The following is a 56,463-nucleotide window of genomic DNA, read 5'->3' as shown; positions in this document are numbered from 1 at the left end:
GCGCGCTCAGGGTTTCGAGGGGCTGTTACTGGGCCAGCCGGAAGCGCTGGGAGGGCAGGTCAACGCGCTGTTCGGTACGGGCGCTGATGTGATCTTTGACACCACCGGCTTCTGGCTGCCGGCCGCGGTGGCGGCCCTGGCACCTTTTGGCCGTATCGCAATCATTGCCGCGCCGGTGGACGGGCACGTGCAACTGCCGGCCCTGGCGCTGTACCGCAAGGGAGGTTCAGTGGTGGGGATCAATTCGTTGCTCTACAACTGCGAGCAATGCGCCGTGATGCTGGAGCAATTCGGGCGGTTCTTCGATGAGGATTTGTTGCCGTTGCCGACCGGTTTGCGGGAAGTGTCGCTGGCCGATGGTGTGCAGTGCTTTGAGGCAGTGAACCAGGGCAGTGCAGACAAGATTATCTTCCTGCCCTGACCCGCTCATTGTGGGCGCGGGCTTGTGTGGGAGCGGGCTTGCTCGCGAAAGCGGTGGATCAGTGCCGAATGTATTGGCTGACACACCGTATTCGCGAGCAAGCCCGCTCCCACATTTGATCGTTATTCAGGCTTCGGGAACGCCTTTTTCCCACGCCGACCAGTTCTTCAGAATCGCCTGCACCAGCGGATTACCAGTGCGGTACAGGTTCTCCAGCGCCGGCACAAAACCGCCCTGGTCTGCGTACTTCAACAGGTTGTCTACTTCGCTGTAGCCCGGGTACGGCCGATCAAAGTCGGAACCGGCCCGCACCACCGCCAACCGCTTGATATCCACCAACCCCTCGCGGCTGGCGCGCAGCAACGCTTCGTAGGTGGAGTTGTCTTCCTGCTGGGTGGTGCAGTACACGCCCTTGTTGTCCGTCAGCAACTTGGTCCAGACCTCGGCGCGCTCACTCAGGCGCGTCCCGGAGAACCAGGTATTGCCCGCCAGGGTGTCGCACTGGGTGACCTGCGGCGGCTGATTGGCCGGCGCGTACGGATAGTGTTTGCGCCAGGCCGTGGATGCCTTGCTTTCACTGAGCTCGACTTTCTGCGACAGCGCAAACGCCTTGGCTTGCAGCTTGGGATTGAGCTCGAACACTTCGGTCTTGTAGTCCAGTGGCGGCTTCTCGTTCGGCCCCTTGGTATTGATGCCGATATAGCCGGTCGGCCAATCCTTCGGTGCGTCCCGTGAATCCAGTTCCCACTGGGTACCGAATTCCACCAGGTAATGCGCCCACGCGGCGGTGCCGATGGTGCCGTGGTGCGGGTTGATCCCGGCAATCCCGGCAATCAGGAAGTAGCTCTGGCGCAGGTCGAATTTGGGCGACAACGCCAGTGCCAGGGTCGAGGCGGCGGCGTTGGTCTGGCCCATGCCGGTCACCAGCAGGCACACGTCCTGGGTGTTGCAGCGGATCACCGGATATTCGGCCGACAAGCCCGGCACGCGAACTTCCTGCTTGAGCTCCAGGCGGTCGATCCAGTTCTGCGCCTCGGGGGCGAACATGGTGATCAGCATCACCTTGGGCTTGATCGGGGCCGGTGCATCGGCCAGCACGACCTGCGGCAACAGCGCCCCGGCGGCCAGGCCGATGGCGATTGAAAGGCGGGTAAAGGTCTTCATCTACTGCTCCTTGTTCACACTCAGAATTGATAGCCCACGCCGGCGTAGTAACCCCAACCGTTGGAGCGGGCGCGGAAATTACCGTCGCCAAAGTTCAGCTCGCTGCCGTCTTCCCAGTTACCGCCGTTGTGGAAATAACGGCCGACCAGGGTGAAACGCAGGTGGGTGAACGAATACAACAGCACGTTTGTTGCAACCAGGGCGTTGGCGGTGCGCGCGGGGTTGTCTTTGTGCAGGTCCGAGCCGAAATCGTAGTTGGTGAAACCGATGTAGGTCAGCGATGCCCCATTGTCGAAGTTGCCAATGGGCACGATGTATTTCATCTGCGCACGGTAGCCGTCCCACGAATACTCGTTGCTGGCGCCGTAGTTTTCCCACTGGTAACGGCCATAGAAGTTGGCCGACAGGTTGACCCGCGAGTGGGTCTCGATGTCGGTGCCCAGGCCGCTGTACAAGGTGTTGGCGCGGTTGTCCTTGTTGCTGCCGTGGTCGTAGATCCAGTCGAACGCTACATACCATTCCTTGAACGGGCCGATGGCCAGGCTGCGGCCGGCCAGGTAGTCGATGGAGATACGCGGCTCGTGCTCCATGAACACCGGGGAACCGTGGTCCCACGCGCCTTTGTCATGGCTGTTGCCGATGCCGAAGATCTTCGGGATGTCGACGTAGCCATACAGTTCGAACGGGCCCTTGCGGCCGAAGTATTCGTACTCCAGGTACACGTCATCGGCGGGTTTGGGGCCGAAGCTGATGTCTTTGCTGCCGATCACCGTCAGGTCCTGGTTGAACCAGTCCGACAGGTACACGCCTTTTTTCGAGGGGCTGGCTTCCGGGGCCAGGGTTTCGCCCTGTGCTGAGTCATCGGCGGGTTTTTCCTGCGCCAAAATGGGTGCGCTGAGTACTCCCGTAACGGCAGCCAGTAGCAAGGAAACAGCAAAAGGGGTGGCCGACGCGGGCCGTCTGGAAGTGGGTTGCATTGAAAATCCCTGTTCGTACGCGGGTTGGGCCCGATTCTCCGGGTTGAGGTGAACCTGGTGGCCAAGTTCGTTCCGCAAACGTTTGCACAGGTTGTACCAATTTGTGTCAATTGCATGAAGGAATTGAGAAAAGTGGGAAATAGTCGGCCTTTTGATCAGAAATGTGCTTTGGTAAACGGCAGCGCCTGATCACCGTTGCGGTTGAACAGGTACATCGCGGTTTCCCGGCGATACTCGCTGGGCGTCTGGTTCATCTCGATGCGAAAGTGCCGGTTGAAATTGGAGAGGTTGGCGTAGCCCACTTCAAAGCAGATATCGGCCACTGACATTTCGCTTTGCAGCAACAGTCGGCAGGCGCGCTGCACCCGGAACTTGCGCATCAGGTCGATAAAGCCGTGGCCGGTGACGCGCTTGAAAAACCGCGAGAAGCCCGGCTCGCTCATGTCCAGTCGTTGGGCGATCACCGACAGCCGCAGGTCGCCGGTCAACTCCGTCATCAGGTAGTCGAAAGCCTTGTGGATGCGCTCCGAGCTGCGGGCGTCCAGGCTTGGCGTGTAACAGGCACTGGCCAGGCAATAGGCTTCCCCGGAGGGTGCCTGCATCAAGGTGTGCAGCAACTGGATGAACAGAATCAGGCGCGCCAGCCCCTGGGCAGGGCCGATGGACTCCAGCAATTGCGCGGCCTTCAGTGCCGTGTCGCCGGTGAACTCCAGGCCGCGCCGGGCCCGGTCAAACAGGCCTTGCAGGTCCCCCAGCTCAGGCAGCGTGTTGCGCAGGGCCAGCAGCGCGGCACCGTCGAATTGCAACACCACATCGCGCCCCGTCAGGTATTCGCCCGGTGCCAGGTCGCCGATCCAGTCGTGGGGCAGGTCGGGGCCGATCAGCGCGACATGGCCGGCGCCAAACGCACCGATGTAGTCACCCGCCACCAGCTTGCCGCTGCCGTGGCGGATCAGGTGGATTTCAAATTCGGGGTGATGGTTCCAGCGGGCCAGCTCGAATGGATAGTCATGTTCGTACCAGCGAAAGCCATGCTCGGGCTCGGCCAGAATCACTTCCAGCTCGGCGGGGCGCTGCTCGAAAAGGGCGGATCGGCTGGCTGGCATGGGCTTGGCCCTTTTGGGCTTTTTGGAATGGCACCAAAATACGCCCTTTGGGCAAGTGGCCGCTACCCCGGGTTTTGCCCGCCACTGATACTTTTTTGATCCAGGCGGGCGCGGTTAAAAAAGTATCAGCCGGGCATCCGCCAGTCGTTTGTCCGGCCCAGGGCAAGCTGCTGTAATCGGGCCGTCAACAACAAAAACAATAAGTGGAAACCGCCATGTTCAAGATACCGAAAGCGCTGTTCCTGCTCTCCGGCCTCACACTCGCGATGGCCAGCCATGCGGCCGAAACCGTGACCATCGCCACGGTCAACAACAGCGACATGATCCGCATGCAACGCCTGTCCAAGGTGTTTGAACAGCAGCACCCCGAGGTGAAGCTCAACTGGGTGGTGCTCGAAGAAAACGTCCTGCGCCAACGCCTCACCACCGACATCGCGACCCAAGGCGGCCAATTCGACGTGCTGACCATCGGCACCTATGAAACCCCGTTGTGGGGCGCCAAGCACTGGCTGGAACCGATCACGCCGCTGCCTGCCGATTACGACGTGGAAGACATCTTCCCCGCAGTGCGCCAGGGCCTGTCGGTGAACAACACCCTCTACGCCTTGCCGTTCTACGGCGAAAGCACCGTCACCTATTACCGCACCGACCTGTTCAAGCAGGCTGGCCTGACGATGCCGGAACATCCGACCTGGACCCAACTGGGCGAGTTCGCCGCCAAGCTGAACCAGCCCGCCAAGGACCAATACGGCATGTGCCTGCGGGGCAAGGCCGGCTGGGGTGAAAACGTCGCGCTGCTGAGCACCATGGCCAATGCTTTTGGTGCGCGCTGGTTTGACGAGCAATGGAAACCCGAACTGACGAGCCCGGAATGGACCGCGGCAGCGAACTTCTACGTCAACACCCTGAAGAACTACGGCCCGCCGGGCGTCTCCAGCAATGGTTTCAACGAAACCCTGGCGCTGTTCAACAGCGGTAAATGCGCGATCTGGGTCGACGCCAGCGTGGCCGGCTCATTTACCACCGACAAAACCCAAAGCAAAGTCGCCGACAGCGTGGGCTTTTCCGCCGCGCCTACCGAAGTCACCGACAAGGGCTCGTCGTGGCTGTACGCCTGGTCCCTGGCGATCCCGGCCACCTCCAAGCACAAGGACGCCGCCAAGGCCTTCATCACCTGGGCCACCTCCAAGGAATACATCCAACTGGTGGCGGACAAGGAAGGCATCACCAACGTCCCGCCGGGCACGCGCCAGTCCACCTACAACGCGGCCTACCTGGCCGCCGCGCCTTTTGCCAAGGTGACCTTGCAGATGATGCAACACGCCGACCCCGCGCACCCGTCGGCCAAACCCGTGCCGTACGTGGGCATCCAATACGTGACGATCCCCGAGTTCCAGGCCATCGGCACCTCGGTGGGCAAGCTGTTTTCGGCGGCGCTCACCGGCGGCATGACGGTCGACAAGGCACTGGCCGAGGCGCAGTCCACCACCGAGCGCGAAATGAAACGCGCCGGCTACCCGAAATAATCACCTCAGGGACACTGCATTCATGAAACGACTGGAAGGTAAAAGCGCGCTGGTTACCGGCAGCGCCCGGGGCATTGGCCGGGCGTTTGCCCAGGCCTACATCAACGAAGGCGCCACCGTCGCCATCGCCGATATCAACCTGGAACGGGCCCGGGCTACCGCCACGGAGCTGGGCCCGAAGGCCTACGCGGTGGCGATGGACGTCACCGACCAGGCGTCCATCGACGCCGCGATTGCCGCCGTAGTGGCGCAGGCCGGCAAGCTCGATATCCTGATCAACAACGCTGCTCTGTTCGATCTGGCACCCATCACCGACATCACCCGCGACAGCTTCGACCGGCTGTTCTCGATCAACGTCGCCGGTACGCTGTTCACCTTGCAGGCAGCGGCCCGGCAGATGATCAAGCAGGGGCATGGCGGCAAGATCATCAACATGGCCAGCCAGGCCGGGCGCCGGGGTGAAGCGCTGGTGGCGGTGTACTGCGCGACCAAGGCGGCGGTGATCAGCCTCACGCAGTCGGCGGGGTTGAATCTGATCAAGCAAGGGATCAATGTGAATGCCATCGCACCGGGTGTGGTGGACGGCGAGCATTGGGACGGGGTGGACGCGATGTTTGCCAAACACGAAGGGCTGCCACTGGGCGAGAAGAAAAAGCGCGTGGGGGCCGAGGTGCCGTTTGGGCGGATGGGCACGGCGGAAGACCTCACCGGCATGGCGATTTTCCTCGCGTCCAAGGAGGCCGACTACGTGGTTGCCCAGACCTACAACGTCGACGGCGGCAACTGGATGAATTGAGCCGGACGCAGCTCCTTGAACCACCGCAGATCAAAAAATGTGGGAGCGGGCTTGCTCGCGAAGGCGGAGTGTCAGTCGCCGGATATGCTGACTGATACACCGCATTCGCGAGCAAGCCCCCTCCCACAATGGATCTTCATTGCCCAGGGAAGGGGGCTTGGTCTTATTCGGCAAAGCTGCGATCAAAGAAGTACACCGCCCCAGGCTTCAGGTTCTCCACTGTCGCCTGTGGCCGTCCGCCTTCGCCATGCTTCTTGCGCCCCGTCTCCCGCAAGAACCCGGCCTCAGTCAACTTCAGCAACCGCTGGCGAATACTGGTCTTCAGCACCGGCCGCGCCAGCACCAGCGAAAAGATCGTCGTCGCCTCCGGCGCGCTGAACTCATTGCCCAAAAACATCAACGGCAAGCTGCTGTACAGCGACTTGGAAAGCAGTCTTTCCTGCACCGCCGCCACAATCCCGTTGTGATCGAACGGCAACTTGACCGCACCACCCGCCACCGCATCCAGCGAGAACCAGCGCTGATGCCCGGCCAGCGTCACTTCATCAGCCACGATCGCCAGGTAATAGGTCGACGACGACCAGCAGCGCGGATCGCGAAACGCATCACCCACCGTACCCACCTGCTCGCACCAGGCCAGCGCGAGGCCGACCTTGTCACTGGCCCGCAACCGTTCCACGGCATCCTGAAGGCTCAGATCTTGCACGCCGCCATTCACCACCACCCCCGGTAACGCCCAGTGCCCGGCGAAGGGCTCGGCTTCGCGCTGGTTGAGCAAGATCTTCAACTCCCCGGAAGCACGACAATAGAACAGCACGCACAAGTCCACGGTGTGCAGGTAGGCGCTAAGGGGTGGGGCGTGGTCTGGCATGTCGGGTCCTGTTGGCAGTGGTGGGGCACAGTCTAACGGATCAAGCGGCGATGTCGTGTACTCGATCCAGCATAGGTAAATAAATGTTTCTTGCTATGAAAGTACATGACGTGTACTTTTGTGTCCAGGCCACAGGAGAACACGACCATGACCGTCTCTAAAAACGCTATCGCCTCATTCGACGTCGACGCCCAGAAGAGCTTCACGCCACTGTGCCCCGATGAATTGCCGGTCGCCGGCGGTGATGAGATCGGTGCCGAGCTCAATTACATGGCCAGCCTCGCCGGGCGTCGTGTCGGCAGCAAGGACGCCCACACCCCGCACGCGCCCTGGGTGGTGCAACACCACAGCGACATGCTTAAACCCACCGGGCTGGTGCATGCCGACGTCACCTGGGTCGCCCACTGTGTGCCGGGCACCGAGGGATTCACCCTGCTGGACGAATTGCCCACACCCTATGACTACGACTACTTCATCTGGAAAGGCGTCGAGCCCGACTTGCACCCCTACGGCGCCTGCTACCACGACCTTCACGACAAACTCTCCACCGGCGTCATCGAATACCTCGACTCCCAGGGCATCCGACGCGTGATCGTCGGCGGCCTGGCGCTGGACTACTGCGTCAAGATCACCGCCTTGCAACTGCTGCAGGCTGGTTTCGACGTGATCCTGCACCTGCCGGCGTGCCGTGGCATCAGCGAGGAGGGCGGTGTGCAGGCGGTCAACCACCTGCAACAAGTCGGTGTTGTGATTACCCGCAATCGGGAAGAACTGGCCGCGATGGCCGCGCGTTAAGGAGTACCTCATGGAAAGTGCATACGACTACGAAAACGGCGTGATCCAGGGCCTGCTGGACACCGATTACTACACCTTCACCATGATGCAGGCCGTGTTGCACCAGCACCCCAACGTCGATGTGGAATACCAGTTCATCGTCCGCTCCAACGAGAAACTCGGGCACCTGATTCCCGAGCTGCGGGCCGAGCTGGAAAAGCTCGCCGGCCTCAACATGCGCGAAGGTGAACTGCGCTTTCTGTTCAACCAACGCCGGGAATACCTGACCCCGGATTTCGAGCGCTTCCTGGGCCTGTTCCGCTTCAACCTGCGCTATATCCACGTCAGTGAAGTCGACGGCCAGCTGAACATCCGCGTGGTCGGCCCGATGCTGCACTGCATCATGTTCGAACAGCCGGTATTGGCCCTGGTCAGCGAGCTGCGCAACCGCGACAAATACCCCGAGGTGACCCTCGAAGACGTCACCCGCAAGCTCTACCAGAAGTTCGACTGGCTGGAGAAAAACCTCACCCGCGACGAGCTGGCCGACCTGCGCGTCTCGGACTTCTCCACCCGCCGCCGGCTGTCGTTCAAGGCCCAGCGCGAAGTGGTGGACATCATGCGCCGTGACTTTCCCGGCCAGTTCATCGGCACCAGCAACGCGCACCTGGCCTACGAATTCGACTTGCCGCTGATCGGCACCATGGCCCACCAATGGCTGATGGTGCACCAGCAACTGGGCCGGCTGCGGGAAAGCCAGAACGCGGCGCTGGAGAACTGGGTGCGCGAATACCGTGGCCGGTTGGGCATCGCCCTGACCGACTGCATCAGCACCGACTTTTTCCTCAAGGATTTCGACCTGTACTTCGCCAAGCTGTACGACGGTTTGCGCCAGGACTCCGGTGACCCGATCGTGTGGGCCGACAAGGTCCTGGCCCGCTACAAGGCACTGGGCATCGACCCGATGACCAAGGACCTGATGTTCTCCGACGGCCTGAACTTCGAAAAATGCCTGCCGATCCTGCGGCACGTGCGGGGCAAAGCCAAATTCGGCTTTGGCATGGGCACCAGCCTGGCCTGCGATGTGGACGGTGTGGAACCGCTGAGCATCGTGATGAAGCTGGTGCGGGTGCATGGCGAGCCGGTGGTGAAATTCTCCGATGACCCGATCAAGAACGTCTGCGAAGACGCCTCGTTCCTGCAGTACGCGGCGCAGGTGTTCAACGTCAGCAACGTCAATCCGCAATTGGGGGGGTGACATGGACACTCAGGCACGTATCGCACACGCACTGAAGATCAACCGGCTGCTCGGCAAGGGTGGCGAGGGCGCTGAGCTACAGCGGCGTATCGACTTCATCAAGGGCACTTTGCGCCAGTCCGGCTGCCACGCGTTGGTGCTGGGCATCAGCGGCGGCGTCGACTCACTGACCGCCGGGCGCCTGTGCCAACTGGCGGCGGAGCAACTGCGCAACGAGCACTACGAGGCGCGTTTTATCGCGATGCGCCTGCCCTATAAAACCCAGGCGGACGAACGCGACGCCCAGGCCTCCCTGGACTTTATCGCGCCGGACCAGATCGAGACGCTGAACATTGCTGCCTGCGTCGACGGGCTGATGGGCAGCCTGGCTGCCGGGCAGGCCAGTGCTGAGCGCATCGACTTTATCAAGGGCAACGTCAAGGCCCGGGCGCGGATGATGGCGCAGTACGCTGTGGCGAATTTGTATAACGGCCTGGTGGTGGGCACCGACCACGGCGCAGAGGCGTTGATGGGGTTTTTCACCAAGTTCGGTGATGGCGCCTGCGACCTGGCACCGCTGTCCGGATTGACCAAGACCCAGGTGCGCCTGCTGGCCAGCGCCCTTGGCGGGCCACGGCACTTGGTGGCCAAAGCACCGACCGCTGACCTGGAAGAGCTGGCCCCGGGCAAGCTGGATGAACTGACCTACGGTTGCAGTTATGACGAGATCGATCGCTACCTGATGGGCGAGTCGGTCAGTGAGCGGGTGAGGGCGATTGTCGAAAGCGCCTACCTCAAGACGGCTCACAAACGTGCGTTGCCGTTCGTGCCCGACTAGAGACGGCGCAGGAAGGATTTGACGATTTTCTGGGTGGCCTGGGTGGTGTCCAGGTCATCCAGGCGACTGTAGGGATGCCACTGGCATTCCTTGATTTCACTCAGGGGCCGGGCTTCGTCGATATTGACCACCGACGCCTCGAACACATGGTGCAGCGTGTCGCTGGCCTTCATTTCCTGCAATAACAGCAAACCGTCCACGTTCAGACCGGTTTCCTCTTCCAGTTCCCGCGCGGCCGCGCCCACTGGCCGCTCGTCGCGCTCGACCTTGCCGCCGGGCAGTGCCCATTTCGATCGGGCTTTACGCACGAACAGGATGTGCCCGTCGTGCTCGCAAATCACCGTGGCCCTTATTTTCATCGTCTGTGCCCCCGCAGTTGGATGGTTGTCATAAAAGTGTAATGCAATTGTCATGCTCAGTCTTTCTCCGGCAGGGTGGAGAGGGGGCCGGAAAACACCGATACTGCCCCATCGAAAAAACTCACCTGAAGGAGATGCAGATGAACACCGTACGCTGGGGCATGATCGGCTGTGGCAGTGTCACTGAACTCAAGAGTGGACCCGCCTTCTACAAAGCGCCAGGTTCGGCGCTGGTGGCGGTGATGGGGCGGCGCGAGGAAGCCGTGCGCGATTATGCGGCACGCCATGGCATTGCGCGGTTCTACACCGACGCCCAGGCGCTGATTGACGACCCGGAAGTGGACGCGGTCTACATCGCCACGCCGCCCGACAGCCACCTCGAATACAGCCTGATGGTGGCCGCTGCCGGCAAGCATTGCTGTGTCGAAAAGCCGATGTCGCTGAACGCCGAGCAAAGCGCGCTGATGCAACGCACCTTCGAACAGGCCGGGCTGCACCTGTTCGTCTCCTATTACCGGCGTTCCCTGCCGCGCTTCCAGCAGGTGCGGGACTGGCTGCAAGACGGGCGCATCGGCGAGTTGCGCCACCTGACCTGGACCTTGTGCAAGCCGCCGTCTGAAGACGATGCCAGCAGTGCCAATTGGCGCACCGACCCGCTGATTGCTGGCGGCGGCTATTTTGCCGACCTGGCCAGCCACGGTTTTGACCTGTTCCAGTACCTGGTCGGGGATATCGTCGATGTGGCCGGGTTTACCGCGCGCCAGGCCGGGCGTTATGCCGCCGAGGACGCCGTCACCGCCTGTTGGACCTTCGCCTCGGGCGCGCTGGGCATGGGCTGCTGGAACTTTGTCGCCGACCGTCGCGAGGACCTGGTGGAACTGATCGGCAGCAAGGGCCGCATCACCTTCTCGGTGTTCGACGAGGCGCCGTTGCGGCTCGAAGCCGACGTGAATGAGACGCTGGAGGTGCCCAATCATGCGCATATCCAGTGGCATCACGTACTGGGGATGAATGCGCATATTCGCGGCGAGAGCAAGCACCCGGCGCTGGCGATCGAGGCGTTGAAGACCGATCGGGTCATGGACCGGGTGCTACAACGTAACCCCAACCTGGCGGTCTAGCAGTGCTTTAATTTTTTCTTTTTAAGGAATGAACGGATGAAAGTGAAAGCAGCCTGGATTGCGTTGTTGTGGGTGCTGGCAAGTGCCGCTATGGCGGCGCCGCGGACCCAGGGGCAGGCCGGGGAGTTTGATTTTTACGTACTGTCGTTGTCCTGGTCGCCAACCTTCTGCCTGACGCACCCGGACGACCAGCAATGTTCGGGCAAGGGCTACGGGTTTGTGCTGCATGGGTTGTGGCCACAGTACGCGAAGGGCGGCTGGCCGGCGTCGTGTGAGCCGCAGTCGCGCTTGTCGGATGCGGACTTCGCCCGGGGCAGGACGATGTTCCCGTCGCCCAAACTGCTCAGGCATGAGTGGGCCAAGCACGGTACCTGCAGTGGGCTTGAGGCGTCAGCCTACCTGGACAAGACCGACGCGGCACTGGGCGTGGTCAAGATCCCGCAGCAGCTTGAGCCCTTCAATGTCCCCAGCGGCCTGGGCGCGCGGGACATCGAAGCGCTGTTTCGCGAGAGCAACCCGGCCATGGGCAACCACGGCCTTGCCGTGATCTGCAAGGGCGCGGTGCTGACCGAAGTGCGGGTGTGCCTGACCAAGGACCTGGCATTCGCCGGCTGCCCGCGCAGCGTCAAGAGCCAGTGCCGGGATGGCGACATTCGCATCCCGACCCAGCGTTAAGCGGATTCAAGCGGGCCCATAACCGTTTTGGGCCTGCTCGATCTCTTCCACCAAACGGTCAATGCCCGCCAGGCGCGCCCGGTTGTCGTGATCCCAGGGATGAAACCCGGGCTTGAAGTAATGCAACCAGGGCAGCGCCATGCGCGGGAACACACCCTTGGGCCCGTAGAGAAACTTGAGCATCCGCCAGAAGCCCTTCAAATGCCCGCCTGAACGCCGGTCGGCAAACAGCAGGCGCAGGTGGAAATCAAGAATCGTCAGCCAGAACAGCGCGGTGGTGGCCAGCATGGTCCCGGTGCGTAGCAAATAACGCTTGGGCCCGGGCTTGATCACGCTGTTCCACACATCAAACGCCACCGCCTTGTGCTCGGTTTCTTCCAGGGCATGCCAGTACCACATCTGTTGGTAACCCTTGACCGAGTCACCGAACCGCGAGGGGTCGCTGAGGAGGATTTCCGCCAGCATCGCGGTGTAATGCTCCAGGGCAATGGTCACCGCCAGGTTGAAGGAGGCGGGCATGTATTTCTTTTGCGCGTCGAGGATCATCTTCAGCCGACGGTCCAGGGTATGCGCCGGCAGCCCGGCGGCTTGCAGCAGGTCGTTGTAGGCCACGTGCTCGCGGCTGTGCATGGCTTCCTGGCCGATGAAACCCTGGATTTCCTTCTTCAGTTCCGGGTCTTCGATGCGCTGGCGGTAGTGGCGCACGCTGTCCATGAAGAACAGTTCACCCTGGGGAAACAGCAGCGACAGCGCGTTGAAAAAGTGCGTGATGAACGGGCCTTGTTCATGCCAGTTCTTGATGCGTTCGGCCGGCAGGGCAAAACGGAGGTCGCGGCGAATCGGTAGCATGGTCGGTACTCCAGTTCAGAGACGGTGCTCTTCGTTGGTTTCAAGGACGGGCGAGGGCGCACTGGGTTGTTTCGGCGCCATGCGTTTGCTGGCGAACACCACCAGCGCTTGATAGGCGGCCGGCAGGCAGCGGGCGAGCAGGTCCAGGAAGTAGGCGTCGCGGCCGATCAGCACGCGGCGTTTGTTTTTGCGGACGCCGTTCAGGATCACTTTGGCGGCTTGGTCGGCGTCGGTGATGAACAGCTTTTCGAAGTCGGCTCGGGCCTGTTGTTCGCTGTGGATCAGAAAGCCGGTCATGTTGGCGTCGATCCGGCTGCTGCGGCAGATGTCGGTGCGGATCCCCCCGGGGTGCACGCAGGTCGCCGAGACCCCGCTTTTCTGCAGGTCGAGTTCCTGGCGCAGGGACTCGGTAAAACCGCGCACGGCAAACTTGGTGGCGTTATAGCCGCTCATGCCCGGCTGGGCGAACAGACCGAACACGCTGGAGGTGTTGATCACATGGCCGTCGCCGCTGGCCTTGAGGTACGGCAAGAAGGCCTTGGTGCCATACACCACGCCCCAGAAGTTGATCCCGACGATCCATTCCAGGTCGTTGTAATCCACGCCTTCGACGGTGCTGGACAGCGCGACGCCGGCGTTGTTGAAGATCATATTGATCTGGTCATGCTCCGCAGCGCAGCGGGCCGCCCACTCTTCCACCGCCTGGCGGTCGGAAACGTCCAGCACCTGCGAGGTCACCAGCACTGGCGCAAGCACCTGGGCCTTGATCAGTGCGACGGTCTGCTCCAGGCCCTGGCTGTTTTTATCCGCCAGCGCCAAGTGGCAGCCTTCACGCGCCAACGCCAGGGCCAACGCGCGGCCCATGCCGGAAGCGGCGCCGGTGATGGCCGCCACGCGGCCGTTGAATGACTTCATGACAGGCTCCCTTCTGCGGTGGTGTGGGGATTCGCGGCCGGGCGCGGGGTGGAAGGTACCGGCACCAGGTTGGCGACGTAGTCCTTGAGGGCAAAATGCCGGGTGACCTGCTTGAAGCGCCAGGTGGAGCCGGGCCACAGCGTGGTGTTCTTGCCGGTGCGCGGGTCCAGGTACCAGCTCTTGCACCCGCCGGTGGACCAGATGGTGCCGTTGAGTTTTTCCTGCAGCCTGGCGTTATAGGCCAACTCTACCGTTGGCTTGACGTCCACCGTGGCAATGCGATGGCGCTGCATTTGTTGCAAGGCATCGAGGATGTAGGTGACCTGGGCCTCGATCATCAAAATCATCGAGTTATGCCCCAGCCCGGTGTTGGGGCCGACGATCAGGAACAGGTTCGGATAACCCGGCACCGTCGTGCCCAGGTAGGCATGGGCACCGTCTTGCCAGGTGTCCATCAGGTCGATGCCGTGGCGGCCGATGATGCAGTTGCGGGGCAGGGGATCGGTGGCCTGGAAACCGGTGCCGAAGATGATGCAATCGGCCGGGTGCTTGATGCCATCGGCAGTGACGACCCCGTCGGCCTCAATGCGCTGCACGTTGTCGGTCACCACCTGCACATTGCTGCGGGACAGGGCCGGGTAGTAGTCGTTGGAGATCAACACGCGCTTGCAGCCGATGGTGTAGTCCGGCGTCAGGGTCTTGCGCAGGGAAGGGCGGGCCACTTGTTTGTGCAGGTGGCGCACGGCGATTTTCTGCACCATTTTCATCAGGCGCGGGTGCAGGGCAAAGCCCACCACGCGGCCTTCCAGCGCCCAATAGAACGCACCGCGCACCAGGCGCTGGGTGAACGGCAGGTGTTTGAAAGCCCAGCGCTCGACGCGTGAAATCGGCCGGTCGGGCTTGGGCATGATCCACGGCGGGGTGCGCTGGAACAGGTCCAGATGGGCCACCTGTGGCGCGATCTGCGGCACGAACTGAATGGCACTGGCGCCGGTGCCGATCACCGCCACGCGTTTGCCCTTCAATGAGTACTCGTGGTCCCACTGCTGGGAGTGGAAGCGCTTGCCCTTGAAGCTGTCCAGGCCCGGAATGTCCGGCAGTGCCGGGCGCGACAAGCCGCCCATCCCGGACACCAGCACCCGCGCGCTGACCTGACGGCCATTGCTGAAGCTCAGGCTCCAGCGCTGTTGTGCTTCATCAAACACGGCCTTCTCCAGGCCCATGCCAAAGCGCAGGAACGGCGCCAGTTCGAAGCGTTGGGCGCACTGTTCCAGGTAGGCGCGAATCTCCGCCTGTGGCGCGAATTGCCGCGTCCAGTCCGGGTTGGGCGCAAAGGAAAACGAATAGACATGGGACTGCACGTCGCAGGCGCAGCCAGGGTAGTGGTTATCGCGCCAGGTGCCGCCGAGGGCGTCGGCCTGCTCGGCGACAAAGAAGTCGTTGAACCCGGCTTCCTTGAGTTTGATCGCCATGCACAGCCCGGCAAATCCGGAACCGATGATGGCGATGTCGATGGTGTCATGGGCATTCATAGGCTGTCCCTCGTGGGCCGGTGGCGCCTTACGGGTGTCGACATCGGATGTGCTCCTTGTTTTTGTTTTGGCTTTTTAGATAGAACACCATTGCAAAGGAAAATTGAATTATTTATTTTAAAAAAGATTTTAAATAATCTACCTGAAAATATCGTCTAGGCTACGACCCTGTTCCTCATGTGCGACTTATCCGACGGACGAGAGCTTTTACGCACGCAGTTAGGTCCAGGGGTGGACGATGGCTGAGGCCTTGACCAATACCGGTCGGGCCGCCAGCAACGCAGGGATGCAGAGGACCGAGCTATGGCTGTCGAGTGGGTTGTCGCTGCGGGTGTGTGTGTAGGGTTAAGCGTAGTGTTGTGGGGCTTCAGTGCCCGGATGACACGGCGTATAGAAGCCGCTGTTGCGATCAACGGGCGCTTCCTGGAGATCAACGGCGAGCGCTTTCATTATGTAGACGAGGGCAAGGGCCCGCCGCTGGTGATGATCCACGGGCTGATGGGCAGCAGTCGCAACCTGACGTATGCCTTGTCTGCCCAATTGCGTGAGCACTTTCGGGTGATCACTCTGGATCGTCCGGGTTCGGGCTATTCCACCCGGCATGCCGGAACGGCCGCCGACCTGCCTGGCCAGGCCCGGCAAGTCGCGAGCTTTATCAAGACCCTGGACCTGGATAAGCCACTGGTGCTGGGGCATTCCCTCGGCGGGGCGATTTCCCTGGCGCTGGCGCTGGACCATCCCCACGCGGTGTCCGGATTGATCCTGGTGGCGCCGCTCACCCATCCCCAGCGCATGCTGCCGCTGGTGTTTATGTCGTTGGCGATACGCCCGGGATGGCTGCGACGCTTTATGTCGCACACCCTGACCATGCCGATCGGATTGCTGACCAAAGGCTCGGTGGTCAAGGGCGTGTTTGCTCCCGACCCTGCCCCGGAAGACTTCGCCACTCGCGGCGGCGGCTTGTTGGGCATGCGGCCCGACAACTTCTATGCCGCCTCCACCGAGATCAACCTGGTCAACGATTTCCTGCAGGACATGGTCAAGCGCTACCCGCAACTGACCCTGCCCATCGGGTTGATCTATGGCGCGCAAGACAAGGTGCTGGACTTCCGCAAACACGGCCAGGCCCTGGCTAGCCGGGTGCCGGGCCTCAAGCTGCAGTTGGTGGAAGGGCGCGGGCATATGTTGCCGATCACTGCCCCTGAGCGTGTCGCGGCCCTGGTCGAGCAGGTGGCCAAGCGTGTCCGGCCACCGGAAAGCGCCACGATTTTGCACCCGCCATTTGCTGTGGCGAGCAAATAATGGTGCGACTGAACTCGCGGTTCCACGCCGTCAATGCTTGCCCTAGACACCTGACCAAAGGGCTGAAAAAGAGACTGCCCGGTCACGTTCAAAAGGGCTCAAGAAACTAGTTGACGACCTAACGATTCCGCGCTATTTATTTAAAAAAATTATTTCAATGTGTAATTTGAAACAATTTTTGAAATGCCTAAGAGCGAATAAAATAATGAAAAAAACGCCTTTTATCGCATGGTTGAATTCTCGGAGCAGTCATCGCTCCGTGTCCCTGTCTCGTGTTGATTTTTGCTCCCTGCTCAGCTGCCTCGTGCGGAGGCTGCCATGAATCAGACCCTGGCTGCCCCGAACGTCTGGACCGACGGCAAGCGCCACCTGTGGTGGCTCGGCATCATGCCTCTGGCAACCCCTTTGCTCTCTGGCGCCCTGGCCATCAGCACTGGTGTGCAACAACTGTGGTGGGTTGGCGTACTGGTGATCTTCGGCCTGATTCCATTGATCGACGGCCTGCTGGGTGAAGACGTCAGCAACCCGCCGGAATCCGCCGTCAGCAACCTCGAATCCCAAAGCTACTACCGCTGGATCGTCTATACCGGCGTGCTGTTTGTCATCTCCTCGGTGGTGATCACCGGGTGGCTGGCGGCCGGTGGCATCGACTGGATCATCGGTGGCGGCCTGCTGCAAGCCACCGCGGCGCTGGACCCGTCGAGCTGGCTGGCAAAAACTGCCGCATACATCACCGCTCGCACCCAACTGCACGGCGAAATCAGCGGGTTCACCTACCTGGGCATGGCGATGTCCACTGGCGCTGCCACCGGCATCGCCATCAACACCGCCCATGAACTGGGGCACAAGCCGCGCCTGCTGGAAGTCATCCTGGCCAAGATCACCCTGGCGCCGACCTTCTACGGGCACTTCTATACCGAACACAACCGTGGCCACCACGTACGTGTCGCCACTCCGGAAGACCCGGCCAGTTCGCGGTTGGGGGAGAGCTTCTGGGCCTTCCTGCCGCGCTCGGTATGGTTCAGCGCCCGCTCGGCGTGGAACCTGGAACGTGAGCGCCTGCGCAAACTCGGCCTGCCGGCCTGGCATTGGAAGAACGCCGTACTCAGCGCCTGGATGTACAGCGTGGTGTTGTGGGGCGCGATGATTGTGTGGCTGGGCGCGGCAGTGATTCCGTTCCTGATCATCCAGGGCATCTACGGTTTCTCGCTGCTGGAAGTGGTGAACTATGTCGAGCACTACGGCCTGAAACGCCAGAAGTTGCCCAACGGTCGTTATGAGCGTTGCTCGCCACGCCATTCCTGGAACAGTAATCGGATTGTGACCAATATCTTTCTGTTCCAACTGCAGCGCCACTCCGACCATCACGCCAACCCAACCAGAAGTTATCAGTCCCTGCGTCACTTTGATGAATCGCCGCAACTGCCCTACGGTTATGCCAGCATGATTGTCTGGGCCTATGTACCGTATCTGTGGCGACGACGCATGGATCACCGAGTCCTTAATCATTATGCCGGGGATATCACCCTGACCAATCTTCAACCGTCACAACGTTTGAAGTACCTGGAGAAGTACAGCAACACCGCCAGACCCTTCTAACGTAAATCAGTCAGTTGTAGGGCGTACTCGGGATCTGTGTGTCGCGCAGGTTTTCATCGCCCAGGCTTTTCCGGTTTCGAGTACGGCTTAGTTGCAAGACAGTTGTTTGACCCGAACAAAAATAAAATTAAGGGAAGGACGTACACCATGCAAACCCCTGCCAAGTTTACCGCGCACATTGTATTGGCCGCCCTGGGCCTGATCGTTTACCACCAGGCCCAGGCCGCCCGTATCGAACCGGCCGGCAGTGCATTTACTGCCCAGGGCCCCATCAGCTTTTCCAAAGGCGCGCTGATCAGCGCGGATTGCACCATCAAGGTCGCCGGCAAAGTGGCGGCGGATGGGTCGTCGGTGAATGTCGATAAAGTTGAGTTCGACGGCGGCCTCAAGTGCAGCCGGGTCGAAGCCATCAACTTGCCTTGGGTATTAGTGGCTAAAGATACCAGGAGCGGCTCGATGTCGAAGATCGCCGTGGATGTGCATGCCTTTGGTTTGGGCGGCAAGTGCGGGCCTTCTACTGCCGACGGAACTTGGGATAACGCCACCGGCAAGCTGGAAGCGGCCAATGTGCCGATCGGCGAAGACTGCAAGATTAAAGCGGTGTCGATCAAGATGCCGCCGAGCTTCAAAGTGGTTGAGTAACAGTTGGACGTTGTAGTGGTAATTGAATTGAAATTTGGCTGGAAAGGGAAGTTCTGCAGATTCACCGTGACCTCTCGATCATGGCCATTACCCCTGGCGAAATGATTCGCCATAACATGTGAGGAAAAAACAATGAAAAGCCTTAAAACCCTCGTGTCGTTGACTGCTTTAACTGTTTGCATGGGCGCTGCTTCGATGGCTAACGCCGTCAGCATTAGTCCCATTAATACTGACTTCACTGCGGGCGGCACGATTTCAGTAAAATCTCCGTCGTCTCTCCAACTGCCGATCACCTGTAATGCAACGTTTACAGGCCATGTTGACGGTTCCGGAGTTGCTTCTATTACCAACGTTGTGGTGAGTGGCAGCAGTGCTCTGTGTGGGTATCCAAACATCACCGGGCTGCCTTGGACTTTGACGGCATCTGCCGTTGCTGCTCCAAATAATGGCAACGTGACCAACGTCGGTTATACGATCACTAAGACCGGTATTATTCCTTCTACTTGCGGGCCAAATACCATCACCGTCAGCTACGACAACTCCTCCCATATCCTGAGTGCTGCCAATCAGTCTCTGACAGGTAGCTGCACCGTCGTGAGCCTTAGCGTAACACCTAGCCCAACGCTGACCATCGTTCCTTAATAGTTGTTTAGAACCAAGGGTTGATCACCCGTTAGACACAGGCACCCGTAACTGGGTGCCTGTTGACACGAAACGGAACAGGTCGCTGGTCCGGATGAATAATAATAAGGAGTGGAGCATGAATAATAAGAAACAGCAGGCGCAAGCATTCCTCGGGCTGGCGTTGCTGGGAGGGCTTATTGCTACTGCCGGCTCTGCGCAGGCCGGTGGGTTCGCTACTCCGACGTTCGGGGCTGAAGGTTGGGGGCGGGCGTTCGGTGGTGGTTCGATGTTCAAGGATGACCCGTCATCTGCCTACAATAACCCGGCCGCGATGGCGTTCATTGATCACAATATCGCGCAGTTCAACATCGACTACGCGCGCATTAACATCAAATACAAAGGTACCGCGAAAGACTACGCGGGCAATGCCCCCGCTATCGTCGATTTGGATCCGTTAACCGGTGAAACGACCTCCACTCCCCGCACAGGAGACGGTGGTCAGGGTGGCTTCACCGCATGGTTACCTACGGGATTCATGGTGATGCCGATCGGCGATCGCTTTGCATTTGGCTTGAGCCAGGTGGTCCCCATGGGGGCACGTACCACCTGGGATGATGATTGGATCGGTCGTGACTTTGCCGTCGATACGCGTATCGAAACCGTGGGCTTGACGGGGTCACTCTCGTTCAAGGTCAATGATCAATTCTCCATCGGCGGCGGTGCTATCGTTCAGCACACCAAAGGCTTCGTCAGCCAGAATATTGACTTGTATGCCGCTGCGGCTCTTTCTCCGAATATTGGGATTCCGTTTCCTTCGGGGATAGGGCATTCGTTGATGCGCGTAAAAGTAGACAATACCTCGGTAGGCTGGTTTGCTGGCCTGGCTTGGAAACCCACACCGCAAGATACCTTGGGCCTGAACTACCACGCCAAGATCAAGAACAAGCTCGAAGGCAAATACAGTATCTACTCAGACCCGGGATCCAAGGCTTTGATCGACTCCGGTTTGCCCGGTGTTGCCTATCCCGGTCTCAATCTTAATTCCAATGGCGCCAACGCCAGTACTCAACTGGACATCCCGGCCAATGCTTCCTTCGACTGGGTTCACCAGTTCACTGATCGGTTCACTCTGGGCGCCAGCGTTACCTGGACTCAATGGTCTTCGTTCAAGGACCTGACGTTAAAATCCGAGGGCTCAACGATTGTTTCGATCCCTTACAACTACAAGGACGCCTGGATGGTCTCCCTCGGTGGCGACTACAAACTCACCGACGACTTCACCCTGCGCGCCGGTGTGGCCACCGACCAGACACCCACCCGTAACTCCACCCGCGATCCGCGTATTCCGGATGGCGACCGGATCTTCACTTCCTTGGGCTTCGGCTACAAGGTCAGGGCGATTCCAGGCCTGGGCATCGACGGTTCCTACTCCCACCAGTTTGTCGAAAAGGCCAAGCTGCAAACCCACAACCAGGACCGCCTGGGCGGTGCAACCCTGGATGGCAAAGCGGACGCTTATGGCGACGTGGTCAGCCTGGGGGTCACCTATGAGTTTTGATCAACTGTCGCAACGCCAGTCTCTGCCAGCAGTCAGCGCATCTTTCTGCCCGGCCTGACACTGGCGTTGCATCGACGGGTCGCCCATGCGACCCGTTCCGATCCCTTTTTCCACTCACCCACCCGGCTGACCACTCAGCCCGTTTTTTTCGCCCAAGCATTAAATAAAAATTTCAAAACAAAATTTGAATTTATCTTTTCAAGTTTGTAGTGTGGCTTTACGTCACAGGTCATTCCGATCTGCTTGGGCGTTGGCCGTACCCTGAATCGAGTAGAGGTATCCCCATGGTTATCTGGTTATTGGCGGGACTCGCAGCAGCGATTGCCCTGGCGTATCGACAAGCCGCTGCCACCCTCTGGCTGGGTGCCGGCCTGGTCTGGCTGGCGGTCGGTTACCTGCTCAGCGTGGTGGCCGGTTTCGGCGCCAGTGTGGTGGCGGTGCTGGTGGTGTTGCCCGCGCTGCTGCTGACGATCAAACCCCTGCGCCGCGCGCTGTTGACCAGCAAGGCCCTGGACCTTTTCCGCAGCATCATGCCGGCGATGTCCGACACCGAACGCGCGGCCATCGAGTCCGGCACCGTGTGGTGGGACGCCGAGCTGTTCAGCGGCAAACCGCGCTGGGAGCGTTTGCTGCAAGCTGCACCGGCCAGCCTCAGCGCTGAAGAACAGGCCTTCCTCGACAACGAAGTGGAGACCCTGTGCGACATGTCCAACGACTGGGAAACCACCCAGGTCTGGCAAGACATGTCCCCCGAAGGCTGGCAGTACACCAAGGATGCCGGCTTCCTCGGCATGATCATTCCCAAGCAGTACGGCGGCAAAGGCTTCTCCCACTATGCGCATTCGCAGGTGGTGATGAAGCTCTCGACCCGTTGCTCGGCGGCAGCGATTTCGGTGATGGTGCCCAACTCCCTGGGCCCGGCGGAACTGCTGCTGCACTACGGCACCGACGCCCAGCGTAATTACTACCTGCCACGCCTGGCCCGTGGCGAAGACATCCCGTGCTTCGCCCTGACCAGCCCGTATGCCGGCTCCGACGCGGGGGCGATTCCAGACCTGGGCATCGTCTGCAAGGGCCTGCACGAAGGCGAGGAAGTGCTGGGGTTCCGTGTGACCTGGGACAAGCGCTACATCACCCTCGGCCCAATCGCCACCGTGCTCGGCCTGGCATTCCGCGCCGAAGACCCCGACGGTTTGCTCGGCCAGCCCGGCTCCCTGGGCATCACCTGTGCGCTGATCCCGACTTCCCATCCGGGGGTGAACAGCGGCCGGCGTCACTGGCCACTCAACGCGGTATTCCAGAACGGCCCAACCACTGGCAAGGATGTGTTCATCCCGCTGGATTGGGTAATCGGTGGCCGCGAGCAAGTGGGCAACGGCTGGCGCATGCTGATGGAATGCCTGGCGGCTGGCCGGGCGATTTCCCTGCCGTCGGCCAACGTCGGCCTGGGCAAGGTGGCCGTGCGCGGCACCACCGCTTATGCGGCGATGCGCAAACAATTCGGCCTGCCCATCGGCAAGTTCGAAGGCGTACAAGCACCATTGGCCCGCATGGCCGGGCATCTGTATGCCTGCGATGCGGTGCGCAAGGTGTCGGTGGCGTCACTGGATGCCGGTGAAAAGCCGTCGGTGATCTCGGCCATCGCCAAATACCACGTCACCGAACGTGCGCGGATCATCGTCAACGACGGCATGGACATCGTCGCCGGCAAGGGCATCTGCATGGGCCCCAACAACTTCCTCGCCCGGGCCTACCAGCAAAGCCCCATCGCCATCACGGTGGAAGGCGCGAACATCATGACCCGCTGCCTGATCATCTACGGCCAGGGCCTGATTCGTTGCCATCCCTATGTGTTCCGCGAGATGGAAGCGGCGCGCAACACCGACCGGCGCAAGGCCCTGGTGGATTTCGACAGCGCGATGTTCGGCCATCTGAGCTTTGTGCTGGCCAATACCGTACGCGCAGCGGTGCATTCGCTGACAGGCGGACGCTTGATTTCGGTGCCGAGCAAGACGGATCCGGCGCTGGCGTCCTACTACCGCCAGGCCAATCGGCTGTCGGTGGTGCTGGCGTTGATCTCGGACATTTCCATGGGCGTGCTGGGCGGTGCCCTCAAGCGCAAGGAAAGTATCACCGGGCGGTTGGGGGACATTCTGTCCCAGCTGTACATCCTGTCCTGCGTGCTCAAGCGCTTTGAAGATGATGGCCGGCCCCAGGCAGATCTGCCGCTGGTGCATTGGGCGGCTCAGGACGCCTTGCTGCGGGCCCATGAAGCCCTGGCTGAAGTGCTCGACAACTATCCGTCGAAAGCAGCGGCGGCGGTGGTGCGTGGCTTGACCTTCCCGTTTGGCATTCCCCTGCGCAAACCGTCGGATCGCCTGCTGGCGCAAGTGGCGGAACTGGTGCAGGTGCCGGGGGAAAGCCGTGACCGCTTGCTGGGCAATTCCTACATCCCTCGGCCGGAAATCGACAAGCTGGCTTACGGCGAACTGGCCTTGCGCCTGCTGCCGCAAGTGGAACTGATCGAGGCGCGGCTCAAGGGTGCAATCAAGCAAGGCCTGATCGAACCGATGCCGATTTCCGGTACTGCGTTTACGCCGTGGCGGGTCAAGGCACGGGCGCTGGACCTGATCAGCGACGACGAGGACAACTTGCTGGCGCGCTATGTGGAATATGGTGATCACGCGATCCAGGTGGACGACTTCCCGCAGGACTTCGGTTTGCTGGAAGCCTTGCAACAGCGCCAACAGGCGTTGGAACAGGCCGCCAAACCGAGCGCAAAACGCCGCGCCAATCAAAGCGAAAACGCGCCGGTCAACTGATTGGAACTGGAGGAACACAGTCAATGTGGGAGCTGGCTTGCCTGCGATAGCGTTGGTTCTGTGCCAGTTGCATTGGCTGACACACCGCAATTCCAGGCATGCCAGCTCCCACAGGGATCGGGTTTCCATGGCAAGACAGTGTTGTGAGTGAATTTATCCATGAGTGACAGCTACCTCTCTTTCGTCAATTCCCCTTGGGGCCGCTGGCTGGCCCAGACGGCGGGCCTGCCACAACCCCTGGCGCTGCAACGCCATCGCAGCGGCCAACACGGCCTGGCCAACCCGGTGATCGTGGCCGGGGCAGGGCGCCTGGCTGCTGAGATCCAGCGCATCTTCAGTGCCACCGACACCGTGCCCGCCACCGCCGCGACCCTCAAGGCGCCCTCTACAGTCAAAGTCCAGGGCGCGGTGTTCGACGCCAGCGCCATCGCCGACGTCAAGCAACTGGACGAGCTCTACGAATTCTTTCACGCCAACGCCAAGCGCCTGGGCCAACATGCCCGGGTGGTGGTGCTGGGCACCGCGCCGGAACTGTGCAAGGACTTGCCGCAGGCCGTCGCTCAACGGGCCCTTGAAGGGTTGGTGCGCTCACTGGCCAAAGAGCTGCGCCGGGCGATCACCGTGCAGTTGATCTACGTCGCACCGGGTGCCGAAGGTGCGCTGGAAAGCAGCCTGCGGTTCTTCCTGTCGCGGCGCTCGGCCTATGTCTCGGGGCAGGTGGTACGCCTTGAGAAACCGGTCGACACCCAAGCCGAAATCAATTGGGACAAACCCCTCGGCGGCCGCCGCGCCCTGGTCACCGGCGCATCCCGTGGCATCGGCCTGGCAATCGCCCAGGTGCTGGCCCGTGACGGGGCGCAGGTGGTCTGCGTGGATGTGCCCCAGGCCCGGGAATCACTGCAACAAGCGGCCAGCAGTGTCGGTGGCACGGCCCTGGCGCTGGACATCACCGCCACCGACGCTGCGCAGCAGTTGCAAGCCCATGTCAGCCAACACGGCGCATTCGACGTGGTGGTGCACAACGCCGGCATCACCCGCGACAAGACCATCGCCAAGATGACCGAAGCGGCGTGGCGCAGCGTACTGGCGGTGAACCTGGAAGCGCCGCTGCACCTGAGCACGGCCTTGCTGGAAAGCCAAGGCCTGAACCCGGGTGGGCGCATCGTATGTGTCTCGTCGATTTCCGGCATTGCCGGCAACCTCGGGCAGAGCAACTACGCCACGTCCAAGGCCGGTGTGATCGGCCTGGTCCAAGGCCTGGCACCGCAAGCGGCGGCGCAGCAGGTGACGGTGAATGCGGTGGCCCCCGGTTTTATCGAAACCCAGATGACCGCGAAGATCCCGCTGATGATTCGCGAAGCGGGGCGGCGGATGAATTCCATGTCCCAGGGCGGGCAACCCATCGACGTGGCGGAAACCATTGCCTGGCTGGCGCATCCGGCTTCCGGCGGGGTCAATGGCCAGGTGGTGCGGGTCTGCGGCCAAAGCCTGTTGGGAGCCTGACCTATGGACTATGTGACGCAGATTATTGACCCACCGCCCTCACGCCCGCGGCTGTTACTGGACGGTGTCTTGGCCCTGCGCAAACCCAAGGTGGAAGGGGCGCCGATGTTACCGAAAGACCGTCTGGTGCGTTCGGCCGTCGAGCTGTCTGTCCAGGGGATCGCGGCCTACGGTCGGGCCTGTGGTTTCCGCCGTGAGCAAGGTGTACCGCTGTCCTATCCCCATGTGCTGGCGTTCCCGTTGCACCTGATGCTGCTGACCCGGCCGAGCTTCCCTTACCCCGCCAGCGGCATGGTGCATTTGGCCAATCGCATCCGCCAGCATCAACGGCTCGAGGAGGGCCAGGCCCTGCGGCTCGAAGTGTATTGCGAGCGCTGGGTTGCCCATCCCAAGGGCCAGGCCTTGAGCATCGCCACCCGTGCCTACAGCGCGGGCACCCTGGTGTGGGAGAGCGACAGCCTGTACCTGCGCCGTGACGTAAAAGCCCCGGTCGGCGAGCCGTGGGACGACGTGCTGCCGTTGCAGGAGGCAGGTTTGCTGCGTACCCAACGCTGGGTACTGCCGGCCGATCTTGGGCGGCGATTCGCCAAGGTCTCGGGGGATTTCAACCCGATTCATACCTCGGTGATCGGCGCCAAACTGTTCGGCTTTCGCCGGGCCATCGCCCATGGCATGTGGACCCTTGGCCGCGCACTGGCCGCCCAGCAGCCGCCGGGTGGATTGGACCAGGCCGAGGCCCACTGCGACTTCAAGTTGCCGATCTTCCTGCCTGGCCAGGTCGCCTTGTGGAACGTCCCGCCAACCGGCCCGCGCCGTGAGTTTGAAGTGCGTAATTTTGCCGGTGACAAACCCCATATGCGTGGGCTGTTTATCTGGAATGAGAACCCTCGATGAGTGACTACAGCTTCAACCCGGCTCCGACCCGCCGCGTGGCGATTATCGGCGGCAACCGTATTCCGTTCGCCCGTTCCAATACGGTGTATGCCCATGACAGCAACCAGGATTTGCTGGTCGCCGCCCTGCAAGGCCTGGTGGATCGCTACAACCTTCATGGCCTGCGCCTGGGCGAGTTGGCTGCCGGTGCGGTGATCAAGCATTCCCGGGATTTCAACCTGGCCCGGGAAAGCCTGCTGTCCACCACGCTGTCTCCCGAAACACCGGCCTACGACCTGCAACAAGCCTGCGGCACGGGCCTGGAAGCGGCGTTGCTGGTGGCGAACAAGATCGCCCTCGGGCAGATCGAAGTGGGCATCGCCGGCGGCTCCGACACCACCTCCGATGCGCCCATCGGCATCAACGAGTCCCTGCGCCGCACCTTGCTTTCAGCCAACCGCGCCAAGGGTACCGGCGCCAAGTTGAAGGCCTTGATGGGCGTGCGTCCGTCGATGTTCTTCAAGCCGCTGCTGCCGCGCAATGGCGAACCGCGCACTGGCCTGTCCATGGGTGAACACTGTGAAGAAATGGCCAAGCGCTGGCAGATCAAGCGCCTGGCCCAGGACGAACTGACCCTCACCAGCCACCAACGGTTGGACGCGGCCTACAAGCAGGGGTTTTTCGAAGATTTGATCAGCCCGTATCGCGGCCTGGCCCGGGACAACAACCTGCGGGCCGACACCAGCCTGGAGAAACTCGCCGGCCTGTCCCCGGCCTACGACCGCCAGAACGGCACGCTCACCGCTGGCAACTCCACGCCCCTCACTGACGGCGCCTCGGTGGTGCTGCTGGCCAGCGAGGAATGGGCCGCCGAACGTGGCTTGCCCGTATTGGCGTACCTGCGAACCGGCGAAACCGCAGCGGTGAATTTCGTCGACGGCACCGAAGGCCTGCTGATGGCCCCGGCCTACGCCGTGCCACGCATGCTCAAGCGTGAAGGCCTGACGTTTGCTGACTTCGACCTGTTCGAGATCCACGAAGCCTTCGCCGCCCAGGTGCTGTGCACCCTCAAGGCCTGGGAAGACCCGGAGTACTGCCGCGACCGCCTGGGCCTCGATGCGCCGTTGGGCAGCATCGACCGCGCCAAAATGAACGTCAACGGCGGCTCCCTCGGCTGCGGTCACCCGTTCGCTGCCACTGGCGGCCGGCAGCTCGCAGCACTGGCCAAGGCCATCCACCAGCGGGGCGGCGGCCGAGGCTTGATTTCGATCTGCGCGGCGGGTGGGTTGGGCATTACCGCTATCGTCGAAAAGTAGTTCCCACCATAAAAACAACAAGGAGACTGCCATGAACGCTGTAAGCCTGGAACAGACCGAACGCCTCTGGTTGAACGCTTACCTGCCCGGCGTACCGGCAGACATCGACGCAGGCATCGAGGACTACCCGTCGTTGCGCGAGGTGTTCCTGGAGCACCTGCACAAATTCAGTGAGCGCGTGGCCTACGTCAGCATCGGCACCGAGATGACCTACGCCGACTGGGAGGTGCAGGGCATCGCCTTTGCCGCGTGGCTGCAAGCCCAGGGCGTGAAGAAGGGCGATCGGGTGGCGCTGATGATGCCCAACTGCTTGCAATACCCGATCTGCCTGCTGGGCACGATCCTCGCGGGTGCCGTGGTGGTCAACGTCAACCCGCTGTACACCGCCCGGGAGCTGCAGCATTTGCTCAAGGACAGCGGAGCGGAGACCCTTGTGATCTTCGAAAACTTCGCCCACACCCTGGAGAGGGTGGTCGCGGCCAGCACCGTCAAACGCGTGGTGATTGCCGCCATCGGCGATTTGCTTGGCACTTTCAAGGGCGCGGCGATGAACTTCATCCTGCGCAGCGTGCAGAAGCAGGTCCCGCGCTTCAACCTGCCGGGCGCCGTGCGCTTCAACCAGGTATTGAAACAGGGACGCGGCCAGACCCATTTGGCCGTGCCGATGAACCGCGAAGACCTGGCCTTCCTGCAATACACCGGCGGCACCACCGGCGACGCCAAGGGCGTGATGCTCAGCCATCGCAACATCATCGCCAACCTGTTGCAGGCCAAAGCGTGGGTGGGTGATCAACTGGACCAGAACCAGCAGGAAACCAACGTCACGCTGCTGCCGCTGTACCACATCTTTTCCCTCACCGTGAACTGCCTGATGTTCATGTGCCTGGGCGGGCGCAACATCCTGATCGCCAACCCACGGGACGTGAAGCGGGTGCAGATGATCCTGCGCAAGGAGCGTTTCAACGGGATTGCCGGAGTGAATACGCTGTTCAATGGCCTGCTGGAAAACAAGGAATTCTGCGCCCGGGACTTTTCCGACCTGCGCATGGTGATCGCCGGCGGCATGGCCACTCACACCGCCGTGGCCAAGCGCTGGAAGGAAGTCACCGGCTTGCCGATCATCGAAGGCTACGGCCTCACCGAGTGCTCGCCGGTGGTGAGCATCAGCCCCATCGACATCTCACGGATGCGCGAGATGGAATTCACCGGCAGCATCGGCGTGCCGCTGCCCTCGACCTGGGTGCGGTTTGTTCGTGAGGACGGTGAACTGGCGGAGGTGGGCGAGCAGGGCGAACTGCAAGTGCGCGGGCCCCAGGTGATGCAGGGGTACTGGAAGCGCCCGGCGGAAACCGCCGAGGTGCTGGATGCCGATGGGTGGCTGTCCACCGGCGATATCGGGGTGATGAATGAGCAGGGCTTCATCCGCCTGGTAGACCGCAAGAAGGACATGATCCTGGTGTCCGGGTTTAACGTTTACCCCAACGAAATCGAAGACGTGGTGGCGTTGCATCCCGGCGTGGCGGAAGTGGCGGCGATTGGGGTGGAAGATGGCGTGACCGGCGAGCGGGTGAAAATCATCGTGGTGCGCAAGGACCAAAGTTTGACCCAGGAGCAGATTCTGGCCCATTGCCGGGAGTACCTGACGGGGTACAAGGTGCCACGGTATGTGGAGTTTCGTACGCAGGAGCTGCCCAAGACGACGGTGGGCAAGGTGCTGCGAAGGGCACTGCGCTAAGCCTGAGTGAACGCGGTCAAAAATGTGGGAGCGGGCTTGCTCGCGAATGCGGTCTGTCAGTCAACATCTCCATCGACTGTTCCACCGCATTCGCGAGCAAGCCCGCTCCCACATTTGATCTTTGGTGGCTGAAAGGTCGCCGTCAGTCGTCGAATCCCACCTGCTCATGAATCTCATCGACCTTCAACTCCAGCCGATAGGCCACGGCAATAAACAACGCCTGGCACAGGCACAGCGTCGCACTCAGTGACCTGAACGCAAACGACGAGCCTTCATTCACCAGCAGCACCGTGCTCGCCCGCTTGGCCAGGGGCGACAGGTTGCTGTCGGTGATAATCAGCGTCTTGGCCTGATGGTGCTGGGCAATCCGCAAGCAGTGCTGGGTTTCCTTGCCATAGGGCGTAAAGCTGATGGCAATCACCAGGTCATTGGCCCGTACGCTGCGCATCTGCTCGCGATAACTGCCGCCCAACCCCGACACCAGGTGAATCCGCTTGTTGGTGTGCTGCAGGTTGTACACCAGGTAATCCGCCACGGCGAACGAGCGGCGCACGCCCACCACGTAGATATTGTCGGCATTCACCACCAGGTCCACGGCCTTTTCAAAAGCCACGTCATCCAGCTCCAGCCCCAGGCGCTCGATGCCGGACAGCGTGGCATTCACGCACTCACGCGCCAGGTCGCCGCCGCTGGCTTTCTGCGACTTGTTGGCGATCATGCTGCGGATGCGTTGCTGGTAGTTCTGCACCGGCGTGGTCTTGTGGGTGTAGGCCTCGCGGAACAGCGCCTGCATTTCACTGAAGCCACTGAACCCGAAACGTTGGGAAAACCGCACGATGGCCGACGGGTGCACCTCGCATTCACGGGCGATGTCGCTGATGCGGTCGACCATGATCCGGTCGCTCTGCTGGCTCATGTAGCTGGCGATGCGCTTGAGCTGGCGCGGCAGGCTCTCGTATTCATCGGTGATCAGCTGCAACAGCCGCTCGGCGTTCAGCGGCGGGCTGGCGAGTGCGTCTTCCGGGGCGCTCTGGGACATAGGGAATCCTTCTGGCTTGTTCTTATAGGGCGCGTTCAGTCGCCCCTGACAATAAGTCGATGTGCGCAAGTCTACAGGGTAGGCGCAAAAAAATACCTCGGCATCCCGCCCCACGGTACGGCTGAAACGATGCACCGTGGCTGGAACGCGCCGATGATGACGGATTGGAAAATATATTCTACGAAAAATATTTATAGAATAAATATTGATTGGTGTCGCCAGACGTTCTAGTCTGCTTGCACCAAGAGCGTATGCCGCCACCACGACGGCACACGCAGGCTGATAAAAATAACAGGAGCCAGCATGGGCCAGACTCGTTTTGCCAGTGGGCGTCAATTGGATCTGATTTGCCTGGGACGCCTGGGCGTCGACCTTTACGCACAACAAGTGGGTGCACGGCTGGAGGATGTCTCAAGCTTCGCCAAGTACCTCGGCGGTTCCTCCGCCAACATCGCGTTCGGCACCGCGCGGCTGGGGCTCAAGTCGGCGATGTTGAGCCGGGTGGGGGACGACCACATGGGGCGTTTCCTGCTGGAATCCCTGGCCCGTGAAGGCTGCGATGTCAGCGGCATCAAGGTCGACGCGGAACGCCTTACCGCCCTGGTGCTGCTGGGTCTCAAGGACCGCGAAACCTTTCCCCTGGTGTTCTACCGCGAGAACTGCGCCGACATGGCCCTGCGCGCCGAAGACATCAGTGAAGCGTTCATTGCGTCCAGCAAGGCGCTGCTGATCACCGGCACTCACTTCTCCACCGACGGCGTGTACAAGGCCAGCATCCAGGCCCTGGACTACGCCGAGCGGCACAACGTCAAGCGCGTGCTCGACATCGACTACCGCCCGGTACTCTGGGGCCTGGCCGGCAAGGCCGACGGTGAAACCCGGTTTGTGGCTGACCAGAATGTCAGCCAGCACGTGCAGAAGATCCTCCCGCGCTTTGACCTGATTGTCGGCACCGAAGAAGAATTCCTGATTGCCGGTGGCAGTGAAGATTTGCTCACGGCACTGCGCACGGTGCGTGGCCTGACCTCCGCAACCCTGGTGGTCAAACTCGGCCCGCAAGGTTGCACGGTGATCCACGGCGACATCCCGGCCCGCCTCGAAGATGGCGCGATCTACCCTGGCGTACGGGTGGAAGTGCTCAACGTCCTGGGCGCCGGTGATGCCTTCATGTCCGGCTTCCTCAGTGGCTGGCTTGAAGACGCCAGTGACGAGCGCTGCTGCCAGCTGGCCAATGCCTGCGGCGGCCTGGTGGTGTCGCGCCACGCCTGCGCACCGGCGATGCCGACCCGTGCCGAACTCGATTACCTGTTCAACAGCCCGGTGCCGATTACCCGCCCGGACCAGGACGCGGTGCTGCAACGCCTGCACCGGGTCAGCGTGCCGCGCAAAGCCTGGAAGCAGCTGTTTGTGTTCGCCTTCGATCATCGCTGGCAGTTGGTGGAACTGGCCCAGAAAGGCGGCCAGGACCCGGCGCGCATCAGCGCCCTCAAGCAACTGTTTATCCAGGCCGTGGAACGGGTTGAAAGCAAACTGGCGGAGCAGGGCGTCGAAGCCGATGTCGGGATTCTGGCCGACCAACGCTTTGGCCAGGACGCGCTGAACGCCGCCAGTGGTCGCGGCTGGTGGATCGCCCGCCCCGTGGAAGTCCAGAACTCACGGCCGCTGGCCTTTGAACACGGCCGCTCGGTGGGCAGCAACCTGATTGCCTGGCCCCAGGAGCAAATCATCAAGTGCCTGGTGCAATTTCATCCTGACGACGAGCCGCTGCTGCGCCTGGAACAGGAAGCACAGCTCAAGAGCCTGTATCAGGCCTCCCTGGTCAGCGGCCATGAGTTGTTGCTGGAAATCGTGCCGCCCAAGGATCATCCGTCCACCTATCCCGACGTGCTCTACCGCAGCCTCAAGCGCCTGTACAACCTGGGTATCTACCCAGCGTGGTGGAAGATCGAGGCGCAGTCGGCGGCGGACTGGAAAAAACTCGACGAACTGATCCAGGAACGCGATCCCTACTGCCGGGGCGTGGTGCTGCTGGGCCTGAACGCCTCCGCCGAATGCCTGGCCGATGGCTTCCGGCAAGCCAGCCAGAGCCAGACCTGCCGTGGTTTCGCCGTAGGCCGTACGATCTTCCAGGAGCCAAGCCGCGCCTGGCTGGCGGGGGAGATTGGCGATCAAACCTTGATTGAGCAGGTGCAGTGCATCTTTGAGCAGTTGATTAATGCTTGGCGCAGTTCTCGAAGTTAAACACGCAATCAAATGTGGGAGCTGGCTTGCCTGCGATGGCATCACCTCGGTACACCTGTTAGACCGAGTCGCCTGCATCGCAGGCAAGCCAGCTCCCACATAAAGCAGATCTCAGGCAACTCTGAAAAAACAATAATAGGTGCAGCCATGCCCGCTATCCGAATAGGCATCAACCCGATCTCCTGGAGCAACGACGACCTGCCGGCCCTGGGCGGCGAAACGCCGTTGAGCACGGCCCTCAGCGAAGGCAAGGACATCGGCTACGAAGGTTTCGAACTCAACGGTAAATTCCCCAAGGACGCCAAGGGCGTCGGTGATGTGCTGCGCCCGTATGACCTGGCGCTGGTCTCCGGCTGGTACTCCAGCCGCCTGGCCCGGCGCTCGGTGGCGGACGAAATCGAAGCCATCGCCAGCCACGTCGAACTGCTGCGTGAAAACGGCGCCAACGTGTTGGTGTATGGCGAAGTCGCCGACTCGATCCAGGGTTCGCCGGTGCGCCTGATGGAACGCCCGCGTTTTCACAGCGAACAGGCCTGGCAGGAATACGCCGACAAACTCACCGAACTGGCGCGTTTCACCCTGTCCCAGGGCGTGCGCCTGGCGTACCACCACCATATGGGCGCCTACGTCGAATCCCCGGACGACATCGACCAACTGATGCGCCGTACCGGCCCGGAAGTCGGCCTGCTGTTTGATTCGGGCCACTGCTACATGGGCGGCGGCGAACCGATCGAGGTGCTGCGCAAACACATCGACCGCATCTGCCACGTGCACTTCAAGGACGTGCGCAAGCCGGTGGTGCAACTGGCGCGCAACCAGATGTGGAGCTTCCCGGACTGCATCGTCAACGGCACCTTCACCGTGCCCGGCGACGGTGATATCGACTTCACCGCACTGCTGGACGTGCTGCTGGCTGCCAATTACCAGGGTTGGCTGGTAGTGGAGGCCGAGCAGGATCCAGCCGTGGCGCCGAGCTACCTCTATGCGAAGAAGGGTTACGACACCCTGCGCGCACTGTTGAGCGAGAGGACTGGACAATGAGCCTGTTGGTCAAAAGCAGCAAACGCGGGCAAACCATGGTCGCCCTGGAAGAAGGGCGCCTGGAATACGTGGGGTTTGCCGCCTACCGCCTGAGCCTGGGCGAAACCCTGCCGGTGACGGCCGGTGATAAAGAGCTGTGCCTGGTGCTGCTCAGCGGCCGGGTGACGATTCAGGGCGAAGGCTTCAACTGGGAAAACCTCGGTGATCGCCACTCGGTGTTTGAAGACAAATCCCCCTTTGCGGCCTACCTGCCACCGGGCACCGACGCCCAGGTCACCGCGTTGAGCGACGTGCAAATCGCCGTGTGTGCCGCTCCCGGCTCAACCGAAGCCGGCCTGGCGCCCCGTCTGATCCGCCCCGAGCAATGCAAACGCAGCGTACGCGGCAAGGGCGCCAACACCCGCTACGTGTGCGACATCCTGCCCGACAGCGAGCCTGCCCATTCGCTGCTGGTGGTGGAGGTGCGTACGCCGTCCGGTCACTCGTCGAGCTACCCGCCCCACAAGCACGACACCGACGATCTGCCGCACCAGAGCTTTCTCGAAGAAACCTATTACCACCAGATCAACCCGCCCCAGGGCTTTGTGTTCCAGCGCGTCTACACCGACGACCGCAGCATCGACCAGGCCATGGCCGTGGAAAACAGCGATTTGGTGGTGGTGCCCAAGGGTTATCACCCGGTCAGCGTGCCGTATGGCTACGAGTCCTACTACCTGAACGTGATGGCCGGCCCCAAGCGCGCCTGGCATTTCCATAACGACCCGCAGCACAGCTGGCTGCTGGATCTTTAAGCACTTTCGACGGAGAACACTAATGAGCAACGCCCCGGTAATCGGCCATTACATCAACGGCCAGGTGCAGGACAGCAGTAGCGAGCGCTTCAGCAATGTGTTCAACCCGGCCACCGGCGAAGTCCAGGCCCGTGTCGGGTTGGCCAGCCAGAAGACCGTCGATGAAGCCGTCGCATCTGCACTCAAAGCCTTCCCGGCGTGGTCCGAGCAATCGTCCCTGCGCCGGTCGCGGGTGTTGTTCAAGTTCAAGGAACTGCTCGACCAGCACCATGACGAACTGGCCGAAATCATCAGCCGCGAACACGGCAAGGTGTTCTCCGACGCCAAGGGCGAAGTCACCCGAGGCATCGAGATCGTCGAGTACGCCTGTGGCGCGCCCAACCTGCTGAAAACCGATTTCAGCGACAACATCGGTGGCGGCATCGACAACTGGAACCTGCGCCAGCCACTGGGCGTGTGCGCCGGCATCACCCCGTTCAACTTCCCGGTGATGGTGCCGCTGTGGATGATCCCGCTGGCGTTGGCCACCGGTAACTGCTTCATCCTCAAGCCTTCCGAGCGCGACCCGTCCGCCAGTTTGCTGATGGCCCGCCTGCTGACCGAAGCCGGGCTGCCCGACGGTGTATTCAATGTGGTGCAGGGCGACAAAAGCGCGGTTGACGGCCTGTTGCAGCACCCGGATATCGAGGCGATTTCGTTTGTCGGTTCCACGCCGATTGCCGAGTACATCCACCAGCAGGCCACCCAGCGCGGCAAGCGTGTGCAGGCATTGGGCGGCGCGAAGAACCATATGATCGTGATGCCGGACGCCGACCTGGACCAGGCGGCCGACGCCTTGATCGGCGCGGCTTACGGCTCGGCCGGCGAGCGTTGCATGGCGATCTCGATTGCCGTGGTGGTGGGCGATGTCGGCGACAAGCTGATCGAAAAACTGTTGCCGCGTATCGATCAGCTGAAGGTCGGCAACGGTATGCAAAAAGACAGTGAGATGGGCCCGCTGGTCACCGCCGAACACAAGGCCAAGGTCGAAGGGTTTATCGATCAGGGCGTGGCCCAAGGTGCGAAGCTGATCGTCGACGGTCGTGGCTTCAAGGTGCCGGGCGCGGAGGGAGGTTTCTTCGTCGGTGCGACCTTGTTCGATAACGTCACCACCGAGATGAGCATCTACCAGCAAGAGATCTTCGGGCCGGTGCTGGGCATCGTGCGGGTGGCGGATTTTGCCAGCGCCGTCGCCTTGATCAACGCCCATGAGTTCGGCAACGGCGTGTCGTGTTTCACCAGCGACGGCGGCATCGCCCGTGCCTTTGCCCGCACCATCAAGGTCGGCATGGTCGGCATCAACGTGCCGATTCCGGTGCCGATGGCCTGGCATTCGTTTGGTGGCTGGAAGCGCTCGCTGTTCGGCGACCACCATGCCTACGGTGAAGAAGGCATTCGTTTCTACAGCCGCTACAAAAGCGTGATGCAGCGCTGGCCCGACAGCATCGCCAAGGGCCCTGAATTCAGCATGCCAACCGCCAAGTAAATGTTTCGAGTGTGGAGCACAACAATAATGAAGTCGCCTCTACGTTTTGCCCTGAACCGCATGGTCGCCCCCAGCCTTTCCCTGCCGGATTTTATCCAGCTGGTGGTGACCCTGAAATGCGACGCCATCGAGATCCGCAACGACCTCAAGGGCATCGAAATTGAAGACGGCACCCCCGCCAGCCGCGTGCGCGAATTGTGCGCAGTGCATGGCATCACCGTGCTGTCGATCAACGCGCTGTACCCCTTTGATGTGTGGAATGACGAGCGCCGCGCCCAGGCGATCAAGTTGGCGGCCTATGCCCGCGAAAGCGGTGCGCAGGCGTTGGTGATGTGCCCGTTGAACGACCGCGCCGACCCGCGCAACGAAGCCCAGCGCGCAGCCGGTTTGCGTACGGCCTTGAGTGAACTGGCGCCGATCCTGCGGGAATACGGGATTCTCGGTTTTGTCGAACCCCTGGGGTTTGAAGAGTGCTCCCTGCGCCGCAAGCGCGTGGCAGTGGATGCGATCAAGGCCATCGGCGGGCTGGATGTGTTCCGCGTGGTGCACGACACCTTCCACCACCACCTGGCCAGCGAACATGAGTTCTTTCCCGAGCTGACCGGGCTGGTGCACATCTCCGGTGTGGAAGACGCCGACGCGCCGCTGAACACGATCCGCGACGGTCACCGCGTGCTGGTGGGCGAGGGCGATATCCTCGGCAATGCCGCGCAGATCGACACGCTGCTCAGCACCGGCTACAGCGGTTACTTGTCGTTCGAACCGTTCGCCGCAAGCGTGCACGGCCTGGCAGATATCAAGCAGGCGTTGGGGGCGAGTATCGCCCACCTGCAGAAACGATAAGGGGCACTCCATGACCACAACCCGATTGACCATGGCCCAGGCCCTGGTGAAATTTCTGGATAACCAGTACATCGAAGTCGACGGTGTGCAAAGCAAGTTTGTCGCCGGCATCTTCACGATTTTCGGCCACGGCAATGTGCTGGGCCTCGGCCAGGCCCTGGAACAGGACAGCGGCGACCTGATGGTGCACCAGGGCCGCAACGAGCAAGGCATGGCCCACGCGGCGATCGGTTTTGCCAAGCAGCACTTGCGCCGCAAGATCTACGCCTGCAGCTCTTCGGTGGGCCCGGGCGCGGCGAATATGTTGACCGCCGCAGCGACCGCGACCGCCAACCGGATTCCGCTGCTGCTGTTGCCCGGTGATGTGTACGCCAGTCGCCAGCCCGATCCTGTGCTGCAACAGATCGAGCAGTTCCACGACTTGAGCATCAGCACCAACGACGCGTTTCGTGCCGTCAGCAAATACTGGGACCGCATCAATCGCCCGGAACAGCTGATGACGGCGGCGATCCACGCCATGCGCGTGCTCACCGACCCTTCGGAAACCGGCGCCGTGACCCTGGCCCTGCCGCAGGATGTACAGGGCGAAGCCTGGGATTACCCGGATTACTTCCTGCAAAAACGCGTGCACCGGATCGACCGGCGCCCGGCGACCGAAGCGATGCTGAGGGATGCCGTGGCGGCGTTCAAGGGCAAGCGCAAACCGTTGATCGTGTGTGGGGGCGGGGTCAAATACTCCGGCGCGAATGCCGCGCTGCAAGCCTTTGCCGAGCGCTTCGACATTCCGTTCGCGGAAACCCAGGCGGGCAAGAGTGCGGTGGTTTCAAGCCATCCGCTGAACCTCGGCGGCCTGGGTGAAACCGGCTGCCTGGCGGCGAACCTGCTGGCGCCGGAAGCCGACCTGATCATCGGCATCGGCACGCGCTATACCGATTTCACCACCTCGTCGAAGTCGCTGTTCAAGCATCCCGAGGTGCAGTTTCTCAACCTGAACATCAGCCCCTGCGACGCACTGAAACTCGATGGCGTGCAGTTGCTGGCGGATGCCAAGGTCGGTCTGGAAGCCTTGGCTGAGGCCTTGTGCGACTACCGCTCCAGCTGGGGCGATCAACCACGGGATGCCAAGGCGCAGTTGGACGTCGAGGTCGATCGCATCTACCAGGCTGAATACCAGACTGAACACTTCGTCCCGGAAATCAACGACCACATGGACCCGGCGGTGCTGCGCGAATTCATCGAATTGACCGGTTCCTGCCTGACCCAAAGCCGCGTACTTGGTGTGCTCAACGACACCCTGGCCGACGACGCGATCATCGTCGCCGCCGCCGGCAGCCTGCCGGGTGACTTGCAACGCAGCTGGCGCAGCAAGGGCGTGAACACCTACCACGTCGAATACGGTTATTCGTGCATGGGTTACGAGGTCAACGCCGCATTGGGCGTGAAGCTGGCCGAGCCCGAACGTGAGGTCTACGCACTGGTGGGTGACGGCTCCTACATGATGCTGCACTCGGAGTTGGTCACCTCGATTCAAGAGCGGCGCAAGATCAACGTGGTGCTGCTGGATAACATGACCTTTGGTTGCATCAACAACCTGCAAATGAACAACGGCATGGACAGCTTCTGCACCGAGTTCCGCTTCCGCAATCCCGAGACCGGCAACCTCGACGGCGGTTTTGTGCCGGTGGACTTCGCCATGAGCGCGGCGGCCTATGGCTGCAAGACCTACAAGGTCAACACCGTTGAACAACTGCAGGCTGCGCTGGCTGATGCACGCACACACACCGTGTCGACGCTGATCGATATCAAGGTGCTGCCCAAGACCATGATTCACGGGTACCTGTCCTGGTGGCGGGTGGGTGTGGCGCAGGTGTCCACCAGTGAGCGCACCAACGCGGTGGCCAAACAACTCAATGAACGCCTGGCCAAGGCCCGGCAGTACTAATAACAAGAGGAGTGTTTTCATGTCTTTGAAGTTGGGTGTTATCGGTACTGGCGCCATCGGCCAGGATCACATTCGTCGTTGCAGCCAGACCTTGCTCAACAGCCAGGTGGTGGCCGTGACCGACATCAACCTTGAGCAGGCTGCCAAGGTCGTCTCGGACCTGAAACTCACCGCCGAGGTCTACCCGGACGGCCACGCGCTGATCAACTCGCCGCAAGTCGAAGCGGTGCTCGTAACCTCCTGGGGCCCGAGCCACGAAGAATTTGTGTTGGCGGCGATTGCGGCTGGCAAACCCGTGTTCTGTGAGAAGCCGCTGGCGGTGACTGCCGAAGGCTGCCGCAAGATCGTCGAGGCCGAAGTGGCCCACGGCAAGCGCCTGGTGCAGGTGGGTTTCATGCGCCCGTATGACCAAGGCTATCGCGCCTTGAAAGCCGTGATCGACAGCGGCCAGATCGGTGAACCCCTGATGTTGCACTGCGCGCACCGCAACCCGAGGGTGGGTGAGAACTACAAGACCGACATGGCGATCACCGACACCCTGATCCACGAGCTGGATGTGTTGCGCTGGTTGCTGGCCGATGACTATGTGTCGGTGCAAGTGGTGTTCCCGCGTAAATCGAGCAAGGCGCTGGCGCACTTGCGTGACCCGCAGATCGTGCTGCTGGAAACCGCCAAGGGCACGCGCATCGATGTGGAAGTGTTTGTGAACTGCCAGTACGGCTACGACATTCAGTGCGAAGTGGTGGGGGAGACCGGTATTGCGAAATTGCCGGAGCCGTCCCAGGTGCAGATGCGCAGCGAGGCCAAGCTGTCGAATGCAATCCTGATGGATTGGAAAGACCGATTTATCGCGGCGTATGACGTCGAGTTGCAAGCGTTTATCGATGGCGTAAGGGCCGGGCAGGTCGGCGGGCCGTCGGCGTGGGACGGTTTTGCAGCGGCGGTGGCGGCGGATGCGTGCATTGAGGCGCAGAACAGTGGGCAGATTGTGAAAGTGGGGCTGCCAGAGCGTCCACGTTTTTACGGCTGACACCTATTCCACTGGAGGAACCCGACCAGTGTGGGAGCTGGCTTGCCTGCGATGACGGCGGCACATTCAACAAGACTGTCGCCTGATACACCGCTATCGCAGGCAAGCCAGCTCCCACATTTGATCGGGTTCCAACATCAGATTTGGGAGCGTTTCTAACATGCGCATCGCATTAGACCCCTACATGTACCGCCACCTGCCCCTCGGCCAAATGGTCGACAAGGCCGCCGAGCTCGGCTACCAGCACATCGAACTCTCGCCCCGGGAAGACTTCCTGCCGTTCTACAAGGCCCCCCGGGTCGACCGGGCGCGCATCAAGGAGTTTCGCAAGGCCCTGAGCGACGCCGGCGTGCAGCTCTCGTCCCTATTGCCCATGTACCACTGGGCCGCCGCCGACGAAGGCCTGCGGGTTGCCGCCGTACGCAACTGGAAGCGCGCGATCCAGATCGCCGTGGAAATGGACTGCGAGCGGGTCAACACCGAATTCACCGGCCAGTCCGACAACCCGCTGGTGTGCGAAAACCAGTTTATGCGCTCCATGGACGAGCTGATGCCGGAGTTCGAGCGCGAAGGCGTGAAGCTGGATATCCAGGCGCACCCGTACGACTTCTGCGAGCGCAACAACGAGTCGGTGGACATCATTCGCGGCCTCGACCGCGACTGGATCAACTACCTCTACGCCGCGCCCCACACCTTCTTCTATGACGACGGCAAGGGCGATATCGCCTCGATGCTCAAGTACGCAGGCGCCAAGCTCAGCCACTTGATTATCGCCGACACCTACAACCACCGGGCGTCCTCCAACCTGCGCTACATCGTCAACCCGCCGGGCGTCACGGCCACCGTGCATCAGCACCTGGACATCGGCCAGGGCGAGGTCAACTGGGAGGCGTTTTTCGGCACCCTGCGGGAAATCAAGTTCGACGGCATCGCCACGGTGTCGGTGTTTGCCTGGGAAGACCGGCCGGATGAGTCCAACCGGATGATGCTGGAGCGGGTCACCCGAGAGCTGTGTTCTTAGACCGTTGTGGCTTGCCCTGTGGCGAGGGAGCTTGCTCCCGCTGGGGTGCGAAGCGCCCCCAAAAGCTTGCGACTGCTACGCAGTCGAGCGGGAGCAAGCTCCCTCGCCACCATTAACCAAGGAGTATTTGTATGCGGATCGGACTGGTTGGATACGGCAAAGGCGGCCGTGTATTTCATGCACCCCTGATAGCCAGCCTGCCGGGGGCGACCTTTGTCGGCGTGGTGACGCGGTCACCCGAACGTCGCCAGCAACTGGCAACGGATCACCCCGGTGTGAAGGCCTTCGACAGTATCGGGCAGATCACCGAGGCCGGCGTCGACGTGCTGGTGATCTCCACTACCCTCAAGGGCCGTCCGGCCCTGGTGCTGGAGGCCATTGAACACGGTGTGGCCGTGGTCAGCGACAAACCCTTCGCCAGCAACGCCGAACAGGCCCAGGCCTTGATTACCGCCGCCGAACGCCAGGGTGTGCTGCTCAGCGTCTACCAGAACCGGCGCTGGGACTCGGATTTCCTGACCCTGCGCAAGCTGATCGATGCCGGCGCCCTGGGCACCGTCACCCGCTTTGAATCCCGGGTGGAGCGCTACAACCCGGACTCCGTGGGCAATGCCAGCGGCGGCGGTTTCCTGCGGGACTTGGGCAGCCATCTGGTGGACCAGGCCATGCAGCTGTTTGGCCCGGTAGACCGGGTATTCGCCCAGTTGTACTACACCGCCGATGAGCCCAACGTGGATCACGGCTTCTTTGTATCGCTGACCCACGCCAACGGGGTGATTTCGCACCTGTGGGGCAGCGCCCTGCAAAACAGCCAGGCCCCGCGTTTTCGGGTAAATGGCACCGCCGGTTGTTACACCGTCGAAGGGCTGGACGGTCAGGAAGACGCGCTGCTGGCCGGCAAGACCCCGAAAACCGAAGGCGAGCACTGGGGCGCCGAAGAGCACCGACGCTGGGGCTGGTTCGAGCAAGGTCCGGATCGTGAGCGGGTACCGTCGGAAAAGGGCCGCTGGAATCAGTTCTACAGTCAGTTGCAAAACGCCGTGCACGGTCATGGCGAGTTGCCGGTGAATGTCCAGGATGCGCTGGCAACCACCCGCGTACTGGACGCGGCACGCCTCAGTTCCGAACGTCAGCAGGTGGTGGAAATGGCGGAGGTGGAGCCGCACAGATGAAAAATAGAATAAAATTCTAAAACAGGTTGATATGGAAATTATTTTCCAATAAAGTCATTCCAGGTTGCATAAAGTACGTTCGGACTCGATTCGGGCGACTCGACAAAAACAAGATCAAAACAACCAGGTACCGTCAGATGAAAATCTTCAACGCTGTACTGCGAGTTTTACGTCCTGCCCTCAAGCCTCGCGGTCTGCCCCGCGCCCGGCCGTTTTACTTTTCCCTCCTGAATGTCCTGTGCGTCGAAAGCAAGGGTTCCCTGGTGTGCTGCATTCCGGGGGCGCCGATCGTTCGACTGCCGACCGCTTCGCTCTGAAAAACGCAACGTCCACAAAACCAACAAGAAATTGGAGACAGACCGTTCATGAAGACCCCGATCCGTTTTACCGCGCTGGCCCTGTCCATGATGCTCGCCAGTGGTTTCGCCACGGCGGCCGATATCAAGGTGGGCGTGAGCATGTCGGCGTTCGATGACACCTTCCTGACTTACCTGCGTGAGGACATGGACAAGCAAGCCAAGTCCTACCCCAAGGGTGACGGCGTGCAGCTGCAGTTCGAAGACGCCCGCGCCGATGTGGTCAAGCAACTGAGCCAGGTCGAGAGCTTCATCAGCCAGAAAGTCGATGCCATCATCGTCAATCCGGTCGATACCGCATCGACCAAGAACATTATCACCGAAGCTACCAAGGCGGGGATTCCGCTGGTGTTCGTCAACCGGCGTCCCGACCAGAAAGAATTACCCAAGGGCGTGGTGGCGGTGACCTCCGATGACGTCGAGGCGGGTCGCCTGCAAATGCAGTACATCGCCGAAAAGCTCGGCGGCAAGGGCAAGATCGTGATCCTGCTGGGTGACCTGGCAAACAACTCCACCACCAACCGCACCAAGGGGGTGAAGGAAGTCCTGGCCAAATACCCAGGCATCACCATCGAGCAGGAACAGACCGGGATCTGGCTGCGTGACAAGGGCATGACCCTGGTCAACGACTGGCTGACCCAAGGCCGTGAATTCAACGCGGTGCTGGCCAACAACGACGAGATGGCCATCGGTGCGTCCATGGCGTTGAAGTCGGCGGGCACCAAGCCGGGCACCGTGTTGATCGCCGGGGTGGATGGCACACCGGACGGTTTGAACGCGATTACCAAGGGCGACATGGCCGCGTCGGCGTTCCAGGACGCCAATGGCCAGGCCGTGGGTTCGGTGGAAGCGGCGCGCAAGATGGCCAGGCACGAGCCGGTGGAGCAGAACGTGGTGATCCCGTTCAAGCTGATCACCCCGGACAACGTCAAAGACTTCAAGTAGCCCTTAATAACAACAATAAACCGGCAGGGCAGCCACGGCGGCCCTGCTGACGGAGTACCCGATATGTTTGCTCAAGCGACTGCTTCGCAAGCCCCGCTGCCGGGCCCTCAGCCCGACGGGCTGATCGAGCCCTACCTGCTGGAGATTTCCAATATCAGCAAAGGCTTTCCCGGCGTCGTGGCCCTGGCCGATGTGCAGCTGCGGGTGCGCCCCGGCTCGGTGCTGGCGCTGATGGGCGAGAACGGTGCGGGCAAGTCGACGCTGATGAAGATCATCGCTGGCATCTATCAGCCTGACGCCGGTGAAATCCGCTTGCGTGGCAAGCCGATCAAATTCGAAACGCCGTTGGCAGCGCAGAAGGCCGGGATCGCAATGATCCACCAGGAACTCAACCTGATGCCCCACATGAGCATCGCCGAGAACATCTGGATCGGCCGCGAACAGCTCAATGGCCTGCACATGGTCAACCATCGGGAAATGCACCGCTGCACCGCCGAATTGCTGGCGCGGTTGCGGATCAACCTCGACCCGGAGGAACACGTCGGCAACCTGAGCATCGCCGAGCGGCAGATGGTCGAGATTGCCAAGGCAGTGTCCTATGACTCCGACATCCTGATCATGGATGAACCGACCTCCGCCATTACCGACAAGGAAGTGGCCCACCTGTTTTCGATCATTGCCGACCTCAAGTCCCAGGGCAAAGGCATCATCTACATCACCCATAAAATGAACGAAGTGTTCGCCATCGCCGATGAAGTGGCGGTGTTCCGCGATGGCGCCTATATCGGCCTGCAGCGGGCCGACAGCATGGACAGCGACAGCCTGATCTCGATGATGGTGGGGCGTGAGCTGAGCCAGCTGTTCCCGGTGCGGGACAAGCCCATCGGCGATCTGCTGCTGTCGGTGCGCGACCTGCGCCTGGACGGGGTGTTCCAGGGCGTGTCGTTTGACCTGCACGCCGGGGAGATTCTCGGCATCGCCGGGCTGATGGGCTCCGGGCGGACCAACGTGGCGGAAACCATTTTTGGCATCACCCCAAGCTCCGGCGGCGAGATCCAGCTGGACGGCAAGACCGTGCGCATCACCGACCCGCACATGGCCATCGAGAAGGGCTTCGCGCTGCTGACCGAAGACCGCAAGCTCAGCGGCCTGTTCCCCTGCCTGTCGGTGCTGGAAAACATGGAGATGGCCGTGCTGCCGCATTACTCCGGCAACGGCTTTATCCAGCAAAAAGCCCTGCGTGCCCTGTGCGAAGACATGTGCACCAAGCTGCGGGTGAAAACCCCGTCGCTGGAACAGTGCATCGACACCTTGTCCGGTGGCAACCAGCAAAAAGCCCTGTTGGCCCGCTGGCTGATGACCAACCCACGGCTGCTGATCCTCGACGAACCCACCCGCGGTATCGACGTGGGCGCCAAGGCCGAGATCTACCGGCTGATTTCCTACCTGGCCAGCGAAGGCATGGCCGTGATCATGATTTCCTCGGAGCTGCCCGAAGTGCTGGGCATGAGCGACCGGGTGATGGTGATGCACGAAGGCGACCTGATGGGCACCCTGGACCGCGCCGACGCGACCCAGGAAAAAGTCATGCAACTGGCTTCCGGTATGACGGCGGTCCACTAACGAACAGACGGCGCCGGCCCGTTGTGGCCGGCGCAACGCGATAAAAAAGGTGAGTGGTTATGAACGCGATACTGGAAAGCAAACCCGAGGAAAAGAAGCCCGCCGCGGCGCCGGTCAAGCACCGTCGACGCATGCCCACCGAGCTGAGCATCCTGCTGGTGCTGATAGGCATCGGCCTGGTGTTTGAGTTGTTCGGCTGGATCGTGCGCGACCAGAGCTTCCTGATGAACTCCCAGCGCCTGGTGTTGATGATCCTGCAAGTGTCGATCATCGGCCTGCTGGCGATTGGCGTGACCCAGGTGATCATCACCACGGGTATTGATTTGTCGTCGGGCTCGGTGCTGGCCTTGTCGGCGATGATCGCCGCCAGTCTGGCGCAGACTTCCGACTTTTCCCGTGCGGTGTTTCCGTCCCTGACGGACCTGCCGGTGTGGATACCGGTGGCGATGGGGCTGGGCGTGGGGTTGCTGGCGGGGGCCATCAACGGCAGCATTATTGCGGTCACCGGGATTCCACCGTTTATTGCGACCCTCGGCATGATGGTCTCGGCCCGTGGCCTGGCGCGTTACTACACCGAAGGCCAGCCGGTGAGCATGCTCTCGGACTCCTACACGGCCATCGGCCACGGCGCGATGCCGGTGGTGATCTTCCTGGTGGTGGCGGTGATCTTCCATATCGCCCTGCGCTACACCAAGTACGGCAAATACACCTACGCCATCGGCGGCAACATGCAGGCGGCGCGGACCTCGGGCATCAACGTCAAGCGCCACCTGATCATCGTCTACAGCATCGCTGGCTTGCTGGCCGGCCTGGCCGGTGTAGTCGCCTCGGCACGGGCAGCCACCGGGCAGGCGGGCATGGGCATGTCCTATGAGCTGGACGCGATTGCCGCCGCGGTGATCGGCGGCACCAGCCTGGCGGGCGGGGTAGGGCGCATCACCGGCACCGTGATCGGCGCGCTGATCCTCGGGGTGATGGCCAGCGGGTTTACCTTCGTCGGCGTGGATGCCTACATCCAGGACATCATCAAGGGCCTGATCATCGTAGTGGCGGTGGTAATCGACCAGTATCGCAACAAGCGCAAACTCAAGCGCTGACGCGGTCCTGAGGTTTACACAGATCAAAATGTGGGAGCTGGCTTGCCTGCGATAGCATCAACTCGGTCAATCTGTCAGATCGAGTCGCCTGCATCGCGGGCAAGCCCGGCTCCCACATAGGCGTTTTGCCACCAACGTTTAACCGTTTGTCTTCTATATAGCTCCACAACACTGAATTTCTTGCTATAAACGCACTCCGATGACCGTTCGCCGAGCCCGTCCTGGTGCCTTTGCGGGTTATCTTGGAAAAAATGCCTGTCATTTCAGTTGCTGAGCCCTCAAGTCGGCCTTAGACTGCCGCCCCTCGTAAATTGAGTGCCGGGTGGCGCTTGAAATGGACGGCGCCTTTCCGAGACCTGCAGAGGTCGGCCGGAACGCTCCCTTATTCGCCTTAATGCACGTATTTTTTATAGAGAAATCAATGACAAAGGAAAAGTTGCTGGCCATGCCGGCGGATGACTACATGAATGCCGAGCAGCACGCTTTTTTCGAGAAGTTGTTGCAAGACATGAAAGTGGAACACCACGAGCGCATCGAGCAGAACCGCATCGCCATTGAAAGCCTGGACACCCCGGCTGACCCGGCTGATGCCGCGTCTGTCGAAGAAGAGCGCACCTGGCTGGTGAATGCCATCGACCGCGACCAGCGCATGCTGCCGCAACTTGAGCAGGCCCTGGGCCGTATCAAGGAAGACTCCTTCGGCTGGTGCGATGACAGCGGCGAGCCTATCGGCCTCAAGCGCCTGCTGATCAGCCCGACCACCAAGTACTGCATCGAAGCGCAAGAGCGCCACGAGCAAATCGACAAGCACCAGCGTCAAGCCTGATGCGGTGAACTGCTGGAGCCGGGTTACCCGGTTCCCAGCAGAAAACAGCGGGTTCCCCCCCGTTTATTGATCTGCTGCAAGCCCCCCACTAAAGGCCCATGGATAATGGCTACGTAGTGGCGTCTAATGCAGTCACAATAACGACAAGCAGCGGGGTAACGAACATGGCTGGAGACGGATCTCTCATGGGCGCAGCAGTGTCACCTCCTCCGGTGGCGCGACAGTTGCCCGGCTGGTTGACGCCGCTCCTGCAAAGTACCGCCCTGGTGCTATTGCTGCTGGGCCTGGCGTTCGCCCAACTGTCGATTTACCTGTGCCTGCCGGTAGCGCTGCTACTGATCTGGCTACCCCGCCTGACACATCGCACCCCCAGCGCCACACTTTCCGAAGCCACCGATGCGATCGGCGAGCTGACCCGCGACCTGTCCTACACCACCAGCCATAACGCATTGTCTGCTGCCGGTGTGGCCTATTCGGTCAAGCAACTGGCGGCCAGGCTGCAATCACAATTAGGCGCGGCGCAGCAGATCGTCAGCAGTGCCGAAGTGATGATCGGCACCGAGAAAGTCACCTCGGCGCTGAGCCGCCAGGCCCTCGGCGCTGCCAGCCAGGCTCATCAACGCAGTACCGAAGGGCGTGAGGTGCTGGCGCAATCCATCACCCGCATGCACCAACTCAGCCAGCGCGCCAACGACAGTCGCCAATTGATCGAGGCCTTGAGCCAGCGCAGCGAAGAAATCCAGCGTGTCACCCTGGTGATTCAGTCGATTGCCAGCCAGACCAACCTGTTGGCCTTGAACGCGGCGATTGAAGCCGCGCGGGCCGGTGAGCATGGTCGTGGGTTTGCGGTCGTCGCCGACGAAGTGCGTGGCCTGGCCGGGCGAACCGCCACGGCGACCGATGAAGTCGGGGTGATGGTGGCGGATATCCAGCAGCGCACCGCCCAGGTGGTGGAGCAGATCCGGCAATTGTCGGCGGATTTGCAATCCGGCGTAGAGCAGGTAGAGCACGCCGGGGAGCAACTGGACAGCATTGCCACCCTGGCGGCGAACGTGGAGGGCCAGGTCAACGAGATCGCCCAAGGCACGGACACTAACCGCGACCAACTCGACAACCTGTTCCATGCGGTGGAGCAGATGCGCAGCGACTTGACCGTCAGCGACCAGCAAACCCAAGAGTTGGCCGCTGCCGCCGTACAAATGGAAGGGCAGGCCGAAACCATCAGCGAGCGTCTCGCCGAGGTCGGCCTGGACGACTATCACCAGCGTATCTATGACCTGGCCCGCGAAGGGGCGAGCCGGATCGCCGCGCAGTTTGAAGCGGACGTCCTGCAAAACCGCATCAGCCTCGATGACCTGTTCGACCGCAACTACACCCCCATTCCCAATACTCAACCCAGCAAGTACCACACGCGCTTTGATGGCTACACCGACCAGGTCCTGCCGGCGATCCAGGAAGCCTTGCTGCCTCGGCATGAAGGACTGGTGTTCGCGATTGCCTGCACGCCACAAGGTTATGTGCCGACCCACAACAAGGTGTTTTCTCAAACGTTGACCGGCGATGCCCAGGTGGACGCGGTACAGAACCGCACCAAGCGCAAGTTTGAAGACCGCACCGGGATCCGCTGCGGCAGCCACCAGCAGGCGGTGTTGTTGCAGACCTACACCCGCGATACGGGTGAGTTGATGCACGACTTGTCGGTGCCGATCACGGTCAATGGCCGGCATTGGGGCGGCTTGCGCCTGGGCTATAAACCCGAGGGGCGCTGACTCAGCGAGGCGATTGTTGCAGGTTATGCAAGGGAGCTATTCCGGGGATAGCTTTTTCCAACTGGAGGAAAACCGTAGCATGGCGAACATTGTTAGCCAGCTAACTAATTCTCTGGAGGCGTTCCATGCAAACCAAAGTCGATGTGGCTGTGATGATTGGCAGTGGCGTACCGCCCACCCTGCGTGCGTTGGGGCAGAAGGCCTGTTGGGTGGTGTTGCTTAACGGAGAGCAGCGCGGCACGGCGTTCGCCAGCCGCGATGAAGCCGAAGAGTGCAGGGCTGCCTGGGAGGCGCTGTTGCACCTGGAGCAGTCAGACAGCCTGCATTGAAAGGTCAGCGTGGCTGGTGCAGGCGCTGGTTCAACTCATCCACCGCCATTGCCCAAACGGCGTCTTCACGCAGTTCATCTTTAAGAAATTGGGCTTGTTGCGGTGACCAGAAATCCGCGTCAATCAGCTTTACGTCATTGGGCAGGGTGTGTTCGCCGATAAAGGCGTCAATCGCCTCTGGGGACGATTCCAGTCCAAGTTGTTCAAACAGGTCTTCGAGGGTGTAAGTCGGCGCTTCCATATCGTTCTCCATGCGGGCTGATCATCGTATGCATGGGAGGGTTGTGGCGGAGCAGAGTTCGATCGGATTTTCGCGCCGGGTAATCAGGAGGTCAGTGCGCCTGAATCGACGGCGGCCTTAAGGGCTTTGGCGGCATCCTTGGCCGCCGTCTGGGCAGCGTCTACGGTTTTGAACCAGCGGTCCTTTTCTACCTGGTGGGTCGTCACGGTGGTCAGGGGAGCCTTGGCCCGCATCACAATCACGGCCTGGAACTCACCGTCTACTTCCCTGGCTTCGCCATGGATGAAAAATTCGCCAATATCAAATTCCGTCACGTATAGCCTTCCCTTGGAGGTGATTGCGCTGATGAAACCTGAACCGCAAGGGGACAAATCTCAATGGACGGACCAGTATGGCAGTTGTTACGCGCTGGCGGCGCAGTAAAGTCAACCAGATGACGAAACGACAGCGCCGCGCCTCAGCCGTGTGGCGCTTGCAGGATCGCTTCCAGCTGTCGGGCCAGTTCGCATGCCTGGCTATGGCCGCTGCGAAAGCCTTTGATCCGTCCACTGGGCACTTCGAGGATATGGAAGAAGTTTCTCCCCGCGGGTACTACCCGATAGAGAACCGAATGCAGGCAACTGTCGTGGGTGTATAGGGAGTAGAATGGCCCGTCATCCATAAAAGATGATCCCGTGTTCGAAGGTGTGGCAATCGGTTGAGGTCGTTGCATAATCAGCTCCTGTCGATCGACATTGCGTACCCGCTTGCAGTATTTCGAGTGGTTTTAACCCGTGTTGCTGTTTTAGTATTGTCGTCAGCGTCCGGCGTCCGGTTCCATCCAAAGCATTAGTTTCTGTGTTGGATGTCGGAAACTGCATTTTTTAAAGGGTTATTGTCTGAAGTGGGTCGGCCAGTATTCTCTGGTCGTTAAACCTGTGATTTCCTGCAACGTCTGGCGACCTGCGTAAGGTGCGTCGGGCACGCCTGTACTAGTCTCATGGCCTGGCAGCGTGATCTTCTTCAGTTTTTTTCAGTGAATGTGTTGTGTGATCGTGCCGTTTCGGCCGTTTTTTTTGTGCTGCCCGCTTGGGCGGACAGCACCCTTTTGATGTGGGGGCGTTTCCTTGGCAGTCAGTAATCTGGATATGCACGCGTTATTCGTGCTGGGTGATTTGCGCGCAAAGTTGGTCAAGCAGTTTCAATCCCGTTTCGTCTACATCACTGAGCAGACGCCTGAAGGTATCTACATCGCCGAGATCGATACCGAATCGGCGCTGGTGGTGGACGACAAGCCGCGCCTGGAACTCAAGGTCGGTGATCATTTCCGGGCCGCCGTATTGCCCAGTCGCGAAGGCGGCAAGTTCGAGTTGAAGTTTCGCGATATCAAGTTGACGGTGTATGGCCTGGGCGATTACGCCTTTGTGTCCTCGGCCGAAGGCCAGGGCATTGTGTTTAAGGAGGGCCACAGCGTGATGCTGGTGTTTGCCGCCAATGAGCAATTGGTAGAAGGCCTGACCAAGACCCTGAAGGCCGTCACCGGCAAGGCCGCCAAATGGCGCAAGGGTGAACTCGTGACCTTCAAGGCCAGCGAGTAATGAGCCAGGGTAGGGCGCAGTTCCACGAGCAGCACCTGCTCGATGCGCAAGCCAGGGCGGCTCACATGTTTGCCCGCAAGTCCGAGTTGCAGGGCGCCTGGTTGAACTGGGTCGCCGGCCAGTTGTATGAACTCAAGCCCGCCGAATTCGCCAGCATGGTGCGCCGTGAGTTGCAGCGGCTGAACAATCCGCCGTAAAAGCATGCGACATGCCATGTTTGCCGGAACCTCTACTACAGTTGAGTTGACTTAAGTATTCAGAGGCTTCGCGGTGTAACAGCAAAGCCATTCGCTATTGCTGTAGGCATGAGGTGCAAAGCATGAAAGGAATTCGAGCGCTGTTGGCGGCCTCGCTGACGACCCTGAGTCTGTCAGCGGCGTCGCTGCCCGTATCGGCCGCCCAGGCGCCGATTCATTTTGCAGACCTGAACTGGGAAAGCGGCAGCCTGATCACCGAGGTGCTGCGGGTGATTGTCGAAAAGGGTTATGACCTGCCCACCGACACCTTGCCCGGCACCACCATCACCCTGGAAACCGCCCTGGCGAAAAACGACATCCAGGTGATCGGCGAAGAATGGGCCGGCCGCAGCCCGGTGTGGGTCAAGGCCGAGGCCGAAGGCAAAGTGGTGGGCCTTGGGGATATCGTCAAGGGCGCCACCGAGGGCTGGTGGGTGCCGGAGTACGTGGTCAAGGGCGACCCGGCCAAAGGCATCAAGCCCCTGGCGCCGGACCTGCGCAGCGTGAAGGACCTGGCGCGCTACAAGGACGTGTTCAAGGACCCCGAAGCGCCGAGCAAGGGCCGTTTCCTCAACAGCCCGATTGGCTGGACCTCGGAAGTGGTCAACAAACAAAAGCTCAAGGCCTATGGGCTGGATGACAGCTACGTGAATTTCCGCAGTGGCTCGGGTGCTGCGCTGGACGCCGAGATTGCCTCGTCGATCCGCCGGGGCAAACCGGTGCTGTTCTACTACTGGTCACCTACGCCGCTGATGGGGCGCTACAAACTGATCCAGCTGGAAGAGCCGCCATTTGATGCCGAAGCGTGGAAGACGCTGACAGATGCGGACAATCCCGATCCAAAACCCACCCGTTCCCTGGCTTCCAAGCTGAGTATTGGTGTGTCCACACCGTTCCAGAAAGAGCATCCGCAGATTGCCGAGTTCTTTGCCAAGGTCGACTTTCCGATCGAACCGTTGAACAAGGCGCTGGCCGAGATGAGCGAGAAGCACAGCCAGCCACGCGAAGTCGCCCAGGCGTTCCTCAAGGATCATCCGGAAGTCTGGAAGGCGTGGCTGACTGAGGATGTGGCGCAGAAGGTGGAAAGCAGCCTGAAGTAACACGCCAACAGACCTGACTGGCACCGATCAAATGTGGGAGCCGGCTTGCCTGCGATGCCGGCACCTCGGTTTAACTGACAGACCGAGTTGCTGGCATCGCGGGCAAGCCCGGCTCCCACATGGGTCATGTTCTGGCTTTAGAATCTGGTCTGCACCGCCAGCTCAAACGTCCTCGGCGACCCGAGGTAATACGCCGGCGACACATGAGCAAACTCGGCATATACCTCATTGGTCAGGTTGCGCACCCGGCCCGTCACGCAGGTGTGCTGATCCACCTTGTAGGTCAAAAACGTACCGAACAAGGTATACGCCGGCACCGTCAGGGTGTTGGCATTGTCGGCATACACTGACGCCACATACCGTGCGTCCACGCCCCCTTGCCAATCCTCCGCAAAGTCATAAGTCAGCCACACATTGCCCACCTGCCTGGGCACATTGGTCGGCGTATTGCCCTTGCGCGACACCACGGCGCCGCTGGCGGTTTTCTCGTTGAAGTCCTCGTACTCGGCATCGACCCAGGCGTAGTTGCCCTCCAGCAATAGCTTGGGCGTGACCCGCAACGAACTGGCCAGCTCGATACCCTTGGACCTCTGCGCGCCCACCGGAATGCTGTTGGTCGGGTCCTGCGGGTCGGTGACGGCGAAGTCCTTGCGCTCGATCCTGTAGGCCGCGACGGTGGCCGAACCGCGACCGTCCAGGTAGTCGAACTTGCTGCCCACCTCCCACTGCTTGCCGGTGGACACGTCGAACACCTGGGTGGTGCTGCTCGGCTGTTCGGCGGCGGTGCTGTATTGCACGTAGACATTGGCTTGTGGAATGAACTGATACGTCAGGCCGATGCGCCCGGTCACTGGCTCCCAGCTGCGCTTGACGTGCCGGGGATTGCTGGCGGTGATGTCCCGGTGGTTGGTGACCTCAAGGTCAATCGCGTCGTAGCGCAGCCCAGTGAGCAGCGACAGTTTGTCGGTCAGGCCCAGGCGGTTTTCGACGAACAACGCCTTGGTGGTGACGGCGTTGGTCTTGTCCGGGTCGAAGCCGGGCTTGGTGCCGGGAAGGTCATAGAAATGCCCCGGATCGTAGTGGTTCGGGTCCACCGTATTTTTGGCGGATACATTCAACGGGTTGTTGGTGGTGCTGTTGACCTTGTACTCAAAGCCGCCCGACCAGGTCGTGCTCAAGCCGAAGAACGTGTCGTCATGGCGCAGCTCGAACTGGTTGCCGTTCTGCTCACCCTGATGTCGCACTTGATAAGCTGTGGAGCGATTCACCGCGCTGTTATCGGCGTTGTACTGGTAGGTTTCCAGGTTGCGATAGTCGCGCTGGCTGTCGAGGTGATAGAGGGTGTTTTTCAGGGTGGTGCTGTCGTTGATCCGGTAGTCGATGATCGAGCGCACCCAGATCGTGCGTTGCTCATAACGGCCGTCGGCCACGTTGTAGTTGTTGAAGCGGTTGTGCTTGTCGATCTTCAACTCGCCGGACTTCGGGTTGAGCACCGGCGTGCCCCAGTAGGGGCTGTCTTCGTGTTCGTCCTGGTATTCCAGGGCCAGGGTGTGGGACAGGTTCGGGGTGAAGTCACTCAGCAGGGAAAACGCCACGCTCCAGGCATCGCGCTGTTGGCGATCGATATAGGTGTGGTTGGTGTTGCGGCTCACGTCCAGGCGCGCGTAATGCTGGACCTCGGCGCCCGGCTCGGTCAGGGCGTGGTTCAGGCCGAAGGCCATCCCGGCGGTGTCGTAGCTGCCATACGTCAGTTGTCCTTCGGCGGCCTGTTCCTCACGGGTGGCCAGCTTGGTCACGTAGTTCAGCGACCCACCGACGGAACCGGCACCGTTGATCAGCGAGGAGGGGCCACCGACCAATTCGACCCGGTCATAAATCCACGCATCCACCGGGCGAGCCAGGCCGCCGGACACCGCAACGCCATTGAACATCTGGGTAATCTGGCTGCTGGTAAAACCCCGATAAGAGATAAAACCGCCAAACCCCGGCGGCGCGCTGGCGTTGACCCCGGGCAGGGTATTGGCCGCGTCCTGAAACGTCTTGGCGCCTCGGCGCTCGATGTCATTGCGATTGGCAATGCTGATGGACGCCGGGGTTTCCCGCACGCTCAGTCCCAGCCGCGAGGCCATGCCACTGGACTGATCCAGGGCCAGGCCGGGCTCGCCGGTTTGCTCGCCATCAATGGTGGTCGGTGCCAGCTCAATCGCCCAGGTGCTGACAGGCAGGCAGCCGAACAGGCCCGCCAAAAGGGGTAAATGTTTCATGGTTGAATCCTGAAAAACATGGCTTGAAAACAACCCACAGCCGTCCGCACTCCCGAGGGAGGCAGTTGCATGGGCAAATCCGAAAAGCGCAGGTATCAGGCGAAGACGGGCGGGGCGCGCGGATTAGCCGCAGGCCAGGTGAAGCGGGCAGGGATGTCAGCGCTGGCGACGACGGCCGGCGGTGGCGCATGGGGTTGCGGCAGCACCGCCACATTGAGGCTGGAGTTGAGCGCCGGGCCCATGCCGCCGGTGGAGCACAGCGGGCAACCGAAAGCTTTCGAGAGCGTGGGCAGGGATTCGTCGGTGGACTTGTATGGCGCCGGCGCCTGGGTGCGCGGGTCCACCGTACAGAACTGGCCGCCGATGCCGTTGAGCTGCATCCCGACCATTTGCCCGTGGCCGATGCTGCAGGCGAACACATTGAACAGGACGCAGCAGTAGAGCATCCAGGCAATGAGCGAGCGGTCGGTACGGGCGAGTTTCATGGGGCGGCACTTTATCATCAGCCGCCGACGAATTGCCTGCAAAAAATCTCAAGAGGGCTATCCTCTCTCGGACTTTTCCAAGGATATCCAGCCATGAGCTTTTTAGTCGCGCGATGGATTGTCGGGGTTTTTGGCTTTATCAGCTTGGTGCATTTGTACTGGGCGGCCGGAGGCAAATTGGGTGTGACGGCGGCTATTCCGCAGCTGCCGGGTGAATTCGCCAGCGGGCCGCGACCGGCGTTCAAGCCGTCGGCACTTGGGACGCTGCTGGTGGGCGTGGGGTTGGTGGCGATTGCGGTGTTGGTGTGTCTGCGGGCCGGGCTGTATTTCGAGCCGGTGTCCAACCATGCGCTGCAGTGGGGGATTAGTGCAGTAGCACTGGTGATGTTTGCCCGGGCGATTGGGGATTCGGAGCTGGTGGGGTTTTTCAAGAAGGTCGGCGGGTCGCGGTTTGCGCGGCTGGATACGTTTTTTTACTCGCCGCTGTGTCTGGTGTTGGGGGCGGGGTTGTTGGTGGTGGCGTGGAATTGAGGGGGAGTGTTTACCGCGAAGATGATTGATATGTCTGAACTGCTTGATTTGGCCGGTCTCTGCATCAGTGAGTCGATTGCGTATAAATGGGGGTTTACGGATTCGGCGCACTTTAGTCGCTCGTTCAAGAAGCAGTTTGAAGTGTCGCCGAAGGATTTTCGGGCTGGGCGGTTGCAGCAGGTGGGGTGAAGTTTTTGGGAGTCGGACAGTACGAGGGAGGAGGGGAGTACTTTATGAAAGTCAATCCCCTTTGCTGTTAGCCACGTTAACGGTTTCTGATTACCTCAATCCTTTTTCGTGGCTTCTGCCTGATACCGGGTCAAACATTCAAGTAGAATTCTCATAAATTGTCGCTGGTCGGAAATTTCGTCATCGAAGTATGTATCAAATAGGTAGAAGACGGAGTCGAAAGTTTCGTCAGTTTTTAAAAAGTGCTCAAGTGTATCTATGTGCCACTGCCTTTCATCGACCTTGTATGAAAAAAACACTGGCTTTGTTAATTTGTCAAAAAGCTCCGAAAGCTCTTTGTCGTTATTGACATTTTTCGAGACGATGAAGGCCTCTCGTTCTATGTCATTCGTATTCTCGATGCAATAGGTGAATAGCAAATTTCTGGTGATTTGTAGGTCCGGTAAAAGCTTCATTTAAAATCCGTATAGGCGGTAATGGGTTGTCCATGTTGGTCCAGTATTACCCTTGCTTTTGTCTGTTTTCCATACTCGAGGCCGTCTTTTTTGTATCCCTCGCCAATTGTTTTTTTCATGTCCATAGGCTTGCTGGACATCGATATGTTAGTCAGTTTGAATATAAGTTGTGCGCGGTAAATCGCATTTAGTTGGTCTCTATGGCTAATAAAGTGAGTTGCAGCGCTAGGTGGCTTTGGTTGTCCCTTCTTCGATCCCTTGATGTATCTCTCAACCTCTCCAGTAGTAGGATTTCTAGCCGTCATTACCCTTTCGAGTTGAGAAGCCAGCGTAGTCTGTGCTCCATGCTTTTCCAGAAAATGCGCTCCCGGCGTTGCTTGTTCAAGTTCATAAAGGCGGCGGTAAGCGTTCGCTTCCCCAAGCTCATCAATTCGAGCGCGTCGTTCGGCCGGTGTCAGACGAGGTAAAGCAGGCTGGGCTTCATTGACCGTAGCTTTTCCGGCCGGATCTCCAACCCCGATATCCGGTTTACAACCGTTTGCTCCGGGACAAGTACTTAACCCCAACGGATCTACCCACCCCGTCGGGTTGGGCACGTACTGGTATCCGTTCAGCCCGCCCGCCAGTTTCACCGGATCGGGCGTCAGATAGCGGCCAATA

Annotated in this window: 53 protein-coding genes and 1 pseudogene (1 of these 54 only partly in view); 39 read left to right on the top strand and 15 right to left on the bottom strand. The window is 60.8% G+C overall.

All coding sequences use genetic code 11. The annotated features are described in order from the left end of the window. Positions 1-421: the final stretch of a zinc-binding alcohol dehydrogenase family protein gene (locus tag LIY45_RS18305; RefSeq protein WP_226477139.1), read on the top strand. It extends 539 nt beyond the left edge of the window; only the last 421 of its 960 coding nucleotides appear in the window; its start codon lies beyond the left edge, outside the window; its stop codon occupies positions 419-421. Positions 422-547: 126 nt separating this feature from the next. On the opposite strand, the gene LIY45_RS18300 is transcribed toward LIY45_RS18305, so the two are convergent. The 3 genes from LIY45_RS18300 to LIY45_RS18290 form a co-directional block, all read right to left on the bottom strand. Continuing rightward, entirely contained in the window at positions 548-1,585 is a 1,038-nt protein-coding gene (locus LIY45_RS18300; RefSeq protein ID WP_226477138.1) for a purine nucleoside permease, read from the bottom strand. A 20-nt stretch (positions 1,586-1,605) separates the two neighbouring features. Next, positions 1,606-2,562 carry a nucleoside-specific channel-forming protein Tsx gene (locus LIY45_RS18295; RefSeq protein ID WP_226477137.1) on the bottom strand — a complete coding sequence of 319 codons (957 nt, stop codon included), beginning with the start codon at positions 2,560-2,562 and terminating at the stop codon, positions 1,606-1,608. Positions 2,563-2,717: 155 nt separating this feature from the next. Then, the gene (locus tag LIY45_RS18290; protein WP_226477136.1) at positions 2,718-3,668 is read right to left on the bottom strand and encodes an AraC family transcriptional regulator; all 951 of its coding nucleotides are present in this window, start codon (positions 3,666-3,668) and stop codon (positions 2,718-2,720) included. A 215-nt stretch (positions 3,669-3,883) separates the two neighbouring features. On the opposite strand from LIY45_RS18290, the gene LIY45_RS18285 reads away from it, so the two are divergent. Together LIY45_RS18285 and LIY45_RS18280 are read left to right on the top strand one after the other, a co-directional pair. Next, positions 3,884-5,194: a sugar ABC transporter substrate-binding protein gene (locus LIY45_RS18285; protein ID WP_226477135.1), complete on the top strand. Its 1,311-nt coding sequence runs from the start codon at positions 3,884-3,886 to the stop codon at positions 5,192-5,194. 22 nt (positions 5,195-5,216) lie between these two features. Next, positions 5,217-5,990 carry an L-iditol 2-dehydrogenase gene (locus LIY45_RS18280; protein WP_017479873.1) on the top strand — a complete coding sequence of 258 codons (774 nt, stop codon included), beginning with the start codon at positions 5,217-5,219 and terminating at the stop codon, positions 5,988-5,990. Positions 5,991-6,153: 163 nt separating this feature from the next. On the opposite strand, the gene LIY45_RS18275 is transcribed toward LIY45_RS18280, so the two are convergent. Then, positions 6,154-6,861 carry an NUDIX hydrolase gene (locus tag LIY45_RS18275; RefSeq protein ID WP_226477134.1) on the bottom strand — a complete coding sequence of 236 codons (708 nt, stop codon included), beginning with the start codon at positions 6,859-6,861 and terminating at the stop codon, positions 6,154-6,156. Positions 6,862-7,008: 147 nt separating this feature from the next. Between LIY45_RS18275 and LIY45_RS18270 the strand changes: the two genes are divergently transcribed. Genes LIY45_RS18270 through nadE form a run of 3 tightly spaced genes read left to right on the top strand, consistent with a single transcriptional unit; the run spans position 7,009 to position 9,710 of the window. Then, positions 7,009-7,656: a nicotinamidase gene (locus tag LIY45_RS18270; protein ID WP_226477133.1), complete on the top strand. Its 648-nt coding sequence runs from the start codon at positions 7,009-7,011 to the stop codon at positions 7,654-7,656. 10 nt (positions 7,657-7,666) lie between these two features. Next, positions 7,667-8,893 carry a nicotinate phosphoribosyltransferase gene (gene pncB / locus LIY45_RS18265; protein WP_226477132.1) on the top strand — a complete coding sequence of 409 codons (1,227 nt, stop codon included), beginning with the start codon at positions 7,667-7,669 and terminating at the stop codon, positions 8,891-8,893. Between the two features lies 1 nt (position 8,894). Further along, positions 8,895-9,710 (top strand): ammonia-dependent NAD(+) synthetase, encoded by an 816-nt coding sequence (nadE, locus tag LIY45_RS18260; protein ID WP_226477131.1) that lies wholly within the window; start codon positions 8,895-8,897, stop codon positions 9,708-9,710. Here the strand turns inward: nadE and LIY45_RS18255 are convergent. Continuing rightward, positions 9,707-10,069, bottom strand: a complete 363-nt coding sequence (locus LIY45_RS18255) for an NUDIX domain-containing protein (protein WP_226477182.1) — start codon at positions 10,067-10,069, stop codon at positions 9,707-9,709. The two genes, nadE and LIY45_RS18255, sit on opposite strands and share 4 nt — an antisense overlap. Before the next feature lie 140 nt (positions 10,070-10,209). On the opposite strand from LIY45_RS18255, the gene LIY45_RS18250 reads away from it, so the two are divergent. Next, complete coding sequence (locus LIY45_RS18250) at positions 10,210-11,190, top strand: Gfo/Idh/MocA family oxidoreductase (RefSeq protein ID WP_226477130.1); 981 nt, start codon at positions 10,210-10,212, stop codon at positions 11,188-11,190. Positions 11,191-11,226: 36 nt separating this feature from the next. Then, the gene (locus LIY45_RS18245; RefSeq protein WP_226477129.1) at positions 11,227-11,865 is read left to right on the top strand and encodes a ribonuclease T2; all 639 of its coding nucleotides are present in this window, start codon (positions 11,227-11,229) and stop codon (positions 11,863-11,865) included. Between the two features lie 6 nt (positions 11,866-11,871). Here LIY45_RS18245 and LIY45_RS18240 read toward each other — a convergent pair whose 3' ends face one another. Genes LIY45_RS18240 through LIY45_RS18230 form a run of 3 tightly spaced genes read right to left on the bottom strand, consistent with a single transcriptional unit; the run spans position 11,872 to position 15,161 of the window. Then, positions 11,872-12,714: a metal-dependent hydrolase gene (locus LIY45_RS18240; protein WP_017479881.1), complete on the bottom strand. Its 843-nt coding sequence runs from the start codon at positions 12,712-12,714 to the stop codon at positions 11,872-11,874. A 15-nt stretch (positions 12,715-12,729) separates the two neighbouring features. Continuing rightward, positions 12,730-13,629 (bottom strand): SDR family NAD(P)-dependent oxidoreductase, encoded by a 900-nt coding sequence (locus LIY45_RS18235; RefSeq protein WP_226477128.1) that lies wholly within the window; start codon positions 13,627-13,629, stop codon positions 12,730-12,732. After that, positions 13,626-15,161: an NAD(P)/FAD-dependent oxidoreductase gene (locus tag LIY45_RS18230; RefSeq protein WP_226477127.1), complete on the bottom strand. Its 1,536-nt coding sequence runs from the start codon at positions 15,159-15,161 to the stop codon at positions 13,626-13,628. The genes LIY45_RS18235 and LIY45_RS18230 overlap by 4 nt, the downstream gene beginning before the upstream one ends. Before the next feature lie 303 nt (positions 15,162-15,464). Here LIY45_RS18230 and LIY45_RS18225 point away from each other — a divergent pair, with 303 nt between their 5' ends. The 10 genes from LIY45_RS18225 to LIY45_RS18180 all read left to right on the top strand — a co-directional run bounded on the left by LIY45_RS18225 (position 15,465) and on the right by LIY45_RS18180 (position 29,135). Beyond that, positions 15,465-16,463 carry an alpha/beta hydrolase gene (locus tag LIY45_RS18225; protein ID WP_226477126.1) on the top strand — a complete coding sequence of 333 codons (999 nt, stop codon included), beginning with the start codon at positions 15,465-15,467 and terminating at the stop codon, positions 16,461-16,463. Between the two features lie 318 nt (positions 16,464-16,781). Further along, positions 16,782-18,062: an alkane 1-monooxygenase gene (locus LIY45_RS18220; RefSeq protein ID WP_226477125.1), complete on the top strand. Its 1,281-nt coding sequence runs from the start codon at positions 16,782-16,784 to the stop codon at positions 18,060-18,062. A gap of 147 nt (positions 18,063-18,209) precedes the next feature. Then, on the top strand, positions 18,210-18,704 hold the full coding sequence (gene praA / locus LIY45_RS18215; RefSeq protein ID WP_226477124.1) for an alkane oxidation protein activator PraA: 495 nt from the start codon (positions 18,210-18,212) through the stop codon (positions 18,702-18,704). Between the two features lie 132 nt (positions 18,705-18,836). Continuing rightward, complete coding sequence (praB, locus tag LIY45_RS18210; protein WP_226477123.1) at positions 18,837-19,346, top strand: alkane oxidation protein activator PraB; 510 nt, start codon at positions 18,837-18,839, stop codon at positions 19,344-19,346. 118 nt (positions 19,347-19,464) lie between these two features. Continuing rightward, a complete protein-coding gene (locus tag LIY45_RS18205; RefSeq protein WP_226477122.1) occupies positions 19,465-20,886 on the top strand; it encodes an outer membrane protein transport protein in 1,422 nt (473 codons plus the stop codon). Positions 20,887-21,170: 284 nt separating this feature from the next. Next, the gene (locus tag LIY45_RS18200) at positions 21,171-23,708 is read left to right on the top strand and encodes an acyl-CoA dehydrogenase (RefSeq protein ID WP_226477121.1); all 2,538 of its coding nucleotides are present in this window, start codon (positions 21,171-21,173) and stop codon (positions 23,706-23,708) included. 159 nt (positions 23,709-23,867) lie between these two features. Then, positions 23,868-25,211, top strand: coding sequence for a 3-oxoacyl-ACP reductase (locus LIY45_RS18195; RefSeq protein ID WP_226477120.1), 1,344 nt, complete (start codon positions 23,868-23,870; stop codon positions 25,209-25,211). 3 nt (positions 25,212-25,214) lie between these two features. Beyond that, positions 25,215-26,105 carry a MaoC/PaaZ C-terminal domain-containing protein gene (locus LIY45_RS18190; RefSeq protein WP_226477119.1) on the top strand — a complete coding sequence of 297 codons (891 nt, stop codon included), beginning with the start codon at positions 25,215-25,217 and terminating at the stop codon, positions 26,103-26,105. Continuing rightward, positions 26,102-27,400: an acetyl-CoA C-acetyltransferase gene (locus tag LIY45_RS18185; RefSeq protein ID WP_226477118.1), complete on the top strand. Its 1,299-nt coding sequence runs from the start codon at positions 26,102-26,104 to the stop codon at positions 27,398-27,400. Before LIY45_RS18190 ends, LIY45_RS18185 begins: the two co-directional genes overlap by 4 nt. A 31-nt stretch (positions 27,401-27,431) precedes the next feature. After that, on the top strand, positions 27,432-29,135 hold the full coding sequence (locus tag LIY45_RS18180) for an AMP-binding protein (RefSeq protein ID WP_226477117.1): 1,704 nt from the start codon (positions 27,432-27,434) through the stop codon (positions 29,133-29,135). 142 nt (positions 29,136-29,277) lie between these two features. On the opposite strand, the gene LIY45_RS18175 is transcribed toward LIY45_RS18180, so the two are convergent. Then, a complete protein-coding gene (locus tag LIY45_RS18175; protein ID WP_017479894.1) occupies positions 29,278-30,174 on the bottom strand; it encodes a MurR/RpiR family transcriptional regulator in 897 nt (298 codons plus the stop codon). A 303-nt stretch (positions 30,175-30,477) separates the two neighbouring features. On the opposite strand from LIY45_RS18175, the gene iolC reads away from it, so the two are divergent. The 16 genes from iolC (at position 30,478) to LIY45_RS18095 (ending at position 48,725) form a co-directional block, all read left to right on the top strand. Beyond that, positions 30,478-32,415, top strand: coding sequence for a 5-dehydro-2-deoxygluconokinase (gene iolC, locus LIY45_RS18170; protein WP_226477116.1), 1,938 nt, complete (start codon positions 30,478-30,480; stop codon positions 32,413-32,415). Between the two features lie 147 nt (positions 32,416-32,562). Beyond that, on the top strand, positions 32,563-33,456 hold the full coding sequence (iolE, locus tag LIY45_RS18165; RefSeq protein WP_226477115.1) for a myo-inosose-2 dehydratase: 894 nt from the start codon (positions 32,563-32,565) through the stop codon (positions 33,454-33,456). After that, positions 33,453-34,247, top strand: coding sequence for a 5-deoxy-glucuronate isomerase (gene iolB / locus LIY45_RS18160; RefSeq protein WP_017479897.1), 795 nt, complete (start codon positions 33,453-33,455; stop codon positions 34,245-34,247). Before iolE ends, iolB begins: the two co-directional genes overlap by 4 nt. A 22-nt stretch (positions 34,248-34,269) precedes the next feature. Further along, complete coding sequence (locus LIY45_RS18155; RefSeq protein ID WP_201140311.1) at positions 34,270-35,772, top strand: CoA-acylating methylmalonate-semialdehyde dehydrogenase; 1,503 nt, start codon at positions 34,270-34,272, stop codon at positions 35,770-35,772. Positions 35,773-35,799: 27 nt separating this feature from the next. After that, complete coding sequence (locus tag LIY45_RS18150) at positions 35,800-36,615, top strand: TIM barrel protein (protein WP_226477114.1); 816 nt, start codon at positions 35,800-35,802, stop codon at positions 36,613-36,615. A 10-nt stretch (positions 36,616-36,625) separates the two neighbouring features. Then, positions 36,626-38,557 carry a 3D-(3,5/4)-trihydroxycyclohexane-1,2-dione acylhydrolase (decyclizing) gene (gene iolD, locus LIY45_RS18145; protein ID WP_226477113.1) on the top strand — a complete coding sequence of 644 codons (1,932 nt, stop codon included), beginning with the start codon at positions 36,626-36,628 and terminating at the stop codon, positions 38,555-38,557. 19 nt (positions 38,558-38,576) lie between these two features. Then, positions 38,577-39,587, top strand: a complete 1,011-nt coding sequence (locus LIY45_RS18140; RefSeq protein WP_226477112.1) for a Gfo/Idh/MocA family oxidoreductase — start codon at positions 38,577-38,579, stop codon at positions 39,585-39,587. Between the two features lie 160 nt (positions 39,588-39,747). Beyond that, positions 39,748-40,608, top strand: a complete 861-nt coding sequence (locus LIY45_RS18135) for a sugar phosphate isomerase/epimerase (RefSeq protein ID WP_226477111.1) — start codon at positions 39,748-39,750, stop codon at positions 40,606-40,608. 131 nt (positions 40,609-40,739) lie between these two features. After that, positions 40,740-41,780: a Gfo/Idh/MocA family oxidoreductase gene (locus LIY45_RS18130; RefSeq protein WP_226477110.1), complete on the top strand. Its 1,041-nt coding sequence runs from the start codon at positions 40,740-40,742 to the stop codon at positions 41,778-41,780. A gap of 137 nt (positions 41,781-41,917) precedes the next feature. Next, the gene (locus tag LIY45_RS18125) at positions 41,918-42,097 is read left to right on the top strand and encodes a hypothetical protein (RefSeq protein ID WP_076016225.1); all 180 of its coding nucleotides are present in this window, start codon (positions 41,918-41,920) and stop codon (positions 42,095-42,097) included. Positions 42,098-42,145: 48 nt separating this feature from the next. Beyond that, positions 42,146-43,081, top strand: coding sequence for a sugar ABC transporter substrate-binding protein (locus tag LIY45_RS18120; RefSeq protein ID WP_017479903.1), 936 nt, complete (start codon positions 42,146-42,148; stop codon positions 43,079-43,081). Positions 43,082-43,144: 63 nt separating this feature from the next. Continuing rightward, complete coding sequence (locus LIY45_RS18115) at positions 43,145-44,704, top strand: sugar ABC transporter ATP-binding protein (RefSeq protein ID WP_017479904.1); 1,560 nt, start codon at positions 43,145-43,147, stop codon at positions 44,702-44,704. A 59-nt stretch (positions 44,705-44,763) separates the two neighbouring features. Then, positions 44,764-45,801 carry an ABC transporter permease gene (locus LIY45_RS18110; protein ID WP_003214704.1) on the top strand — a complete coding sequence of 346 codons (1,038 nt, stop codon included), beginning with the start codon at positions 44,764-44,766 and terminating at the stop codon, positions 45,799-45,801. Between the two features lie 421 nt (positions 45,802-46,222). Continuing rightward, entirely contained in the window at positions 46,223-46,627 is a 405-nt protein-coding gene (locus LIY45_RS18105; protein ID WP_003214706.1) for a TraR/DksA C4-type zinc finger protein, read from the top strand. A 185-nt stretch (positions 46,628-46,812) separates the two neighbouring features. Beyond that, positions 46,813-48,396 carry a methyl-accepting chemotaxis protein gene (locus LIY45_RS18100; protein ID WP_226477109.1) on the top strand — a complete coding sequence of 528 codons (1,584 nt, stop codon included), beginning with the start codon at positions 46,813-46,815 and terminating at the stop codon, positions 48,394-48,396. Positions 48,397-48,521: 125 nt separating this feature from the next. Next, positions 48,522-48,725, top strand: coding sequence for a hypothetical protein (locus tag LIY45_RS18095; RefSeq protein ID WP_003214710.1), 204 nt, complete (start codon positions 48,522-48,524; stop codon positions 48,723-48,725). Positions 48,726-48,729: 4 nt separating this feature from the next. Here LIY45_RS18095 and LIY45_RS18090 read toward each other — a convergent pair whose 3' ends face one another. From LIY45_RS18090 to LIY45_RS18080, 3 genes are all read right to left on the bottom strand, one after another. Then, entirely contained in the window at positions 48,730-48,966 is a 237-nt protein-coding gene (locus LIY45_RS18090; RefSeq protein ID WP_226477108.1) for a DUF2789 domain-containing protein, read from the bottom strand. Between the two features lie 83 nt (positions 48,967-49,049). Beyond that, the gene (locus LIY45_RS18085; protein ID WP_226477107.1) at positions 49,050-49,280 is read right to left on the bottom strand and encodes a hypothetical protein; all 231 of its coding nucleotides are present in this window, start codon (positions 49,278-49,280) and stop codon (positions 49,050-49,052) included. Positions 49,281-49,423: 143 nt separating this feature from the next. Further along, positions 49,424-49,627, bottom strand: coding sequence for a hypothetical protein (locus LIY45_RS18080; RefSeq protein ID WP_226477106.1), 204 nt, complete (start codon positions 49,625-49,627; stop codon positions 49,424-49,426). A gap of 466 nt (positions 49,628-50,093) precedes the next feature. Between LIY45_RS18080 and LIY45_RS18075 the strand changes: the two genes are divergently transcribed. The 3 genes from LIY45_RS18075 to LIY45_RS18065 all read left to right on the top strand — a co-directional run bounded on the left by LIY45_RS18075 (position 50,094) and on the right by LIY45_RS18065 (position 51,879). Then, complete coding sequence (locus tag LIY45_RS18075; RefSeq protein WP_226477105.1) at positions 50,094-50,543, top strand: hypothetical protein; 450 nt, start codon at positions 50,094-50,096, stop codon at positions 50,541-50,543. Beyond that, complete coding sequence (locus tag LIY45_RS18070) at positions 50,543-50,740, top strand: hypothetical protein (RefSeq protein WP_226477104.1); 198 nt, start codon at positions 50,543-50,545, stop codon at positions 50,738-50,740. Before LIY45_RS18075 ends, LIY45_RS18070 begins: the two co-directional genes overlap by 1 nt. A 122-nt stretch (positions 50,741-50,862) precedes the next feature. Then, entirely contained in the window at positions 50,863-51,879 is a 1,017-nt protein-coding gene (locus tag LIY45_RS18065) for an ABC transporter substrate-binding protein (protein ID WP_226477103.1), read from the top strand. A gap of 137 nt (positions 51,880-52,016) precedes the next feature. Here LIY45_RS18065 and LIY45_RS18060 read toward each other — a convergent pair whose 3' ends face one another. Both LIY45_RS18060 and LIY45_RS18055 read right to left on the bottom strand, forming a co-directional pair. Beyond that, positions 52,017-54,143: a TonB-dependent receptor gene (locus tag LIY45_RS18060; protein ID WP_226477102.1), complete on the bottom strand. Its 2,127-nt coding sequence runs from the start codon at positions 54,141-54,143 to the stop codon at positions 52,017-52,019. A 95-nt stretch (positions 54,144-54,238) separates the two neighbouring features. Beyond that, positions 54,239-54,628 carry a DUF2946 domain-containing protein gene (locus LIY45_RS18055; protein WP_226477101.1) on the bottom strand — a complete coding sequence of 130 codons (390 nt, stop codon included), beginning with the start codon at positions 54,626-54,628 and terminating at the stop codon, positions 54,239-54,241. Positions 54,629-54,721: 93 nt separating this feature from the next. Between LIY45_RS18055 and LIY45_RS18050 the strand changes: the two genes are divergently transcribed. Beyond that, the gene (locus LIY45_RS18050) at positions 54,722-55,159 is read left to right on the top strand and encodes a DUF3995 domain-containing protein (RefSeq protein ID WP_226477100.1); all 438 of its coding nucleotides are present in this window, start codon (positions 54,722-54,724) and stop codon (positions 55,157-55,159) included. A gap of 63 nt (positions 55,160-55,222) precedes the next feature. After that, positions 55,223-55,348, top strand: a pseudogene (locus LIY45_RS18045) (helix-turn-helix domain-containing protein); the annotation flags it as partial. Between the two features lie 451 nt (positions 55,349-55,799). Here the strand turns inward: LIY45_RS18045 and LIY45_RS18035 are convergent. Next, positions 55,800-56,463: RHS repeat-associated core domain-containing protein (locus LIY45_RS18035; protein WP_275948713.1), on the bottom strand; the 664-nt coding region annotated here is incomplete at its 5' end.

Origin of the sequence: Pseudomonas sp. MWU16-30323 (assembly GCF_020515595.1) — a bacterium.
In the GTDB taxonomy this organism is placed as follows: domain Bacteria; phylum Pseudomonadota; class Gammaproteobacteria; order Pseudomonadales; family Pseudomonadaceae; genus Aquipseudomonas; species Aquipseudomonas yamanorum.
The sequence above is the reverse complement of the archived record's forward strand: the minus strand, read 5'-3'. Positions and strand labels throughout refer to the sequence as shown.

Bases quoted from the DNA above. Each gene is read 5' to 3' on its own strand.
- LIY45_RS18300 (WP_226477138.1), bottom strand. From the start codon at position 1,585: ATGAAGACCTTTACCCGCCTTTCAATCGCCATCGGCCTGGCCGCCGGG.
- LIY45_RS18295 (WP_226477137.1), bottom strand. From the start codon at position 2,562: ATGCAACCCACTTCCAGACGGCCCGCGTCGGCCACCCCTTTTGCTGTT.
- LIY45_RS18290 (WP_226477136.1), bottom strand. From the start codon at position 3,668: ATGCCAGCCAGCCGATCCGCCCTTTTCGAGCAGCGCCCCGCCGAGCTG.
- LIY45_RS18285 (WP_226477135.1), top strand. From the start codon at position 3,884: ATGTTCAAGATACCGAAAGCGCTGTTCCTGCTCTCCGGCCTCACACTC.
- LIY45_RS18280 (WP_017479873.1), top strand. From the start codon at position 5,217: ATGAAACGACTGGAAGGTAAAAGCGCGCTGGTTACCGGCAGCGCCCGG.
- LIY45_RS18275 (WP_226477134.1), bottom strand. From the start codon at position 6,861: ATGCCAGACCACGCCCCACCCCTTAGCGCCTACCTGCACACCGTGGAC.
- LIY45_RS18270 (WP_226477133.1), top strand. From the start codon at position 7,009: ATGACCGTCTCTAAAAACGCTATCGCCTCATTCGACGTCGACGCCCAG.
- pncB (WP_226477132.1), top strand. From the start codon at position 7,667: ATGGAAAGTGCATACGACTACGAAAACGGCGTGATCCAGGGCCTGCTG.
- nadE (WP_226477131.1), top strand. From the start codon at position 8,895: ATGGACACTCAGGCACGTATCGCACACGCACTGAAGATCAACCGGCTG.
- LIY45_RS18255 (WP_226477182.1), bottom strand. From the start codon at position 10,069: ATGAAAATAAGGGCCACGGTGATTTGCGAGCACGACGGGCACATCCTG.
- LIY45_RS18250 (WP_226477130.1), top strand. From the start codon at position 10,210: ATGAACACCGTACGCTGGGGCATGATCGGCTGTGGCAGTGTCACTGAA.
- LIY45_RS18245 (WP_226477129.1), top strand. From the start codon at position 11,227: ATGAAAGTGAAAGCAGCCTGGATTGCGTTGTTGTGGGTGCTGGCAAGT.
- LIY45_RS18240 (WP_017479881.1), bottom strand. From the start codon at position 12,714: ATGCTACCGATTCGCCGCGACCTCCGTTTTGCCCTGCCGGCCGAACGC.
- LIY45_RS18235 (WP_226477128.1), bottom strand. From the start codon at position 13,629: ATGAAGTCATTCAACGGCCGCGTGGCGGCCATCACCGGCGCCGCTTCC.
- LIY45_RS18230 (WP_226477127.1), bottom strand. From the start codon at position 15,161: ATGAATGCCCATGACACCATCGACATCGCCATCATCGGTTCCGGATTT.
- LIY45_RS18225 (WP_226477126.1), top strand. From the start codon at position 15,465: ATGGCTGTCGAGTGGGTTGTCGCTGCGGGTGTGTGTGTAGGGTTAAGC.
- LIY45_RS18220 (WP_226477125.1), top strand. From the start codon at position 16,782: ATGAATCAGACCCTGGCTGCCCCGAACGTCTGGACCGACGGCAAGCGC.
- praA (WP_226477124.1), top strand. From the start codon at position 18,210: ATGCAAACCCCTGCCAAGTTTACCGCGCACATTGTATTGGCCGCCCTG.
- praB (WP_226477123.1), top strand. From the start codon at position 18,837: ATGAAAAGCCTTAAAACCCTCGTGTCGTTGACTGCTTTAACTGTTTGC.
- LIY45_RS18205 (WP_226477122.1), top strand. From the start codon at position 19,465: ATGAATAATAAGAAACAGCAGGCGCAAGCATTCCTCGGGCTGGCGTTG.
- LIY45_RS18200 (WP_226477121.1), top strand. From the start codon at position 21,171: ATGGTTATCTGGTTATTGGCGGGACTCGCAGCAGCGATTGCCCTGGCG.
- LIY45_RS18195 (WP_226477120.1), top strand. From the start codon at position 23,868: ATGAGTGACAGCTACCTCTCTTTCGTCAATTCCCCTTGGGGCCGCTGG.
- LIY45_RS18190 (WP_226477119.1), top strand. From the start codon at position 25,215: ATGGACTATGTGACGCAGATTATTGACCCACCGCCCTCACGCCCGCGG.
- LIY45_RS18185 (WP_226477118.1), top strand. From the start codon at position 26,102: ATGAGTGACTACAGCTTCAACCCGGCTCCGACCCGCCGCGTGGCGATT.
- LIY45_RS18180 (WP_226477117.1), top strand. From the start codon at position 27,432: ATGAACGCTGTAAGCCTGGAACAGACCGAACGCCTCTGGTTGAACGCT.
- LIY45_RS18175 (WP_017479894.1), bottom strand. From the start codon at position 30,174: ATGTCCCAGAGCGCCCCGGAAGACGCACTCGCCAGCCCGCCGCTGAAC.
- iolC (WP_226477116.1), top strand. From the start codon at position 30,478: ATGGGCCAGACTCGTTTTGCCAGTGGGCGTCAATTGGATCTGATTTGC.
- iolE (WP_226477115.1), top strand. From the start codon at position 32,563: ATGCCCGCTATCCGAATAGGCATCAACCCGATCTCCTGGAGCAACGAC.
- iolB (WP_017479897.1), top strand. From the start codon at position 33,453: ATGAGCCTGTTGGTCAAAAGCAGCAAACGCGGGCAAACCATGGTCGCC.
- LIY45_RS18155 (WP_201140311.1), top strand. From the start codon at position 34,270: ATGAGCAACGCCCCGGTAATCGGCCATTACATCAACGGCCAGGTGCAG.
- LIY45_RS18150 (WP_226477114.1), top strand. From the start codon at position 35,800: ATGAAGTCGCCTCTACGTTTTGCCCTGAACCGCATGGTCGCCCCCAGC.
- iolD (WP_226477113.1), top strand. From the start codon at position 36,626: ATGACCACAACCCGATTGACCATGGCCCAGGCCCTGGTGAAATTTCTG.
- LIY45_RS18140 (WP_226477112.1), top strand. From the start codon at position 38,577: ATGTCTTTGAAGTTGGGTGTTATCGGTACTGGCGCCATCGGCCAGGAT.
- LIY45_RS18135 (WP_226477111.1), top strand. From the start codon at position 39,748: ATGCGCATCGCATTAGACCCCTACATGTACCGCCACCTGCCCCTCGGC.
- LIY45_RS18130 (WP_226477110.1), top strand. From the start codon at position 40,740: ATGCGGATCGGACTGGTTGGATACGGCAAAGGCGGCCGTGTATTTCAT.
- LIY45_RS18125 (WP_076016225.1), top strand. From the start codon at position 41,918: ATGAAAATCTTCAACGCTGTACTGCGAGTTTTACGTCCTGCCCTCAAG.
- LIY45_RS18120 (WP_017479903.1), top strand. From the start codon at position 42,146: ATGAAGACCCCGATCCGTTTTACCGCGCTGGCCCTGTCCATGATGCTC.
- LIY45_RS18115 (WP_017479904.1), top strand. From the start codon at position 43,145: ATGTTTGCTCAAGCGACTGCTTCGCAAGCCCCGCTGCCGGGCCCTCAG.
- LIY45_RS18110 (WP_003214704.1), top strand. From the start codon at position 44,764: ATGAACGCGATACTGGAAAGCAAACCCGAGGAAAAGAAGCCCGCCGCG.
- LIY45_RS18105 (WP_003214706.1), top strand. From the start codon at position 46,223: ATGACAAAGGAAAAGTTGCTGGCCATGCCGGCGGATGACTACATGAAT.
- LIY45_RS18100 (WP_226477109.1), top strand. From the start codon at position 46,813: ATGGGCGCAGCAGTGTCACCTCCTCCGGTGGCGCGACAGTTGCCCGGC.
- LIY45_RS18095 (WP_003214710.1), top strand. From the start codon at position 48,522: ATGCAAACCAAAGTCGATGTGGCTGTGATGATTGGCAGTGGCGTACCG.
- LIY45_RS18090 (WP_226477108.1), bottom strand. From the start codon at position 48,966: ATGGAAGCGCCGACTTACACCCTCGAAGACCTGTTTGAACAACTTGGA.
- LIY45_RS18080 (WP_226477106.1), bottom strand. From the start codon at position 49,627: ATGGATGACGGGCCATTCTACTCCCTATACACCCACGACAGTTGCCTG.
- LIY45_RS18075 (WP_226477105.1), top strand. From the start codon at position 50,094: ATGCACGCGTTATTCGTGCTGGGTGATTTGCGCGCAAAGTTGGTCAAG.
- LIY45_RS18070 (WP_226477104.1), top strand. From the start codon at position 50,543: ATGAGCCAGGGTAGGGCGCAGTTCCACGAGCAGCACCTGCTCGATGCG.
- LIY45_RS18065 (WP_226477103.1), top strand. From the start codon at position 50,863: ATGAAAGGAATTCGAGCGCTGTTGGCGGCCTCGCTGACGACCCTGAGT.
- LIY45_RS18060 (WP_226477102.1), bottom strand. From the start codon at position 54,143: ATGAAACATTTACCCCTTTTGGCGGGCCTGTTCGGCTGCCTGCCTGTC.
- LIY45_RS18055 (WP_226477101.1), bottom strand. From the start codon at position 54,628: ATGAAACTCGCCCGTACCGACCGCTCGCTCATTGCCTGGATGCTCTAC.
- LIY45_RS18050 (WP_226477100.1), top strand. From the start codon at position 54,722: ATGAGCTTTTTAGTCGCGCGATGGATTGTCGGGGTTTTTGGCTTTATC.